At 54.0% G+C, this 44,817-nt stretch carries 40 protein-coding genes and 5 tRNA genes; 25 read left to right on the top strand and 20 right to left on the bottom strand.

Annotation, left to right across the window (positions count from 1 at the left end):
* From EV680_RS08580 to EV680_RS08555, 6 genes are all read left to right on the top strand, one after another.
* Positions 1–502: hemagglutinin repeat-containing protein (locus EV680_RS08580; protein WP_207894318.1), on the top strand; the 502-nt coding region annotated here is incomplete at its 5' end.
* 26 nt (positions 503–528) lie between these two features.
* A complete protein-coding gene (locus EV680_RS08575) occupies positions 529–1,236 on the top strand; it encodes a GntR family transcriptional regulator (RefSeq protein ID WP_132954332.1) in 708 nt (235 codons plus the stop codon).
* A 9-nt stretch (positions 1,237–1,245) separates the two neighbouring features.
* Positions 1,246–2,217, top strand: a complete 972-nt coding sequence (locus EV680_RS08570) for a sugar phosphate isomerase/epimerase family protein (protein WP_132954331.1) — start codon at positions 1,246–1,248, stop codon at positions 2,215–2,217.
* Positions 2,218–2,331: 114 nt separating this feature from the next.
* A complete protein-coding gene (locus tag EV680_RS08565; RefSeq protein WP_132954330.1) occupies positions 2,332–3,615 on the top strand; it encodes an MFS transporter in 1,284 nt (427 codons plus the stop codon).
* A gap of 274 nt (positions 3,616–3,889) precedes the next feature.
* Positions 3,890–4,915 (top strand): transferrin-binding protein-like solute binding protein, encoded by a 1,026-nt coding sequence (locus EV680_RS08560; RefSeq protein ID WP_132954329.1) that lies wholly within the window; start codon positions 3,890–3,892, stop codon positions 4,913–4,915.
* A gap of 390 nt (positions 4,916–5,305) precedes the next feature.
* Positions 5,306–5,560: a ComEA family DNA-binding protein gene (locus EV680_RS08555; protein ID WP_132954335.1), complete on the top strand. Its 255-nt coding sequence runs from the start codon at positions 5,306–5,308 to the stop codon at positions 5,558–5,560.
* A gap of 115 nt (positions 5,561–5,675) precedes the next feature.
* Here EV680_RS08555 and EV680_RS08550 read toward each other — a convergent pair whose 3' ends face one another.
* On the bottom strand, positions 5,676–6,392 hold the full coding sequence (locus EV680_RS08550; protein ID WP_243650367.1) for a class I SAM-dependent methyltransferase: 717 nt from the start codon (positions 6,390–6,392) through the stop codon (positions 5,676–5,678).
* Positions 6,393–6,570: 178 nt separating this feature from the next.
* Between EV680_RS08550 and EV680_RS08545 the strand changes: the two genes are divergently transcribed.
* Both EV680_RS08545 and ribBA read left to right on the top strand, forming a co-directional pair.
* A complete protein-coding gene (locus EV680_RS08545) occupies positions 6,571–8,721 on the top strand; it encodes a LysM peptidoglycan-binding domain-containing protein (protein ID WP_132954328.1) in 2,151 nt (716 codons plus the stop codon).
* Positions 8,722–8,940: 219 nt separating this feature from the next.
* On the top strand, positions 8,941–10,296 hold the full coding sequence (gene ribBA, locus EV680_RS08540) for a bifunctional 3,4-dihydroxy-2-butanone-4-phosphate synthase/GTP cyclohydrolase II (RefSeq protein WP_132954327.1): 1,356 nt from the start codon (positions 8,941–8,943) through the stop codon (positions 10,294–10,296).
* A 532-nt stretch (positions 10,297–10,828) separates the two neighbouring features.
* Here the strand turns inward: ribBA and EV680_RS08535 are convergent.
* Positions 10,829–11,692, bottom strand: coding sequence for a GRP family sugar transporter (locus EV680_RS08535; RefSeq protein ID WP_132954326.1), 864 nt, complete (start codon positions 11,690–11,692; stop codon positions 10,829–10,831).
* Between the two features lie 490 nt (positions 11,693–12,182).
* Here EV680_RS08535 and EV680_RS08530 point away from each other — a divergent pair, with 490 nt between their 5' ends.
* From EV680_RS08530 to EV680_RS08520, 3 genes are all read left to right on the top strand, one after another.
* A complete protein-coding gene (locus EV680_RS08530; RefSeq protein WP_132954325.1) occupies positions 12,183–12,389 on the top strand; it encodes a dioxygenase in 207 nt (68 codons plus the stop codon).
* Positions 12,380–12,757, top strand: coding sequence for a VanZ family protein (locus EV680_RS08525; RefSeq protein WP_132954324.1), 378 nt, complete (start codon positions 12,380–12,382; stop codon positions 12,755–12,757). The genes EV680_RS08530 and EV680_RS08525 overlap by 10 nt, the downstream gene beginning before the upstream one ends.
* A gap of 115 nt (positions 12,758–12,872) precedes the next feature.
* Complete coding sequence (locus tag EV680_RS08520; RefSeq protein ID WP_132954323.1) at positions 12,873–14,180, top strand: aminopeptidase P N-terminal domain-containing protein; 1,308 nt, start codon at positions 12,873–12,875, stop codon at positions 14,178–14,180.
* 680 nt (positions 14,181–14,860) lie between these two features.
* Here the strand turns inward: EV680_RS08520 and EV680_RS08515 are convergent.
* The 5 genes from EV680_RS08515 to guaB form a co-directional block, all read right to left on the bottom strand.
* Positions 14,861–16,537: a formate--tetrahydrofolate ligase gene (locus EV680_RS08515; RefSeq protein WP_132954322.1), complete on the bottom strand. Its 1,677-nt coding sequence runs from the start codon at positions 16,535–16,537 to the stop codon at positions 14,861–14,863.
* A gap of 476 nt (positions 16,538–17,013) precedes the next feature.
* Entirely contained in the window at positions 17,014–17,877 is an 864-nt protein-coding gene (locus EV680_RS08510; protein WP_132954321.1) for a phosphoribosylaminoimidazolesuccinocarboxamide synthase, read from the bottom strand.
* Positions 17,878–18,240: 363 nt separating this feature from the next.
* Positions 18,241–18,519: a cell division protein FtsB gene (ftsB, locus tag EV680_RS08505; RefSeq protein WP_132954320.1), complete on the bottom strand. Its 279-nt coding sequence runs from the start codon at positions 18,517–18,519 to the stop codon at positions 18,241–18,243.
* A 10-nt stretch (positions 18,520–18,529) separates the two neighbouring features.
* Positions 18,530–19,816, bottom strand: coding sequence for a phosphopyruvate hydratase (eno, locus tag EV680_RS08500; RefSeq protein ID WP_132954319.1), 1,287 nt, complete (start codon positions 19,814–19,816; stop codon positions 18,530–18,532).
* Positions 19,817–20,081: 265 nt separating this feature from the next.
* Positions 20,082–21,548: an IMP dehydrogenase gene (gene guaB / locus EV680_RS08495; protein ID WP_132954318.1), complete on the bottom strand. Its 1,467-nt coding sequence runs from the start codon at positions 21,546–21,548 to the stop codon at positions 20,082–20,084.
* A gap of 167 nt (positions 21,549–21,715) precedes the next feature.
* Here guaB and EV680_RS08490 point away from each other — a divergent pair, with 167 nt between their 5' ends.
* The 8 genes from EV680_RS08490 to EV680_RS08455 all read left to right on the top strand — a co-directional run bounded on the left by EV680_RS08490 (position 21,716) and on the right by EV680_RS08455 (position 25,760).
* Positions 21,716–22,153, top strand: coding sequence for a DUF4124 domain-containing protein (locus tag EV680_RS08490; RefSeq protein WP_132954317.1), 438 nt, complete (start codon positions 21,716–21,718; stop codon positions 22,151–22,153).
* 304 nt (positions 22,154–22,457) lie between these two features.
* Complete coding sequence (gene uvrC / locus EV680_RS08485) at positions 22,458–24,296, top strand: excinuclease ABC subunit UvrC (RefSeq protein ID WP_132954316.1); 1,839 nt, start codon at positions 22,458–22,460, stop codon at positions 24,294–24,296.
* A gap of 180 nt (positions 24,297–24,476) precedes the next feature.
* Positions 24,477–25,040: a CDP-diacylglycerol--glycerol-3-phosphate 3-phosphatidyltransferase gene (gene pgsA / locus EV680_RS08480; protein WP_132954315.1), complete on the top strand. Its 564-nt coding sequence runs from the start codon at positions 24,477–24,479 to the stop codon at positions 25,038–25,040.
* Between the two features lie 88 nt (positions 25,041–25,128).
* Positions 25,129–25,204, top strand: a tRNA-Gly gene (locus EV680_RS08475).
* A gap of 26 nt (positions 25,205–25,230) precedes the next feature.
* A tRNA-Gly gene (locus EV680_RS08470) sits at positions 25,231–25,306 on the top strand.
* A 20-nt stretch (positions 25,307–25,326) separates the two neighbouring features.
* Positions 25,327–25,402: transfer RNA gene (locus EV680_RS08465), tRNA-Gly, on the top strand.
* A gap of 49 nt (positions 25,403–25,451) precedes the next feature.
* Positions 25,452–25,525 (top strand) — tRNA-Cys (locus EV680_RS08460).
* 145 nt (positions 25,526–25,670) lie between these two features.
* Positions 25,671–25,760: transfer RNA gene (locus EV680_RS08455), tRNA-Leu, on the top strand.
* 555 nt (positions 25,761–26,315) lie between these two features.
* Here EV680_RS08455 and argS read toward each other — a convergent pair.
* The gene (gene argS / locus EV680_RS08450; RefSeq protein WP_132954314.1) at positions 26,316–28,214 is read right to left on the bottom strand and encodes an arginine--tRNA ligase; all 1,899 of its coding nucleotides are present in this window, start codon (positions 28,212–28,214) and stop codon (positions 26,316–26,318) included.
* A 243-nt stretch (positions 28,215–28,457) separates the two neighbouring features.
* On the opposite strand from argS, the gene EV680_RS08445 reads away from it, so the two are divergent.
* Entirely contained in the window at positions 28,458–29,693 is a 1,236-nt protein-coding gene (locus EV680_RS08445) for a mechanosensitive ion channel family protein (RefSeq protein ID WP_132954313.1), read from the top strand.
* Between the two features lie 193 nt (positions 29,694–29,886).
* On the opposite strand, the gene EV680_RS08440 is transcribed toward EV680_RS08445, so the two are convergent.
* The gene (locus EV680_RS08440; RefSeq protein ID WP_132954312.1) at positions 29,887–30,972 is read right to left on the bottom strand and encodes an AOC03_06830 family ribosome hibernation factor; all 1,086 of its coding nucleotides are present in this window, start codon (positions 30,970–30,972) and stop codon (positions 29,887–29,889) included.
* 324 nt (positions 30,973–31,296) lie between these two features.
* On the opposite strand from EV680_RS08440, the gene pxpB reads away from it, so the two are divergent.
* From pxpB to EV680_RS08420, 4 genes are all read left to right on the top strand, one after another.
* On the top strand, positions 31,297–31,947 hold the full coding sequence (pxpB, locus tag EV680_RS08435; RefSeq protein ID WP_132954311.1) for a 5-oxoprolinase subunit PxpB: 651 nt from the start codon (positions 31,297–31,299) through the stop codon (positions 31,945–31,947).
* Positions 31,944–32,873: a 5-oxoprolinase subunit C family protein gene (locus tag EV680_RS08430; protein ID WP_132954310.1), complete on the top strand. Its 930-nt coding sequence runs from the start codon at positions 31,944–31,946 to the stop codon at positions 32,871–32,873. Before pxpB ends, EV680_RS08430 begins: the two co-directional genes overlap by 4 nt.
* Entirely contained in the window at positions 32,860–33,603 is a 744-nt protein-coding gene (gene pxpA / locus EV680_RS08425; protein ID WP_207894319.1) for a 5-oxoprolinase subunit PxpA, read from the top strand. Before EV680_RS08430 ends, pxpA begins: the two co-directional genes overlap by 14 nt.
* Before the next feature lie 74 nt (positions 33,604–33,677).
* Positions 33,678–34,868: an NRAMP family divalent metal transporter gene (locus EV680_RS08420; RefSeq protein ID WP_132954308.1), complete on the top strand. Its 1,191-nt coding sequence runs from the start codon at positions 33,678–33,680 to the stop codon at positions 34,866–34,868.
* Positions 34,869–34,931: 63 nt separating this feature from the next.
* Here the strand turns inward: EV680_RS08420 and EV680_RS08415 are convergent, their stop codons facing one another.
* The 6 genes from EV680_RS08415 to EV680_RS08390 form a co-directional block, all read right to left on the bottom strand.
* Positions 34,932–35,687, bottom strand: coding sequence for an SIMPL domain-containing protein (locus tag EV680_RS08415; RefSeq protein WP_132954307.1), 756 nt, complete (start codon positions 35,685–35,687; stop codon positions 34,932–34,934).
* Positions 35,688–35,819: 132 nt separating this feature from the next.
* Positions 35,820–37,175 (bottom strand): prephenate-dependent tRNA uridine(34) hydroxylase TrhP, encoded by a 1,356-nt coding sequence (gene trhP / locus EV680_RS08410; RefSeq protein ID WP_132954306.1) that lies wholly within the window; start codon positions 37,173–37,175, stop codon positions 35,820–35,822.
* Positions 37,176–37,310: 135 nt separating this feature from the next.
* Positions 37,311–38,231 carry a TraB/GumN family protein gene (locus EV680_RS08405; protein ID WP_132954305.1) on the bottom strand — a complete coding sequence of 307 codons (921 nt, stop codon included), beginning with the start codon at positions 38,229–38,231 and terminating at the stop codon, positions 37,311–37,313.
* Between the two features lie 93 nt (positions 38,232–38,324).
* Positions 38,325–38,711: a hypothetical protein gene (locus tag EV680_RS08400; RefSeq protein ID WP_132954304.1), complete on the bottom strand. Its 387-nt coding sequence runs from the start codon at positions 38,709–38,711 to the stop codon at positions 38,325–38,327.
* Positions 38,712–38,757: 46 nt separating this feature from the next.
* A complete protein-coding gene (locus tag EV680_RS08395) occupies positions 38,758–39,162 on the bottom strand; it encodes a DUF6691 family protein (protein WP_132954303.1) in 405 nt (134 codons plus the stop codon).
* Entirely contained in the window at positions 39,159–39,584 is a 426-nt protein-coding gene (locus tag EV680_RS08390) for a YeeE/YedE family protein (RefSeq protein ID WP_132954302.1), read from the bottom strand. Before EV680_RS08390 ends, EV680_RS08395 begins: the two co-directional genes overlap by 4 nt.
* A 513-nt stretch (positions 39,585–40,097) precedes the next feature.
* On the opposite strand from EV680_RS08390, the gene EV680_RS11950 reads away from it, so the two are divergent.
* Complete coding sequence (locus EV680_RS11950) at positions 40,098–40,238, top strand: hypothetical protein (RefSeq protein WP_165870930.1); 141 nt, start codon at positions 40,098–40,100, stop codon at positions 40,236–40,238.
* A gap of 75 nt (positions 40,239–40,313) precedes the next feature.
* On the opposite strand, the gene hflX is transcribed toward EV680_RS11950, so the two are convergent.
* From hflX to EV680_RS08365, 5 genes are all read right to left on the bottom strand, one after another.
* Complete coding sequence (gene hflX / locus EV680_RS08385; RefSeq protein ID WP_132954333.1) at positions 40,314–41,429, bottom strand: GTPase HflX; 1,116 nt, start codon at positions 41,427–41,429, stop codon at positions 40,314–40,316.
* 148 nt (positions 41,430–41,577) lie between these two features.
* Positions 41,578–42,465 (bottom strand): phosphatidylserine decarboxylase, encoded by an 888-nt coding sequence (locus EV680_RS08380; RefSeq protein WP_132954301.1) that lies wholly within the window; start codon positions 42,463–42,465, stop codon positions 41,578–41,580.
* Positions 42,466–42,580: 115 nt separating this feature from the next.
* Positions 42,581–42,910 (bottom strand): YegP family protein, encoded by a 330-nt coding sequence (locus EV680_RS08375; RefSeq protein WP_132954300.1) that lies wholly within the window; start codon positions 42,908–42,910, stop codon positions 42,581–42,583.
* Between the two features lie 199 nt (positions 42,911–43,109).
* Complete coding sequence (locus EV680_RS08370) at positions 43,110–44,033, bottom strand: CobW family GTP-binding protein (protein WP_132954299.1); 924 nt, start codon at positions 44,031–44,033, stop codon at positions 43,110–43,112.
* Positions 44,024–44,488 (bottom strand): Fur family transcriptional regulator, encoded by a 465-nt coding sequence (locus EV680_RS08365; protein WP_132954298.1) that lies wholly within the window; start codon positions 44,486–44,488, stop codon positions 44,024–44,026. Before EV680_RS08365 ends, EV680_RS08370 begins: the two co-directional genes overlap by 10 nt.
* Positions 44,489–44,817: the final 329 nt, after the last annotated feature.

Genomic DNA, 44,817 nt, shown 5'->3' with positions numbered 1-44,817 from the left:
CGGCAGCACCACCCTCAAAGGCGCGCAGGTGTTCGGCAGCAGCATCGAGCTCGATGCGCAAAGCCTCCACATCGAAAGCCTGCAAAACCGCGCCGCCCACCAAAGCCGCCAATATCAGGGCAGCGCCCAAATCACCGTGGGCTACGGCGTGTCCGGCAGTGGCGATTTCAGCCACAGCCAAATCCGTGCCGACCATGCTTCGGTGGCCGAACAAAGCGGCCTCTTCGCCGGCGATGGCGGCTATCGGGTGAATGTGCAAAACCACACCGATCTCAAAGGCGGCCTTATCACCTCCACCGAAAAAGCCGAAGCCGAACACCGCAACCGCTTTCAGACGGCCACCCTCATCCACAGCGATACCCACAACCACAGCAAGAGCAAAATCACCCGCAATCCGGCAGCTGGCAGGCTTCGCCCCACTTTCAATAATACCTATAAAAAAATTATCATAAATAAGGTGTTGCATGATATGCAACGCAGGCGTAATATGTGCTCAACTTGATTGGTTTAAACCAAATGGATTAACTCATGGAAAATACTTCCACCGTAGAATCAGCCAAGCAAAAGCTCAATGATTGGCTCGACAAAGGCATTATCGTTTCAGGAAACAAGCTGCCTTCGGAAAGAGAGCTTGAGGAGCTTTTGGGGGTGAAGCGCATGACTTTGCGCCAAGCTTTATTACATTTAGAGGGTGAATCAAAAATTTTTCGCAAAGACAGGCGGGGTTGGTTTGTTGCCTTGCCTCGCTTCAACTACAACCCCAGCAGCGCCACGAGTTTCAAGCAAGCTGCCATCGAGCAGGGGCGCCTGCCCTCTTGGGGCTATCTGAGCAAAGAGCGTGTCCACGCCGCTGCGCCAAACATTTTGGCCTTGCTCGGGGTTAAAGAAGGCGATGCTTTATACAAAATCTGTGGCTGGGGCGCTCTGGACAACCATAAAGTTTTTTACCATGAAACCTTTATCAATGCGCAAGTGGCTCCTGATTTTATCGAGCAGCTTGGTGAAGGCTCATTTGCTGAGGCGTGGGAAACAATCTATTCAAAAAAAACGCATACCAAGCATTTGGAATTTAAGCCCACCCGCTTTTCGGGCAGCGCTTGCAAGGGGATTGGCGGAACGCCGGGCACACCTTCTATTCGGGTGAAGAAATATCGTGCGGATGAGGCAGATAAAATCGTTCAGATCGATATCGAATATTGGCGTTTTGAATCAGTAGAATTTTTTATCGACTTATAGGAAATCATCATGAACCGCATACAAGCCCAAAAAATTGTTGAGCGCATACAGAATATTCCGCTTTATCTGCATGCCTACGCCTTTCATCTCAATATGAGAATGGAAAAAATATTGCCGGAAGGTTTATTGGATATTGCCAGCGAGCAAAAGCTTAAGGGCGTCAAAGTCCACGTTTTAGACGGCGAGAGCCAATCTTTAAGCTGCGCCGATGATGCGCGCTTGCAAAAATTCGGAGAAAAAGCACACAGCTTGGGCTTGGATGTTCATATCGAAACCAGCGCCTCCGATGCCGAAACCATTGATACGGCCGTGGCGATTGCGCTCAAATCCGGCGCTTCTTCGGTGCGCTTTTATCCGCGTTATGAAGGGCATTTGGCCGAAGTGTTGGCGCAGGTCAAACAAGATATCCAATATATCAAAGCGCATTATCAGCACAGCGGTTTAACTTTCACGCTTGAGCAGCATGAAGATCTGAAAAGCCATGAGTTGGTTCGCTTGATTGAAGAGGCCGATTTTCCCCAACTCTCTCTTTTATTCGATTTCGCCAATATGATAAATGCAAATGAAGAGCCGCTCCCGGCTCTCGCGGCAATGGCAAGCAAAATCACTCAGGTGCACATCAAAGATGCACTGATTATCCGCGAAGCCAATGGGCTGGGGCATCAAGCCTGCATTTCCGGCCAAGGCGATCTGCCATTTAAAGAGCTGCTTTTTCAGCTTATTTGCTTGGGGGAACACAGCCCGCAAGTGATGGCCTACGGCTTGGAAGAAGAAGTGGATTACTACGCCCCGCCCTTCCGTTTTCAAGGGGAAGACAATAATCCGTGGATACCTTGGCGGCAAATGAGCGAAACAGAGCTGCCCAAAGAAAATCTGGATACACGATTAGAAAAAGAATTCGATGATGCCATCAACCAGATTCATTATGTACGAAATATTCTTAACGAATTAGCGCAAGAAGCGATAGCGGTATTAAATTAAATCCAAGGCAATCGATTTAATTTAAAAACACATTTTATTGTTGGTGTCGGATAACGCCATTAGCCAAAACACAGCTATCAATGACATCATAACCCTTATGATGAGGTAAAAATCATGCTGACCAGAAAGAAATGGACCATATTCAGCCTGTTGGTTTTATGTGGGGGCACTATTTATAAGCTGCCTTCATTGAAAGATGCTTTTTATGTGCCCATGCAAGAATATTTTCATCTTACCAATGGCCAAATTGGCAATGCCATGTCAGTTAATTCCATCGTTACAACCATCGGTTTCTTTTTATCGATTTATATTTCCGATCGCTTGCCGCGCCGCTTTACGATGTCATTCTCATTAATCGCCACCGGCTTGCTCGGCATTTATTTGTCTACCATGCCCGGTTATTGGGGAATATTGTTTGTTTGGGCGCTATTCGGTGTAACCTGCGATATGCTCAACTGGCCGGTGCTGCTCAAATCGGTCAGCCTGCTGGGCGACAATTCCCAGCAAGGGCGCTTGTTTGGCTTTTTCGAAACCGGCCGCGGCGTTGTCGACACCATTATCGCATTTAGCGCCCTGGCTATCTTTGCCTGGTTTGGCGGCGGCTATCTCGGGTTTAAAGCGGGCATTCTGTTTTATGCTTCCATCGCCATTTTAGTCGGCGTGGTTTTATTCTTTGCGATGAAAAACAACAGCTCGGAAGACGAAAACCCGGCATCGGCCGAAGCAACCGAAGAAAAAGCAGAGAAAAAAGCAGAAAATCCGAAGCTGGGCAGCGTGTTGAAAAACAAAACCGTTTGGCTCATCGCCTTCAGCATTTTTTGTGTTTACGCCGTGTATTGCGGGCTGACTTTCTTTATTCCCTTTCTGAGCAACATCTATGCCCTGCCGATTGCATTGGTTGGTGCCTACGGGATTATCAACCAATATTGCTTAAAAATGGTAGGCGGCCCCATAGGCGGCTTAATCGCCGATAAAGTTTTGAAATCGCCGAGCAAATATCTTTTCTACACCTTTATTATCAGCACGATTATGCTGGGCATATTGATTGTGTTGCCGCACGAGCATATGCCGGTTTACTTGGGCATGACATGCACTTTATTGTTTGGCGCAGTGATTTTTACGCAACGGGCTGTATTTTTCGCGCCCATTGGTGAAGCAGAAATCAGCGACAAAAACACCGGCGCGGCCATGGCGCTGGGCAGCTTTATCGGCTATGCGCCCGCAATGTTTTGCTACAGCCTCTATGGCCACGTTTTAGACGCAAACCCGGGGCTGCTGGGCTATCAAATCGTTTTTGGCTTAATGGCTGTGTTCGCCTGTGTCGGGATTTTCGTTTCCGCATTACTGGTGAAAAATATCCGTAAAAACCGCCAACAGCGTTCATTGCAATCGGTATAACAACATCTGGAATATGCTCCAAAAGCAGTTATTTAGGCCGTCTGAAGATTATTTTTCAGACGGCCTGATTGTTTGACACCGCTTAAATTATTCAAACCAACACTGCATAGCCCCGCCCTGCCTTGATTCAAGTTTGATTCACCATCATTGCCAAGCCACTTCAGAAATAATATAAAAAAATATTATAAATTCATACACAATTGTCATAAAAATTGGGGAATGCTAGAGTAAAGCCCATAAAGTAGCACCAACCACAAAAATAGAAGGAGAGAAAATGAACGTGTTGAAATGGTCTTTATTGGCGGCCTCTTTGGGCTTGGCCGCATGCAGCAGCGGAGGCAGCAATCCGCCCGTTGTTACCGATCCCGGAGACGGCGGCGGTAATCCGCCGGTGGTGATTCCCGATCCCGGAGATGGTAGCGGCAATCCGCCGGTGGTGATTCCCGATCCCGGAGATGGCGGCGGCAATCCGCCGGTAGTGGTTCCCGATCCCGGAGATGGCGGCGGCAATCCGCCGGTGGTTACTGAACCTGAAAATGGCGGCATGGATAAGAAAATCAGCGGCGAATTTTATGAAGTAGATGTTTTTCGGCAATACGATGTAGCCCCCGCTTACGATCCAATCGGCCCTGTGTGGGTAAGAAACACCGGTTCCACTGATAACATCAATATATTGGTGTTAGATGGCGAGCGCATCAATATGCTGCCGCAAAGCATCACCGGCAACATCACAGTGTTTAGCGGCCACAACGAACACGGTCAACCCATCACTAAAGCAGTGTCCAATAATATGCAATATTTGGTTCATGGTTGGTTTTATCGGCCCACTGCAGCGCCATGCGGCGCTGATGACATCAACTGTCAATTTGATCGCGAAAGTGTAAGCGGCAAGGGTTTTGATCCTAATGCACACCGCCAATCATTCTTTGCACAAGGCTATCGCACTCTGGATATGCCAACCTCGGGAACTGCCGCTTATAGTGGCCAAGCCTTGGTAGCTGATGCCCGCTCCAGAAGCACCGGTATTATTCAAGCCGATATTACTCAAACAGATGCCTCATTCTCCGTTGATTTCGGTGCCCGCACGCTCACCGGCAAAATCGGCTCGTTTCAGCCGTTTACCGCAAGCATTCAAGGCAATCGATTTGCCACAGACGATCGCGATATTCCTTTCGACAGCTATCCGATTTCCGCCAAAGGCGGCTTTTACGGCCCCAAAGCAGCCGAGCTGGGCGGGGTGTTTACCGACAATAGATTTGCCATCGGTTCTTTTGCCGCAAAACAAGATGCCAGCGAATAAAATGGCATAAATCAAACACAGGCCGTCTGAAACACAGTTTTCAGACGGCCTGTAAGTTTTGCACTGATTATTGAAAAGTGAAAACGCAGAAAATTGAAAACGCAAGCTTGGCAAATCCGTTTTGCATGCTTATGCAAACATATTCACCTTTATGCGCTTATTTGCATCTATCATTAAAAATTCAGCGGTGCCCGATTTTCGCCCGATTTTCCATTTTCTCCCAAGCCGATAAAAACTAAAGAAATAATTACCCAAATCAAGAATACTTACCCTATTAAAATACTTGCAATGGGTAAAACAATTATCTATCATACCCTCGCCCGCAGTTGCGGGTATCTTATATAAAAAAACATAATTCTTAAATTCATTACGGAGTGAAAAAACATGGACATGAAAAAAACCATACTGGCCTCTTTGGCTCTTTTGGGCATGAGTTGCGCATTGGCAGCGGTTAACATCAACACCGCCGGTGCCGATGAACTCAAAGCTCTACCGGGCATCGGCTCGGCAAAGGCAGAGGCAATTGTTGAATATCGCAAACAACACGGCAATTTCAAAAGCGTGGAAGAGTTGAAAAATGTAAAAGGCATTGGCGAGAGCTTGTTCAACCGTTTGCAAGACGGCACGATTGTGCCCGCTGTGTAAACATCGCTAACTTTAACTTTGCTTGAAAAAGGCCGTCTGAACAAATTTGTTCAGACGGCCTTTTTTACGTTTACCGCCTTATCCCATCAATATGCGTTGAACCATGATTAAGCGCTCACTTAACACCGGCCTGCGCCTTGGCCACCCCCAGCGCCATGCTGCGCCCGGCTTCTTCCGCTTCGCGCTCACGCCCCGGCAAAGGGCGCGCACCCACGGTGCGTTTGAGCAGCACCAAGCCATACACCGCCGCCGCATGCGGCCACCAGCGATCGCCCGCTGCCTCCATAAAACGCCAGTTTTTCAACGCCTTGCCGCTACTCACCGCTGGCACATACACCATAAATTGCCCGCTTTCGATGGTAAAGCCCAGCGAGAGCGCCTGCTTTTTCAGCTGCGGCAACGGCAGGCAGCGGCGTTGTTCGGGCAGGCGCACACCATCAAACCAGCAGCTGAAGCGCCATAAAGAATGCGGGTTCAGCCCGGTGAGCACCAACCGCCCTTCCGGTTTCAAAGCCCGATAAGCCTCGGCCAGCGCCACCTCGGGCGCATCGCAGCATTCCAACACATGCGGCATCAGCAGCAAATCCAGCGCCTGATCCGCCCAGGCCGAAGCATCCGCCTGCATTTCCACATCGCGTCCCACGCACACCGCCTGCCCATTCGGCCACAAAGCCCAATCAGGCATGCCCGCCTGCACCACCGTGCCCGCGTGCAGCCCGGCCAGCGCACGGGCATAAAATTGCTGCTCGCGCTGAGCCGTGTAGCGCCCCGCATCGGTGCGGCCGAACCAATCTGTCAATATTTTGCAACTCATCGCCTTACTTTCATTCATTCCACTTCGCCTGCCCATCATACAGCCAGCCTTGCCATCCGACAAAACCTTCCCCGCCCATGCCCATGGCAAGCCTATAAATTATCAAGCAATTTAATGCCCTAATCACTTGACTGCACCCCCTCCAGCCAGTAACATCGGCAAAATCGAATTCCTATATGCTTCATATTAAAAGACTATGGCAAAATTAAAAACTATTGTATTGGCTGTGACCGGCCTTTCCGCCTTCTCCGCCACCGCCGGCCACGCCGCCACACCCAATCAAGCAGGCATGGCCATGATGCGCCTGAACGCCTCGCTGCTTGATCAAGCCGCCACCAACTTTGCCTCCGGCAGCCTTTGGAACAATCTGCGCCGTGACTTCCGCATGGTTGAAGTCAACCCCGAATTGGTGCGCCGCCACGAAAGCAACTTCGTAAAAGGCAACGCTTATTTCAACCGCACCATCGACCGCAGCAAACCTTATATGTTTCATATTGCCAATGAAGTGAAAAAGCGCAATATGCCGTCTGAAATCGCCCTCTTGCCCTTTATCGAAAGCGCTTATGTAACCAAAGCGCGCTCGCATGTGGGCGCTTCCGGGCTGTGGCAGTTTATGCCCGCCACCGGCCGCCACTACGGCCTCGAAAAAACCCCGCTTTACGATGGCCGCCATGATGTAGCTGCCGCCACCGATGCCGCGCTGAATTATCTCGAATACCTGCACCGCCTCTTCGGCGACTGGTCGCTTGCGCTGGCCGCCTACAACTGGGGTGAGGGCAATGTCGGCCGCGCCATCAACCGCGCCCGCGCACAAGGCCTCGAGCCCACTTACGAAAACCTGCGCATGCCCAACGAAACGCGCAATTATGTGCCCAAGCTTTTGGCCGTGCGCAACTTGGTAAACAACCCGCAAGCCTTCGGCATGAATCTGAGCGACATCGACAACAAGCCCTATTTTAAAGCGGTGAACATTGATAAGCCTGCCGATGTGGCTGCCATCACCCGCTTAGCCAACATCAGCGAGAGCGAATTTCTCGCGCTGAATCCGGCCTACAGCGCGCCCGTATTTATTCCGAAAAACAACCGCAAGCTGCTGCTGCCGGTAACGGCTGCGGCCACTTTCGAGAAAAACTACCGCAACGCCAGCCCCGACACCCTGCTCTCTTGGGATGTTTACACACCGTTTTCCACCACCAGCCTTTCCAGCATTGCCGCTGAAACAGGCATGAGCGTGGCAGAAATCAAACGCCTCAACGGCATGAGCGCCAACAGCGTGGGTGCCGGCCGCAGCATTTTGGTGGCCAAAAGCAGAGCCACCACCGGCAGCTTCGGCCGCCACGACTTGAATTTCGCCAGCATCGACACCGACACCGCACCCGACACTTACCGCTCCGATATGCCGGTGATGCAGCCCGCCGCACCTTCGGCCGCCGTGCTCGCCAGCGCCCAGCCTTTGCTGCCTAAGGCCGAGCCGATAACCGTCGCCCGTGCAGCCGCTGCCCAAACAGCCACCACCGAAGCCCGGCCGCAAATCCTCGCCGCCCAAACCCGCATCGCCACCGTGCCTGAGCAGGCTACTGCACAACCCATTGATTTCACGCGCGTGCAATCAACCGCTTGGTCTGACACAGCGCCCGCCGCTGCCACCACGCTTGCCGCCGCACCTGAAGCCGCGCCCATCACCACCGCCCAAGCCGGCACCCCCATCAGCACCGATATAGCCATCAAAGAAGCTTTGCCGCTGCCCACGCAAACCGCAGCCGCCGAGCAGGCCATTGATATTGCGATTAACCAACCGCTGCCCTTGCCCACCCAGCCGGGCGCCGCCGTTGAAGCAGACGATCCGCTCTTGGCGTTGGCACAAGAATCCGCCTTGCGTCTGAGCGCGGCCGACAGCGTGCGCAGCGCATTGGCGCAAGCTGAAAGCAACGAAGCGGCCGCCCGCATCCGTGCCACCCAGCAAGCCGAAGCCCGCGCCAAGCAACAGCAGCGCACCGAAGCCCGCTTAGCGCGTGCCGCTCAAACCCAACCGGCCGCAACCACCCACCGCGTGGCCGCCGGCGACACCTTGTATAACATCGCCCAGCGCTACAACATGAACGTGGCCGATTTGATTACCGCCAACAACATCCGCGGCAGCAACATCCGCCAAGGCCAAGTGTTGAAGCTGGCAGAAGCCTCATCCCAACGCAATGCCGTGCGCAATGTTTCCTACACCGTGCGCAAAGGCGACACGCTCAACACCATCGCCAGCCGCTTTAATGTCGACATCAACGACATCCGCCGCTGGAACCGCAACACCCGCACACTGGTGCCGGGCCAGCGCCTAAACCTGATGGGCAGCTAAAAGCCGCAATCCATTGAACCAAGCACATAGGCCGTCTGAAAATATTTTCAGACGGCCTATGTGCTTGAGTGGCGTTATCAAAACAAATCTTCAAAGATATTGAAATCCCCGCCGCTACACATCTTTACTAAAAAGTAATTTTCCATCAACAAGCGAAATAATTTACTTTTCAAGCAAAACAGCATACAATCTAAACACCTCTTCTGCCAAGAAAACATCATGAGCACACCCGAATTGCGCCGCCATAATCTGCACAGCTGGATTTCACGCCTGCACGGCGGCCGGCAAAGCCGCTTTGCCGCCGAAACCGGCATCAATCAGGGCGAATTGTCGGCGCTGCTGAAAAACAAAACCTTCGGCGAGCGCAAAGCCCGAAAAATCGAACAATCCGCCGGCATGCCGCTGCTGTGGCTCGACACCGACCACGGCGATTTCCACGCAGCCACCCCCTCCGCCACCCCATCTCAAGCGAGCCACACCATGACCCAATTTGCCACCATTCCCGAAATCTTGGCCGACATCAAAGCCGGCAAAATGGTGATCATCACCGATGCGGAAGACCGCGAAAACGAAGGCGATCTTCTAATGGCCGCCCAATTCGTTACCCCCGAAGCCATCAACTTTATGATCAAACACGCACGCGGCTTAGTGTGCCTGCCGATGAACGACGATTTGGTCGACCGGCTCGGCCTGCCGATGATGACGCAGAAAAACGGCGCCCAATACGGCACCAACTTCACCGTGTCTATCGAAGCGGCACACGGCATTTCCACCGGCATTTCCGCTGCCGACCGCGCGCTCACCATCCAAACCGCCGTGTCACCCGCCGCCAAAGCCGAAGATATTGTGCAACCCGGCCATATTTTCCCCTTGCGCGCACAAAAGGGCGGCGTGTTGGTGCGCGCCGGCCACACCGAAGCGGGCGTGGATTTGGCGCAAATGTGCGGCCTGATTCCCGCCGCCGTGATTTGCGAAATCATCAACGACGACGGCACCATGGCGCGCATTCCCGAATTAATGACCTTCGCCCAAACCCACAACCTCAAAATCGGCACCATCACCGATTTAATCGAATACCGCAGCCGCACCGAAACCCTGCTCGAAGAAATGGGCAGCACACCGGCACACACCCCGTGGGGCGATTTCCAGCAGCATGTGTATGTAGACAAGCTCTCCGGCGAAACCCACTTGGCGCTGGTTAAGGGCAGCCCCTCGCCCGACACCGAAACGCTGGTGCGCGTGCACGAGCCTTTCAGCGTGATGGATTTCCTGCACACCAATCCGCGCCACAGCTGGCCGCTGCCCGCCGCACTGCAACGCATCCAAGCCGCCGATGCCGGCGTGATCATCTTGATGCACCGCACCGAAAGCGGCGCCACCCTGCTCGACCGCACCCTGCCCAAAGGCCTGAACCAGGCACAACAATGGGACAGCAAAACCTACGGCATCGGCGCGCAGATTTTGGCCAACCTCAACGTGAAAAAAATGCGCGTACTCGGCAAACCTTCATCGTTTACCGGCCTCACCGGCTTCGGCCTCGAAGTGGCCGGCTTCGAAATGCCGGATGAAGTTTGATCAAGCACACCAAGTCCAAACAATAAGATATTGTGAAATGCAAGAAAAAGTAAAACAAAACTGCATGCTGCAACAGCGTAGCTTGGGTTGATAAACCCAAGGTTTCAGGCGGCTTGTAGATTTAATACCAGCAATAAACACACAGGCCGTCTGAAACCTTTCAGACGGCCTGTGTGTTAGGGTCTGTTCACCTTCATTTCGTGGCAATTTTTTACGCTCAAAATCTTATACAAATTCAAAAAAGTAAGCTAACAAGGCGGCGAGCCGCAGACAGTACACACGTACGGCAAGGCGAGCCAACATAAGTTAGGTTATTTTTTTGGATTGGTATTACGCACGAATGAATGCTGAACAGCCCCTAGGGTCTGTTCACATTTCATCCGTGCGTAAGATTTTGAGCGCAAAAGCGCGCTTGCAAGGCGAAAAGCGCAGCAAGGTTGGACACCTTGCGAGCATTTTCAACGCGGCAGGCGCGTTTTTGAGCCAAAAGATTGCCACGAGATGAATTGTGAACAGACCCTAAAGCTCCATATCAATAATCTTTAGCAATACCCAACAACACCGCCGCCAGCACAATCAGCACAATGCCGATGATCACTTTTGTCATCTGATCAGGCGTTTTCTTTTCTTTCAGAATAAAAATCGAACCCAGCGTGGAAATCACCACCGCCACCTGCGCCAGCGAAAAGCTGATGGCCACGCCCACGCGCGGTTGCGACACAAACATAAAAAAGCTGCCCAAAGCCCAAACAATGCCCGGCAGAATATTCTTAAGCGCATCGCGGTTGTAAGGCTTTTCTTTGGCCGTGAGCAGCAGCGCCATCAGCACCATGCCGATGCTTTGCGGAAAAATCGCATCCGAGCCTTTAACGTCAAACGAAGCAGCCAGCACCGCATAAGCCAGATAGCCGAGCGTAGACACCAGCAACATCACCAGCGCCGCGCGCATATTGTCGCGCCCGGCCGCATCCGCCACCACGCCTTTGGGGCGAGCCGAAGTGAGAAACACGCCCAGCAAAATCAGCACCAGCGCCGCCAGCCCCAAGCCGGTGGTGGCCGCATTATGCCACTCCGACAACACCAGCGCGCCAAAGAGCGTGGTGGCCACCAGCTGCATGCCGGTGGAAATCGGCATGGTCGTGGCCGCGCCCACTTTCTTGATGCTTTGCAGCTGCCCGATTTGGCCGACCGTCCACAACATGCCTGAAGCCAAACCCACCCAAAACACTTTCTGCGTGATTTCAGGATCGCTGAAAAAATAATTCAGCGAAGCAAACAAAAGCGCGCCCACTGTGATGCCGAGAATCTGGCTGTAAGCCGTGCCGCCGATATACACGGTAAACAAAATCATCGAGCCCCAAAATAAAGCGGGCAATAAGGCAATGGCAATATCCATAATTCTCTCTGAAATAAAATTACATTTTGCAGATTATAACGCCTGCCCCGATATTTTGTTTAACACATCTCAAAAAGATGCCCGAAACAGCTTATACCCATTCGAAAAAACAACCTAACTGCGTTGGCTTGCCCAGCCGTACTATTGATTCGGCAATTAAATATTGAGCATTTTCTAAAATTTAAATAATTGAAAAATATAAATTTTAATGCCTTTAAGTTTCAATGTTTAATTGTCGAATCTATAGGTGTACTGTCGCAGGCTTCCGCCTTGCTATCTTATTTTTTCGAATGGGTATTATTTTCATGCATTTTTTCGCGTTTGATGGCCGATTGCCCATCAACCGAGCCGGCTTTGCAGCATGCGGTTCAGCGTGCGGTTCAGCATTTTGTTATCTTATTTCAAAAACAGTAAACAGGCCGTCTGAACATTTTCCAGCCCGATGCAAACGCGCTACAATAAGCCCTATTTTCTTTCAGACGGCCTCACCATGCCCGAACTTACCGACCTGATGCAGCAAGAAGCCGCCGGCACCGTGGCCGAAACGCTCGACTTCTGGCTCTATGAATGCAGCATAGACGAAGCGCCCGCAGCCGCCGAAGTGGCGCAATGGCGCGATATTTTGGCCGCCCGCGGCGGCAAATTCACGCGGCTGGCGCAAATCTGCCAAACTTGGCTGGATGAAGAATGCGCATGATGCCGCGCAACCGCTACAGCCTGCTTGCCCTTTTGTGGCTGGCCGCCGGCCTTTATTCGCTGCTGTTTCGCGAAGCGGCGGGCGGCGCACCGCCTTTTGCCCATTTCGACAAAGTGGCACATTTCGCGCTTTTTTTCGGCCAATTCTGGCTCACCGCCAAAGCCTTTATGCAGGCGAAGCGCCCCATTCCCTATGTCGCGCTATTCACCTTGGCCGTGCTCTTGGCCGCCGGCAGCGAAGTGGCGCAAGCGCTGTTTACCCAAAGCCGCCAGGGCGATCTGCTCGACGGCTTGGCCGATATCGCCGGTGCCGCCACCGCTTTGTGGCTGGCACACAAAGTGAGCGCCGCCAAAAAGCAGGCCGTCTGAAAGCCCCGCATTGTTCAGACGGCCTTTAGAATCTGTTCACCATGAAACAAACCACAAAAAAGATTGTGAACAAATGCTTAACCCATTTCAAACCATCCCTTCAAAAGAGCCCGCCATGCAACCCTACATCACCCGCCGCACACAGCTTTTGCAAAAAATCGGCCCCGACGGCCTGGCCGTGTTGTTTGCCGCGCCCGAGCAGCGCCGCAGCAACGACACCGATTTTCCCTTCCGTCAAGACAGCTATTTCCACTATCTGAGCGGCTTTCCCGAGCCGGAAGCCATTATCGTGCTCGATGGCGCCAAAGGCAGCAGCACGCTTTATTGCCGCGGCAAAGATCCGCTGCGCGAAACTTGGGACGGCTTTCGCTACGGCCCCGAAGCCGCACGGCAGGCATTCGGCTTTGACGAAGCCCGCAATATCAACGAATGGCCGGCAGAGATTCAGGCCGCCATCACCAATAAAAAGCAATTATTCGCCCTGTGGGGGCAATATCCCGAACACGACCGCACGCTGATGCAGCATTGGCACCGCGTGCAGCAAAGTGCCGGCCAGCGCATGCTCGCCGAATGCAGCCGCGCGCCCGACAGCCTTGCCGACCTGGCCGCCCCGCTCAACCCCATGCGCTTAATCAAAGATGCCGCCGAAATCAGCCTGCTCCAAGAAGCCGGCCGCATCAGCGCGCTGGCACACATCCGCGCCATGCAAACCACCCGCCCCGGCATGGGCGAATGGCAGGCCGAAGCCGAAATCGTGCACGAATTCATACGCCACGGCGCGCGCTTCCCCGCGTATAACAGCATCGTAGCCGGCGGCAAAAATGCCTGCTGCCTGCACTATGTGGAAAACAAAGATATTTTGCATGAAGGCGATTTGCTGCTGATCGATGCCGGTGCCGAATACCAAATGTATGCCGGCGACATCACCCGCACCTTCCCCGTCAACGGCCGCTTCAGCGCCGCCCAAAAAGACGTTTACGAAATCGTGCTCGCCGCCAACGAAGCCTCCATTGCCGCCGTGCACCCCGGTGCAAACTGGGCCGACATCCACGCGCAAGCGCTGCACATTTTGGTGCAAGGCCTGATTGATTTGAAGCTGCTCAAAGGCAGCGTAGCAGGCAATATTGAAAGCCAAGCCTATCAGCGCTTCTATATGCACGGCCTCGGCCATTGGCTGGGGCTGGATGTGCACGACGTGGGCGGCCGCTGGCACGATGGCAAGCCCATTTTGCTGCAAGCGGGCATGTGCACCACCATCGAGCCCGGGCTTTATATCAACGCCGCGCCCGACATTCCCAAAGCCTTCCACAACATCGGCATCCGCATTGAAGACAACATCCTCGTCACCGAGCACGGCCACGAAAACTACACCGCCGCCGCGCCCAAACAAATCGAGGAGATCGAAGCCCTGATGCGCGGCTGAGCCGCAGCGCCGCCATCTATAGTGAAATGTAAGAAAAAGTGACACGGAACGCCATTTTACAATGGCGTAGCTTGGGTTGATAAACCCAAGGTTTCAGACGGCCTGTGGGCTTGTTGGGTTTTCAACCCAACCTACCCGCCGTATCACTTTTTTATGCATTTCACTATATAAAAAGGCCGTCTGAAAAACTTTCAGACGGCCTTTTTGGATGCTTTACACCAATTCCCAAAACAACCTTAAAAAATCATACCCATTCAGAAAAATAACCTTACAAAATAAAAGCAGCTCGATAGCACCATCAGTGTGGGTCGGGTTCAAGGATCCGCCCCACAGGCTGCCTGTTGGTATATTATTTTTTTAAGTTTGGCATAGGAACAATTTTAGCGTCATCTGCGTAGCTTGGGCTAGGGTCTGCTCACAATTCATCTCGTGACAATCTTTTGGCTCAAAAATGCGCCTGCCGCGTTGAAAATGCTCGCAAGGTGTCCAACCTTGCTGCGCTTTTCGCCTTGCAAGCGCACTTTTGCGCTCAAAATCTTACGCACGGATGAAATGTGAACAGACCCTAGGCATTCAAAATCAAACAGCTTTATAAAATCAATCGGTAGAAATGCAGATGTTGGGCCACAGCAGCCTAGCCCAACCTGAAGTCTTGCATTCAATATCAACTCAAAACCGAATCAAAACAAGCCGTGTATCACGCCGTGCTCGTCCACATCAATCTGCTCGGCGGCGGGCGCTTTGGGCAGGCCGGGCATTTTCATCATATTGCCGCACAAAGCCACGATAAAGCCGGCGCCGGCCGACACGGTGATGCCGCGCACGTGCAGCTTGAAGCCTGTGGGGCAGCCGAGCAGCTTGGCATCATCGCTGAGCGAATATTGGGTTTTGGCCATGCACACCGGCAGCTTATCCAGCCCCAATTTTTCCAGGCCGGCGATTTCGGCGAGCGCTTCGCTGCTGAAATCCACATCGGCCGCGCCATACACTTTTTGCGCAATGGCGCGGATTTTATCGGCCACGCTGCTGTTTTCTTCATAAGCAAAACGAAATTCGTTGGGCTGGCCTGCAATGGCATCGATCACGGCATGCGCCAGCGCTTCGCCGCCCGCGCCGCCTTTTTCCCACACCTCAGTGAGCGCCACAGCTGCACCCTCCTCGGCGCAGGCGGCTTGAATCACATCCAATTCAGCATCGGTGTCGGACACAAAACGGTTGAGCGCCACCACCACCGGCAGGCCGAACACTTCTTTCATATTGCGGATGTGTTTGAGCAGATTGGGCAGGCCGCGCTGCAAAGCTTCTAGGTTTTCCGCGCCCAAATCGGCACGCGCCACGCCGCCGTTGTATTTCAGCGCACGCACGGTGGCCACCACCACCGCCGCATCGGGCTTCAGCCCGGCGAGGCGGCATTTGATGTCGCAAAATTTCTCTGCGCCCAAATCCGCGCCGAAGCCGGCTTCGGTGATGGCATAATCACCCAAATGCTGCGCCATGCGCGTGGCAATCACCGAATTGCAGCCATGCGCAATATTGGCAAACGGCCCGCCGTGCACCAGCGCCGGCGTGCCCTCTATGGTTTGCACCAGATTGGGCTTGACGGCATCTTTCAACAAGGCCGCCATCGCGCCGTGGGCTTTCAAATCGCGCGCATACACGGGCGCGCCGCTTTTACTATAAGCCACCAGCATATTGCCGAGGCGGTTTTTCAAATCGGCCAAATCTTGAGCCAGGCAGAAAACCGCCATCACTTCCGAAGCCACGGTGATGTCGAAGCCGTCGGGGCGCATCACGCCGTCCACCGGCTTGCCCAAGCCGCCGATAATGTTGCGCAGCTGGCGGTCGTTCATGTCTACCGCGCGCCGCCACAGCACGCGTTTGGGGTCGATATCGAGCGCATTGCCCTGATAAATGTGGTTGTCGAGCATGGCGGCCAACAGATTATTGGCCGCGCCGATGGCGTGAAAATCGCCGGTGAAATGCAGATTGATGTCTTCCATCGGCAGCACTTGCGCATAGCCGCCGCCGGCCGCGCCGCCTTTGATGCCGAACACGGGGCCGAGCGACGGCTCGCGCATGGCCACCACCGCATTTTTGCCGAGGCGGTTGAGCGCATCAGCCAGGCCGATGGTGACGGTGGTTTTGCCCTCGCCCGCCGGCGTGGGGTTGATCGCCGTCACCAAAATCAGCCGGCCTTGTTTGGCCGGCAGCGCAAAAGCCTTGACCGGTGTGATTTTGGCCTTGAAATGGCCGTAAGGCGAAATATGCGCTTCATCAAGGCCGAGCTTGGCGGCAATTTCGCCGATGGGGCGCATGGGGGATTCGTGGGCGATTTCTGCATCGGTTTTGTAGCTCATGGGGTGTCCGTTTTCCGTGGGCGAAAAAGCATTATTATAGCGCCAACATACTGCCTGAGCTTGCGAAAAGGGATGGCTTTTGCATTACATCAACTTACCTTTTGAGGCCGTCTGAAACGGATAAACGTTTAAGGCATACCTACATCGGCCTTGAACAAGCAGAATATTTCGGATGATGCATTGATAATGAAATACAAGAAAAAGTGACACAACGGGTAGCTCGGGTTGAAAACCCAACAAGCCCGCAGGCCATCTGAAACCTTGGGTTTATCAACCCAAGCTAAGCTGTTACAAAGCGTTGTTTTATATCGATTTTTATTTCTATCCACTATATTTGTTTTGATTAGGCAAAGGCCGTCTGAAAAGTTTCAGACGGCCTTTGCCTATATCTTGAAATCACAACTTCATGTTTGCAGCTAACCGGAATCTTTCTAAAAAACGAATTCGGCATGCCGCATAAGCCAGCATTTCCCGGATTATCCGGCGGTGAGCAGGCTGAGCGCTTCGCGGTATTTGGCTACCGTTTTCTCAATCACTTCGGCGGGCACTTTCGGGGCGGGTGCTTGCTTGTTCCAGCCACTTTGTTCGAGCCAGTCGCGCACGAATTGCTTGTCGAACGAAGGCGGATTGGTGCCGACTTGATATTGGTCTGCCGGCCAGAAGCGGCTGGAATCGGGAGTGAGCACTTCGTCCATCAAGGTTAAAACGCCCTCTTCGTCGAGGCCGAATTCAAATTTGGTGTCGCAAATAATGATGCCGCGCGTTTTCGCATAAGCGGCGGCTTCGGTGTAGAGCTCGATGGCTTTTGCGCGCACTTCTGCCGCCAATTCCGCGCCGATAATCTGCTCGCATTCGGCAAAGCTGATGTTTTCATCGTGATCGCCCACCGCCGCTTTGGTGGACGGGGTGAAAATCACCTCGGGCAGCTGCTGCGCTTCCCGCATGCCCGCAGGCAGGGCAATGCCGCACACGCTGCCGCTTTGCTGATAATCTTTCCAGCCGCTGCCGGCCAAATAGCCGCGCACAATGGCTTCTACTTTCACCGGCTCCAGCTTTTTCGCCACCACCGCCCGCTTTTCCAGCGCGCGGGCTTGATCTTCGGGCAACACATCATAAACGGTGTTGCCGGTGAAATGATTCGGCATGATGTGCGCCAACTTTTGAAACCAGAAATTGGAAATCTGCGTGAGAATTTCGCCCTTGCCGGGAATCGGGTCGTCGAGAATCACGTCAAATGCCGACAAGCGGTCTGACGCCACCATCAACATGCGCTGTTCATCGATTTCATACAAATCGCGCACTTTACCGGAATAGATTTTTTTCAAACTGATGTCAGACATGGCCGCTCTTTTCACGCAAGAAGTAAAAGGCCGATTTTAACCGAATTGGTCGGCTTTGGGCAGATTGTTTACAATTGTCGCGGCTTGGTAATAACGATTCAAAAAAGTAAGCTCACAAGGCGAGACAACGAAGTTATACCAATCCAAAAAAATAACCTAACTTCGTTGTCTCGCCTTGCCGTACTAGTTGTACTGTCTGCGGCTCGCCGCCTTGTTAGCTTACTTTTTTGAATTGGTATTAGGTTATTTGTTTGGATTGGTATAAAAGCGGCTCAAGGCATCCGGCTGCTTCATTTATCCAAAACAAAAGGCCGTCTGAAAAACTTTTCAGACGGCCTTGATAAACACAGCACATTCAGCAGCTTAAGGATTGCGCCGCACCAAACGGTAATAAGTTTCGCCACTTTGGATATAGCCCAAATCCACGCGGGCGATTTCGGCGATGGCATCCTGCCCTTCGGCCAAATCCATCACCTCGGCCGCCAGCGCGCTGTTGCGCAGGGCGAGCGCCTGGTTTTTCTCTTCCTGCACGGCCACTCGGTCTTGCAGGTGCCACATGTCGCGCCAACCGCCTTTGGCTATCCAAAGGTTGTATTGGAAACACGCCAAGGCGGCGATTAAAACCAGCGTCACCCACTTCATGCTTTATGCCTTATTTGCCCAGTTGGTAAAAAGCGGCTTTGCCCGGATAGTAAGCGGCTTCGCCCAGCTCTTCTTCAATGCGCAGCAGCTGGTTGTATTTGGCCATGCGGTCGGAGCGGCTCAGCGAGCCGGTTTTGATCTGCATGCAGTTGGTCGACACGGCCAAATCAGCGATGGTGCTGTCTTCGGTTTCGCCCGAGCGGTGGCTCATCACGCAGGTGTAGCGGTTGCGTTTGGCCAATTCAACGGCTTGCAGGGTTTCGCTCAAGGTGCCGATTTGGTTCACTTTCACCAACAAAGCATTGGCCACGCCGGCTTCAATACCTTCGGCCAGAATTTTCGGGTTGGTGACAAACAAATCGTCGCCCACCAATTGCACTTTGCCGCCCAAGCGCTCGGTGAGCAGCTTCCAGCCGGCCCAGTCGTTTTCATCCATGCCGTCTTCAATGGAAACAATCGGGTATTCGTCCACCAGTTTGGCCAGATAGTCGGCAAATTCTTCGCTGCTCAATGCCAAGCCTTCGGCGCTGAGGTGGTATTTGCCGTCGCGGTAGAATTCGCTGGACGCGCAATCCATGGCCAGCAGCACATCTTCGCCCGGAATATAGCCGGCGGCGCTCACGGCTTCGAGAATCAGCTTCAGCGCTTCTTCATGGCTGCTCAGGTTGGGTGCAAAGCCGCCTTCATCGCCCACGGTGGTGGGGAAGCCTTTGCTGTCGCACAGTTTTTTCAGTGCATGGAACACTTCGGCACCGCAGCGCAGGGCTTCGCGGAAAGTGGGTGCGCCCACCGGCATAATCATAAATTCTTGAATATCCAGGCTGTTGTTGGCATGTTCGCCGCCGTTGATTACGTTCATCATCGGCACGGGCAGCGCCATCGGGCCTGCACCGCCCAAATAGCGGTAAAGCGGCAGGCCGGCATCTTCTGCTGCAGCGCGAGCCACCGCCATCGACACGGCCAAAGTGGCATTCGCACCCAAGCGGCCTTTGTTGTCGGTGCCGTCGATATCGATCATCACGCGGTCGATATAGCTTTGCTCGCTGGCATCCAAGCCGATCAGGGCTTGGGCGATTTCGTTGTTGACATGCTCCACGGCTTGCAGCACGCCTTTGCCCAAATAGCGGCTTTTGTCGCCATCGCGCAATTCCAAAGCCTCTTTCTGGCCGGTAGAAGCGCCCGAGGGCACAGCGGCGCGACCCATCACGCCGGACTCGAGCAACACATCGCACTCAACAGTGGGGTTGCCGCGTGAATCCAAAATCTCGCGGGCAAAAATATCAACAATAGCGCTCATGCAAAGTCTCCTGAAATAATAACAATAAATAGGGAAAGCGTTTTTCAGACGGCCTGCCGCATCGCAGCCGCAAGCTCTGAAGTAATATTACAAAAAAGATTATACCGATTCAGGCCGTCTGAAACGAGTATTTTACGGCATAATTGTTAAAAAGATTGTGCAACATCAATTATCAATTATAGCATGACGGAATAAACCGTTTGCTGCCCCGCAGATAATCACAACGGGTTGCCCGGCAATCGGCCCGGCAACCCGTTTTTATGCATCAACGGATATGGTAATTCGGCGCTTCTTTGGTAATCTGCACATCATGCACATGCGATTCGCTCATGCCGGCGGCGGTGATTTCCACAAATTCGGCTTTTTCGTGCATTTGCTCAATGGTGGCGCAGCCCAAATAGCCCATGCTCGAGCGCAGGCCGCCCATCAGCTGATGGATAATCTGCACAATCGGGCCTTTATAAGGCACGCGCCCTTCGATGCCCTCGGGCACATATTTATCGGCGTTGTCTTCTTTATCTTGGAAATAGCGGTCGGAAGAGCCTTGGCTCATCGCGCCCAGCGAGCCCATGCCGCGATAAGATTTATACGAGCGGCCTTGATAAAGCTCGATTTCGCCCGGCGCTTCTTCGGTGCCGGCAAACATGCCGCCGAGCATCACGCAATGTGCGCCGGCTGCCAGCGCTTTGGCAATGTCGCCCGAAAAGCGGATGCCGCCATCGGCAATCAGCGGCACGCCGGTGCCTTTTAAAGCTTCGGACACATTGTGAATCGCGGTGAGCTGCGGCACGCCCACGCCGGCCACAATGCGGGTGGTGCAAATCGAGCCCGGGCCGATGCCCACTTTCACCGCATCGGCGCCGGCAGCCACCAAATCGAGCGCCGCTTGCGCGGTGGCGATATTGCCGCCGATTACCTGCACATGCGGGTAAGTTTCTTTCACCCATTTCACACGATCAAGCACGCCTTGGCTGTGGCCGTGGGCGGTGTCGACCACCAACACGTCCACACCTGCTTCCACCAGTGCCTTCACACGCTCATCGGTGTCGGCGCCCACGCCCACGGCCGCGCCCACGCGCAAACGGCCGTCGGCATCTTTATTGGCATGCGGAAATTCGGTGGTTTTCAGAATGTCTTTTACCGTGATCAAACCTTTGAGCACCCATTCATCGTCCACCACCAGCACGCGCTCCACTTTGTGATCGTGCATCACATCGCGCGCTTCATCAATGCCCGTGCCCACCGGCACAGTGACCAAGCGCTCGCGCGGCGTCATAATGGCCGACACGGGCTGGTCGAGGCGTTTTTCAAAACGCAAATCGCGGTTGGTTACCAAGCCCACCACTTTGCCGTTTTCCACCACCGGCAAGCCCGACATTTTGCGCTTGCGCCGCGCCTGCATTTCCACCAATTCGCCAATCAGCATATCGGGGCCGATGGTAACCGGGTCTTTCACAATGCCGCTTTCATGGCGCTTCACCTTGGCCACGGCATTGGCCTGGCGCTCGGCGGTCATGTTTTTATGGATAATGCCGATGCCGCCTTCCTGCGCCATAGAAATGGCCAGCTTGGCTTCGGTAACGGTGTCCATCGCGGCAGAAAGTAAAGGGGTGTTGAGGGTGATGTTGCGGGTGAGTGGGGTTTGGAGTTTGACGTCGCGCGGCAGCACTTGGGAGCGTGCAGGAACCAGCAAAACATCGTCAAAAGTATAGGCTTTTTCTACGATACGCATGATGCTCGGGCTTTCGGTTTGTGCAAGATGCACGGCATTGTATCAAAATTACCTGTGGCGTGTTATTGGTTTACACAATTAAACGCGCATGACACCCGCCAAATTAGCCAGTACAATAAGGCCGTCTGAAAACAAACAAACCAAAATAAGGGAAACGGAATCACCACATGGCTACTTTGACCAAAATCCTTCTATTGAGCATGCTTTTTATCGGCACGCATGCCGGCGCAAATGAAGTGTTCAGCTGGAAAAACCCCAGCGGCAGCACCAGCTATTCCGATGTGCCGCGCAACCTCCAGCCCGCACAAGTCAACCGCATGAATGTGCGCACCCACAGCGTCACCCCACCGCCCGCACCGGCCGCAGCAGCAGCCAACCCCGAATCGCTGGCCGAGCAGCAGCAAAAGCTGGGTGAGCAAATTGCCCGTCAAAACAAACAGATTGAAGAGCAAAACAAGCGCGTTGAAGAAGAAAACCGCCGCCGCGAGGAAGAAAACTGCCAAGCCGCGCGCATCAACCGCCAATTTGCCGAAAGCGCCCGCGTCAACAACCGCGATGCCTTAATCGCCCACTACGACGGCGATATTGCCAAATTCTGCCACTGAGTTTGCATACCAAACATCAAGGCCGTCTGAAACCTTTCAGACGGCCTTTGTTATCATACCCATTCGAAAAAATAACCTAACTGCGTTGTCTCGCCTTGCCGTACTAGTTGTACTGTCTTCGGCTCGCCGCTTTGTTATCTTATTTTTTCGAATGGGTATCACTACTCGTTCATTTATTAAGCATATCATGAAATGAATACACAAGTGCTGCATGTTTGGTTAAGCATCGCACCACACCTTTCAGACGGCCTTTCCCAATTGCTGTATCATTCAGGCCGTCTGAAACTTTTTTGCAGCCGCTGCCGTGAGCCAAAATTTCGATATCGATATTTTCCTGAAAAACCTGCCCAATCTGCCGGGCGTTTACCGCATGCTCGACAAAAGCGGCAAGGTGCTTTATGTGGGCAAGGCGGTGAATTTGAAGCGGCGCGTGGGCAGCTATTTCCAAAAAAGCGACCATTCCCCGCGCATCACGCTGATGGTGCGGCAGGTGCATTCGATTGAAACCACCGTTACCCGCAGCGAAGCCGAAGCGCTGATTCTGGAAAACAATTTCATCAAAGCCTTGTCGCCCAAATACAATATTCTTTTCCGCGACGACAAAAGCTACCCCTATTTGATGCTTTCCGCCCACGAATACCCGCAAATGGCCTATTATCGCGGCACGCTCAAAAAGCCCAACCAATATTTCGGCCCTTATCCCAACGGCTATGCCGTGCGCGACAGCATCGAGATTCTGCAAAAAGTGTTCCGCCTGCGCACCTGCGAAGACAGCGTGTTTGCCAACCGCCAACGCGCCTGCCTGCTTTATCAAATCCGCCGCTGCTCCGGCCCCTGCGTCGGCCACATCAGCTATGAAGATTACCAGGCCAGCATCAGCGAAGCCGTAACCTTTCTCAACGGCAAAACGGGCGAGCTCACGCAAACACTGCACCACAAAATGAACCAAGCCGCCGCCGCGCTGCAATTTGAAGAAGCCGCCCGCTACCGCGACCAAATCCAGGCGCTGGGCTTGGTGCAGAGCCAGCAGTTTATCGACAGCAAAAACCCCAACAACCCCAACGATATCGACATTCTCGCGCTGGCGCTCGAAGGCGGCACCGTGTGCATCCATTGGGTGAGCATACGCGGCGGGCGGCATGTGGGCGACAAAAGCTTCTTCCCCGATGTGCGCCACGATCCCGACCCGCAGGCGCAGGAATACGCCGAAGCCTTTGTGGCGCAACATTACCTCGGCAAAAGCAAGCCCGACATCATCATCAGCAATTTCAGCCTGCCCGAAAGCCTGCAAGAAGCGCTGATTTCCGAGCACGGCAAACAAATGCAGTTTGTCACCAAAACCATAGGCGAGCGCAAAGTGTGGCTGAAAATGGCCGAGCAAAACGCCCGCCTCGCCATCGGCCAACACCAATTGCAGCACAACAACCAGCAGCAGCGCATCGACGATTTGGCACGCCTGCTCAACATGGATTCAGACGGCCTGCAACGCCTGGAATGCTTCGACATCAGCCACACCCAAGGCGAAGCCACCATCGCCAGCTGCGTGGTGTATGACGAGCAAAATATCCAGCCCTCGCAATACCGCCGCTACAACATCACCACCGCCAAAGCCGGCGACGATTACGCCGCCATGCGCGAAGTGCTCACCCGCCGCTACGGCAAAATGGCCGAAGCCCAAGCCAACGGCGAAACGGTGAAATGGCCCGATGCCGTGTTGATCGACGGCGGCAAAGGCCAAGTGGGCATGGCGGTGGATGTGTGGGCGGAATTGGGGCTCACCATTCCCATTATCGGCATTGCCAAAGGCCCCGAGCGCAAAGCCGGGCTGGAAGAATTGATATTGCCCTTTACCGGCGAAACCTTCCGCCTGCCGCCCAACAGCCCCGCCCTGCACCTCTTGCAAACCGTGCGCGACGAATCGCACCGCTTCGCCATCACAGGCCACCGCAAAAAGCGCGACAAAGCCCGCATCACCTCATCATTAAGCGACATTCCCGGCATCGGCAACAAACGCCGCCAAGCCCTGCTCACCCGCTTCGGCGGCCTGCGCGGCGTAACCGCCGCCAGCGTGGAAGATTTGGCGCAGGTAGAGGGCATCAGCGCGGCCTTGGCCGAAAAGATTTATGAAAGCCTGCATGGATAATGGGCAAACGCAGGCCGTCTGAATGCCGTATTCAGACGGCCTGAAAACAATCATGCCCAGCTTCGCCACAAAGCCCCTGTAAATTCGTTATAATAAGCCAGCCTTTTCAGACGGCCTGCGCCGAAGCGCACAACAAAGGCCGTCTGAAACACCAACCGAACACAGAAAGCCCTGCCGATTATGCCGTGGAATTTCCCCATTTTCCTCACCTGGATGCGCGTGTTGCTCATCCCCGTGTTCACCGCCCTTTTCTTCCTGCCCAAAGGCGTGTTCGACAACCACACCATCAACTGGCTGGCGGCCGCCATTTTCGCCATCGCTGCCATCACCGACTGGTTTGACGGCTTTCTCGCCCGCCGCTGGAAGCAAACCTCTGATTTCGGCGCTTTTCTCGACCCCGTGGCCGATAAATTGATGGTGGCCGTGGCACTGATTCTGCTGGTGAGCCTGGGGCGCACTTATGCCATTTTCGCCATGATCATCATCGGCCGCGAAATCACCATTTCGGCGCTGCGCGAATGGATGGCGCAAACCGGTAAGCGCGGCAGCGTGGCCGTGGCCACCATAGGCAAGCTCAAAACCACCGCGCAAATGGCCGCCATTTTGTGCCTTTTGGTGGGCTTGCGCGATTTTTACGGCCACGACCTGATTTTTATCGGTAACATATTGATGTTTATCGCCGCCGTGCTCACTTTGTGGTCGATGTTTTATTATCTGAAAATGGCCTGGAAAGAGTTTCAGTAATAATTTTCACACAAACCCCTTGACAGTAAATTTTCAGGCACTATAATGGCGTTCTCTTGCTGATGCAGCGATGCACGGCAAGCCCCAAGCGGGAATAGCTCAGTTGGTAGAGCGCAACCTTGCCAAGGTTGAGGTCGCGAGTTCGAGCCTCGTTTCCCGCTCCAAAGTTTAATGTTTAAATGTAATCAAAGCGGGAATAGCTCAGTTGGTAGAGCGCAACCTTGCCAAGGTTGAGGTCGCGAGTTCGAGCCTCGTTTCCCGCTCCAAGCGCTTACATTTAAATCCTGCGGGAATAGCTCAGTTGGTAGAGCGCAACCTTGCCAAGGTTGAGGTCGCGAGTTCGAGCCTCGTTTCCCGCTCCACATCCCGCAAGCCGTTTACACCACTTAAACGGCTTGTTTATAGTTTCAAGGCGGAATGGCAGAGTGGTTATGCAGCGGCCTGCAAAGCCGTGTACGCCGGTTCGATTCCGACTTCCGCCTCCACACAATCCAAGCAGTTTCCCCTTATGGCGGGGTGGCAGAGTGTTTATGCGATAAGGGGTGCAACCCTTATACAGGCCGGTTAAAATCCGCGCCCCCGCCTCCACGTTTCACAATGCCTTTATGCAGAGCACTGGATATTGGCATCGCCCGGATGGTGAAATAGGTAGACACAACGGACTTAAAATCCGTCGCCTCTAATACAGGCGTGCCGGTTCGATTCCGGCTCCGGGCACCACTAACCGCTTTTAAGCGGTTATTTTTTTGCTTTTCAATATCTGTAAAATACCCATCCTAAAAATACCCATCCTAAAAATACCCATCCTAAAAATACCCATCCTAAAAAATAATATATAGTGAAATGCATAAAAAAGTGATACGGCGGGTAGGTTGGGTTGTAAACCCAACAAATCCACAAGCCGTCTGAAACGTCGGGTTTATCAACCCAACCTACGCCATTGTAAAATAACGTTCTGTGTCACTTTTTCTAGCATTTCACTATACAAACAGGCAGCCCGTAGGCTAGATTCTTAAATCCGACACTTGTTCGTAGAACAAGGCACGCACATCGCTTTAGCCGATGGCCAAACATCAGATTCAATAGCCCGGCCTACGCGGATGGCACTGTCAAACTGCTTTTATTTTGCAAGCTTATTTTTTTATACCAATTCAAAAAAGTAAGCTAACAAGGCGGCGAGCCGCAGACAGTACAACTAGTACGGCAAGGCGAGACTATGAATTTTTAAAAAGGCCGTCTGAAATATTTTCAGACGGCCTTTTTATTGGGTTCAAATCACATCACTTCCAGCGTGTCGATGCCCAGCAAATCCAAGCCTTGTTTCAAGGTATCGCCGGTGAGTTTGGCGAGTTGCAAGCGGGTTTCGCGGCTGGTGCCCTCGGCTTTCAAAATCGGGCAGGCTTCGTAAAAGCGGCTGAATAAAGTGGCCACTTGGTAAAGATAGCCGGCCAGATAATGCGGATACGAAGTTTCGGCCACGCTTTGCAACACATCTTCAAACTTCAGCAATTCCACCGCCAATTGCTTTTCCAGCGGCGCATCGAGCACCACAGCGGCCTGTTGGTTCCACTCGCCGGCGCGGCGCATCACGCTTTGCACGCGGGTGTAGGCATATTGCAGATAAGGCGCGGTGTTGCCCTCGAAGCTGAGCATGCTTTCCCAGTCGAACACGTAATCGCTACTGCGGTTTTTGCTCAAATCGGCGTATTTCACCGCGCCGATGCCGACCACCCGAGCAATTTCTTCGATATTTTCACGTGCCTCAATATCATAATTATCTGAAATTTTTTTGCGCTTAATGGCCGTCCTCAGCGTTGGTGAACCCTCTTCAATTTCCCATTCACCAACTTCCAATTTAAAATCCTTTGTCAATGTTCTATAATCATCGGCGGTTTTTTTCGATTTTTGTTCCTCTAAATCTTTATAGATTACTTCAAAACTATTCGGCTTGTTACGCTCTGCAATCAATTTTCTTGCCCTATCCACCGCTTCATCAAGCAAATCCACCAATTTCACCGTGTCGCCGCTGCGGGTTTTAAACGGCTTGCCGTCTTTGCCCATCATGGTGCCAAAGCCGATAAACTCGGCGCTCACGTTTTCCGGCAGATAGCCCGCTTTGCGCGAAGTGGTAAACAATTGCTCGAAATGCAGCTTTTGACGGGTATCGACCACATACAGCAAGCGATCGGCATTCAGACGGCCTACCCGATAGCGCACGCAGGCCAAATCGGTGCTGGCATACAGAAAACCACCGCCCTGCTTCTGCACGATAAAAGCCGCCGGCTCGCCATCTTGGTTTTTAAATTCATCGAGAAACACCACTTTGGCGCCGGCATCATCCACCGCCAAACCTTTGGCACTCAGATCATCCACCACGGTTTGCAAATCATCATTGTATTTCGACTCGCCCGCCACATCGGCCGGCGTGAGTTTCAAGCCCAAAGTGTCGTAAACCGCTTGCGCGTGTTGCAACGAAACATCAACAAACTGCCGCCACAAAGCCAACACAGCCTCATCACCGCCTTGCAATTTCACCACATATTCGCGCGCGGTGTCGGCAAAAGCTTCGTCTTCATCAAAGCGGATTTTAGCGTTGCGGTAAAACTGCTCCAAATCAGCCAATTCAAATTCGGCATTTTCCTGCTGTTGCGCCACCATATAAGCCACCAGCATACCAAATTGCGTGCCCCAATCGCCGACATGGTTTTGCGCAATCACCTTGTGACCCAGATAGCTCAACACGCGATTGAGACTGTCGCCGATAATGCTGGAACGCAAATGGCCGACGTGCATTTCTTTGGCCAGATTGGGCGACGAATAATCAATCACCACCGTTTGCGGCTCGGCGGTTTGGCGCACATTCAAATGGCCGTCGAGCAGCGCTGCTTCAATATTTTGCGCCAAAAAAGCCGCGTTCAAACGCAGATTGATAAAGCCCGGCCCCGCCACCTCAGCCGATTCAACCACCGCATTGCCCGCGAGCGCATCGGCCACTTTCTGCGCCAGCTCACGAGGATTCTGCTTGGCCTTTTTGGCCGCGCCCATCACGCCGTTAATCTGGAAATCGCCAAAATCGGCATTTTTGGCCGGCTGCAAAACCACAGGATTGCCGGCAATGCCGGCGGCGGCAAAAGCGGCTTCGGCTTCGGCAGCCACGGTTTGGTGTAGATTCATTGTTGTGCTTTCAATATTCCAATATCAGCAGGCCGTCTGAAACCTTAAACCTTTCAGACGGCCTACATATCATAATAACTTTAATCATTTAAAATTCTTAAGGCGCTATTTTACCGTGTTCACCACAACAGCGAAAGCTTTTCAGAATGGCAACATGTGTTTGCGCACAGGCCGTCTGAAAGCCTTTCAGACGGCCTGTGTTACAATCGGCGCTCCCGAAAACCACATGAAAGGCATTTGCCCATGCGTGAACATTTGCTGCAATGGCTCAGCAGCCACGGTTATTCCCACTCTGATTTGGTGGTGAATATTGTGATGATAGGCTTGATTATCCTCACCACTTTGCTGCTGCACGCTTTTATCCATTACGGCCTTTTCCGCTTTTTAGGCAAGCGCTTGCAGGCGTCGAAGCTGCTTTTTCTGAATATTTTGAGCCAGCAAAAGCTGTTTAGCAATTTGGCGCTCACCATTCAGGGCGTGTTGCTGGCGGTGCAGCTGCGCATTTGGCTGCCGGCGAGCGAATGGCGCGAAGGCTTGATTACGCTCACCAATATTTGGTGCTTGGTGTTTGGCCTGCTTGCTATTTTTGCACTGCTCGACACGCTGCAAACTTATTTGTTCCGCCGCAATCTGGCGCAGCATTTTCCGGTGCGCGGGCTCGTGCAAACCATTAAGCTTTTGGCTTCTATCGGCATTGTGATTTTGCTGATTTCACTTTTGCTCGGCCAATCGCCCCTAATTTTGCTCAGCGGCTTGGGTGCGATGACGGCAGTGTTGATGCTGGTGTTTAAAGATCCGATTTTGGGCTTGGTGGCCGGCATCCAGCTTTCGGCCAACCGCATGCTCAATATCGGCGACTGGCTGGAAATGCCGAAATACGGCGCCGACGGCAGCGTGACCGATATCGGGCTCACCACGGTGAAAGTGCAAAACTGGGACAACACCGTCACCACCCTGCCCACTTATGCGCTGATTTCCGATTCGTTTAAAAACTGGCGCCACATGAGCGAATCTGGCGGACGGCGCATCAAGCGGGCGGTGTATATCGACAGCAACAGCGTGCATTTTTTAAGCGCTGCCGAAATCGCCCATCTGCGCCAAAGCCGCCTGCTCACCGATTATCTCGACACGCGCCAGGCTTCGATACGCGAATTCAACGAAGCCAACCACATTGATAACCCGAGCTATTTAAACGGCCGCCACCTCACCAATTTGGGCACTTTCCGCGCTTATTTGCAGCAATATCTGGAAAACAACCGCCACATCCGCAAAGACATGACGCTGATGGTGCGCCAGCTCGATGCGGGCGACAAAGGCATTCCGCTGGAAATTTATTGCTTCACCAACACGGTGGTGTGGGCGGAATACGAGGGCATACAGGCCGATATTTTCGACCACATTTTTGCCGTGGCCGGTGAATTCGGCTTGCGCATTTATCAGGCACCCAGCGGCTATGATTTACAGGGAATGGGAAAATAAGCGATTTAAATCATTAATATAAAAGGCCGTCTGAAAGCTTTCAGTAATAATATCGCTTGAGTTGATAAACCCAACGTTTCAGACGGCTTATGGCTTTAACCTACCCCGTTGTGTCACTTTTTTATGCATTTCATTATAAAAGGCCGTCTGAACGCTTTCAGACGGCCTTTCGTTCATGCATCTTTATATACAATCAATAGCGGGTAATCACCGCCATGCCGCGCATGGGGTTGATGCTTTTCAGGCTGCCGTTGTCGGCAAATTTCACTTGGGCGCCGGTGGCCAGCGCTTTTTCGATGATTTCGTCCACAATGTCTGCATAGCCGTTTTGGCCGACCGAGCCGCCCAATATTTCGGTGATTTCGCGGCCATCATCGCTCACCTCGGCTGCAATATGCAGATCTTCTTCCACCACCAACACATCGGCGCGCCCTTCGTTGACGGCCTGCCAGATTTCGTTTAAGCCGCCCACAAAAAGGTTGTTGCTCTTGGCCGTTTCCAAATCGGCATTCACCCGAGTGCGCGCCTCTGCCAGCGCTTCTTTGATTTGCGGCCAAATGCGTTGTGCCAATTGGTGCTCGCTATCGCTGTTGAGGCCGCTGTTGATATAAAGCATCACTTGTGCCTGATTGCGCGCGCCTTCTTTGAAATGGCCGATATTGCGGTCGACTCCGGCCACCACGATGGGCGCGGCAATCTGCTTTTGCGCTTCAAGCAGCGCATCGCCCACTTCGCGCATATGGTCGGTGATCATTTGGTCGCGCACATGGCTGATGTCTTGGCTGGGGTTGGCTTCGGCGGTTTCTTCGGCCAGGCTGAAAGGAAAGCCATAGGCATTCACTTCGTCGAGCGCATCTTTGTGCCCCACAAAAAGCCGTGTGCCGTGCTCGCTCAGCACGGTGAGCAGATAAAGCGGGCTGCGGTTGAGGGCATACACCAAATCGCGGGTGAGAAAATTATCGGCCACGGTGACGCGCTCGGGCAGGCAGAAAGGCAGGTGGAAAAGCTCGGCATAATCGGCGCTGGCAAAAATCACCAAGCCGTCGAGGTTGTGGCGGTGGCTCACGCCGGCGGCCAAGCGGTTGATTTTTTCAGCAATCGGCGCGCTTTCACGCTTGCCGAAATCTTTTTCCAAACGGCTGATGGCTTCGTTGACCAGATTTTTCAGACGGATGGCGTCTTTTTCATTGTCGGGGTAGGTGCGGTGGGTCGGCAAGGTGAGGGTAACGCTGGGGTTGGATTGCAGGCGTTGGATATTTTTAATGGTGTGCAAATTCATGGTTTCTCCCTATCGTGTTTCACTTTAAGAATCATTGCCCGCATTAGACGGGCAACGGCCTGAATGCTTGCTGCCTTTTCAGGTGTACAGGCCGAAGCGGCGCGGCTCAAGCCTTTTTAAGCTTTTTAACACGCAGGCTGCAAAGCGAAAGCCGCATTGGCATGTGGCAAAATCTTAGTCAAAACCCTTTTTGCGCCAAACACATAAAATAAAAAATCGATTGCCAATCAAGCCGGTAAACGTCAACATTAGGGTGCACGGCTTGACAGTTTGTTAACAAGGCCGCTATAAGCAAACCATATCATTTCCTGCCAAAAGCCTGCCATGATACCGATTACCCTCTCCCCCATCAGCGAATCCGCCCTCGTTTGCACGCTGCCGCCGCCTGCCGAATTGGGCAAGCAGCAGCGGCTGTGGGCGTTTGCCGAGGCCGCGGCGGCGTTGCCCGGCGTGCTGGAAACCGTTGCCGGCATGAATAATCTCACCGTGTTTGCCCTGCCCGACACGGATTTAAACCGGCTTTCAGACGGCCTGAAAAATCTGTGGCCGCACATTAAAGCCGACACCCACCAAGGCCGGCATGTGGATATTCCGGTGCGCTATGGCGGCGAATTCGGCGCCGATTTGGCCGAAGTGGCGGCCTTTCACCGCACCACACCCGCCGAAATCGTGCGCCGACACACCGCGCCTGTTTACACCGTGTTTATGATGGGCTTTCAGCCCGGCTTTCCTTATTTGGGCGGCCTGCCCGAGCATCTGCACACGCCACGCCGCGCCGAGCCGCGCACCGAAGTGCCCGCAGGCTCGGTGGGCATAGGCGGCAGCCAAACCGGCGTGTATCCCTTTACCTCGCCCGGCGGCTGGCAGCTCATCGGCCGCACCGACATCGCTTTGTTTCAGACGGCTTCTTATCCGCCCACGCTTTTGCTCGCCGGCGACACCGTGCGCTTTGTGGCCGAGGAGGTACGCTTATGATGCGCATACACAGCGTGCAGGCCATTGCACACATTCAAGATTTGGGCCGCTTCGGCCTGCGCCGTTTCGGCATCGGCCACGCCGGCGCGATGGACACGCTCGCCTTGCAGGCCGGCAACCTGCTGCTGGGCAACGAAACCGGCGCGGCGGCGCTCGAAATCGCATTGGGCGGCATCAGCGTATCGTTTACGCGTGACACGCCTTTCTGCCTCACCGGCGCCATTTATGAAGCCGCGCTTGAAGAGCAGCCCGTGTATTCCTATTGGCGCTACACCGCGCGGCGCGGCCAAACGCTCACGCTCAAGCGCGCCGTGCAGGGCATGTATGGCTATTTATGCGTGGCCGGCGGCTTTGATGTGCCCGAAATTTTGGGCGCGCGCAGCACCGATTTAAAAGCGGCTTTCGGCGGCTTTCAAGGCCACTGCCTGCAAGCGGGTGATGAAGTGCCGCTAGGCGCAGGCGCGCGCAGCCTCTCGCACATCGGCGTGGCGCCGATCACCCCCGCCACCAGCATCCGCGCCCTGCCCTCATCTGAATATGCCGCTTTCGGCCTTGACGCCCAGCGGGCGCTGTGGCAGCAGCCTTGGGTGTTGCAAAGCAACAGCAACCGCATGGGCTACCGCTTCAGCGGCGAAACGCTGGCGCTGGCGCAGCCGCTGGAAATGCTCTCGCATGCCGTGCCTTTCGGCACCATACAAGTGCCGCCCTCGGGGCAGCCGATTGTGCTGATGGCCGACACCCAAACCACCGGCGGCTACCCGAAAATCGCCTGCGTGGTGGCGGCCGATTTGGGGCGGCTGGCGCAAGTGCGCTTTGGCAGCGAAATTTATTTTCAAATATGCAGCGCCGAAGAAGCCGCAAAACTGCACCTGAAAAACCAAATCTATTTAAACCAAATCAAAAGGATAGCCGATTATGCACGTTGATTTGAATGCCGATCTCGCCGAAGGCTGCGGCAGCGACAAAGCCTTGCTGCAACGCGTTTCCTCCGCCAACATCGCCTGCGCCCTGCATGCAGGCAGCGCCGCCGACATGCAGCGCGCGCTGACATGGGCGAAGCAACACAGCGTGCGCATCGGTGCGCACCCGGGCTACCCCGACCGCGAAAACTTCGGTCGCACCAATATGCACCTGCCCGCAGCCGAATTGAATGCCTATCTGCACTATCAGCTCGGCGCGCTGCAAGCCTTGTGCGATGCCGAAGGGCTTCAGACGGCCTATGTGAAGCCGCACGGTGCGCTTTACAACCAAGCCGCCGCCGATCGCAAATTGGCTGATGCGCTGGCCGAAAGTGTGCGCCGCTTCAACCCCGAATTAAAGCTGATGGCGCTCTCGGGCAGCCAGTTGCTTGAGGCCGGTAAAGCCGCCGGTTTAGACGTGATTTCGGAAGTGTTTGCCGACCGCCGCTATATGCCCGACGGCTCGCTGGTGCCGCGCAGCAGAGCCGATGCGCAAATCAGCAGCGATGAAGAAGCGATTGCGCAAGTGTTGCAGATGGTGCAAACCGGCACGGTAAACACGGTTGACGGCGGCGGAAAAATCGCGGTGCAGGCCGACAGCATTTGTTTACACGGCGACGGCGCACACGCGCTGGAATTTGCCGACAAAATCAGCGCGGCTTTAAAAGCGAACGGCATTCGGATTGAGGCCGTCTGAAACTGCATGGCATCCATGCCCAAATCAGCTTTGCCGCCCCGCCCGTTTTAATCAATCCTTAAAAGGAGCATTCCATGTCTCAATCTTCCAACCGCAGCGTGCTGCTGGGCGCGGCTTTCCTGATGGCCACTTCCGCCATCGGCCCGGGCTTTCTCACCCAAACCGCCACCTTCACGCAAACGCTGCTGGCGAGCTTCGGCTTTGTGATTTTGCTCTCGATTCTGCTCGACATCGGCGCGCAGTTGAATATTTGGCGCATCATCGCCGTGTCGGAGCAGCGTGCGCAGGATATTGCCAACAAAGTGCTGCCCGGCGCGGGCTATTTATTGGCGCTTTTGATTGTGATGGGCGGGCTGGCGTTCAACATCGGCAACGTCGGCGGCGCGGGCTTGGGCTTAAACATTCTCACCGGCCTCTCGCCCGAAACCGGCGCGATTATCAGCGGCCTGATTGCCATCGGCATTTTCCTGTTTCGCGAAGCCGGCAAAGTGATGGACCGATTCGCCCAAATCATGGGCTTTATCATGATTGCGCTCACCGTGTATGTGGCGTTTAAAGCCAGCCCGCCGCTGGGCGAAGCCGCTTTGCGCACATTTGTGCCGCTTGAATTGGATGCCATCGCCATTGTGACGCTGGTGGGCGGCACCGTGGGCGGCTACATCACTTTTGCCGGCGCCCACCGCCTGCTCGATGCCGGCATCAAAGGCAAGGCGGCGCTGCCCGAAGTGAGCAAAAGCTCGATTTCGGCGATTCTGATTGCCTCGGTGATGCGTGTGGTGCTCTTTTTGGCCGTGCTCGGCGTGGTGTCGCAAGGCGTGGCGCTCGACCCGAAAAATCCGGCTTCCACCCCGTTTGAATATGTGGCGGGCAATATCGGCCTGCTGATTTTCGGCGTGGTGATTTGGGCCGCTTCGATTACCTCGGTGATCGGCGCGGCTTATACTTCGGTGTCGTTTATCACCGGCTTTAGCCCCGCCATCGCGCGCCACCGCAATTGGTGGGTAATCGGCTTTATCGCGGTTTCCACCGCCGTGCTCGCCACCGTGGGGCGGCCGGCGCAGATTTTGGTGCTGGTGGGCACGCTCAACGGCCTGATTCTGCCTATATCGCTCGGCCTGATTTTGCTGGCAGCCTATAAAACCAATATCGTGGGCGACTACAAACACCCGCTGTGGATGACGGTGGCCGGCCTGATTGTGGTGGTGTTGATGGCGGTGTTGAGCGGCATCACGCTGGTGAAATATTTCGGTGCTTTGATGGGTTAAAAAAGCATCAAAAAGGCCGTCTGAACATTCAGACGGCCTCTCTTTATCTACACATGAATACCATTATTTCGCATCAATGCCGTATTCAATTGTCACCACCAGCCGCACATTTTTGCCGATGGTGGATTTGTCATACACGCCGCCGTAATCATCGCTGCTGCCCTCGCCGCCGTCGGCATAAATATTAAACGAGCCTTGCGAAGCCGAACGCATCGCGCCCACCGCCGCGCCGCCGGTTTTGGCGAATTCCTGCGCCCGTTTGTGGGCATCTTCGGTGGCTTGTGTGATCAGCGCGTGCTTGATGGTTTCCAGATTACTGAGCAAGTATTGCGGCGGCTCGAAGCGGATGGCTTCATTGGCCGCACGCAAGGATAAAATCGCCTGGTTGGCGGCTTGGATATCGGCCAGATTTTTGCTTTTCACCATCAACTTTTGTTCGCCGTCAAAGCCGTTTTGCACTCGTTGGTAGCGGCCGTCGCCGCTGCGGCTTTCTTCATAAGCAGGCTCCACCGTGGGCGTGAGCGTTTGGATTTCGGCCGCGCCAAAGCCGTGCTGCTGCAAAAATTTGGCCAACACCGGCTGCGCACGTTTCAGGCCGTCGAGCACTTCTTGATAAGTTGCCCCATGCACAACCACGCTGGTTTGCCATTCGGCGCTATCGGCCTGATAAGGCTTTTCAGCCAAGCCTTTCACCGTAATGGTGCCGGGCTGGCGGAAGTTTTTAAACTGAGTGCCCAGCACGAAAGCAGCGGCAATCAGGCCGACAGCCAAGGTGATGCCCAATAAAACCAGGCTTTTAGAAGGGGAATTTTCAGCCATCACGGCTCCTTTGTGTTTTGCAGATGAATATTGCTATTCTAATCAAAATAAGGCCGTCTGAAACGGTTTTTACCTGCAAGCTGCTTGCTGCAAATTGTTTCATACGGCCTTTGTTTCTTTATCCAACACCGTTTACGGATTCATCACCCGCGCAATCAGCGCTTTTTCTTTGCCCTGCATCTGCGGAATCTTCACTTCGATGCCGTTGCCCGGTGCCACGTCCACCGCTTCGCCTTTGCGCGTCATCGCGGCCAGTTGCACGGTTTGGTTGCCGCTAGGGTGGATGATTTCCAGCGTGTCGCCCACACTGAATTTGTTTTTCACTTCAATGGTGGCCCAGCCTTCGGCGTCGATTTCGGTGACTTGGCCGACAAACTGGCTTTGCTTGGCCAGTGAATGGCCGGCCAGATAGTTTTGGTATTCCTGCGTTTGGTGGCGCTCCAAAAAGCCGGGTGTGTAGCCGCGGTTGGCCAGGCCTTCCAATTCGGCCAGCAAGCCTAAGTCAAACGGCTTGCCCGCCACGGCATCGTCAATCGCTTTTCGATAAGCCTGCGCCACCCGCGCCACGTAATACACCGATTTGGTGCGCCCTTCCACTTTGAGGCTGTCCACGCCGATTTCGGCGAGCTTAGCCACTTGCTCGATGGCGCGCAAGTCTTTGGAATTCATAATATAAGTGCCGTGTTCGTCTTCCATAATCGGCATCATTTCGCCGGGGCGGTTGGCCTCTTCAATCAGAAACACTTTATCGGCAGCCGGGTGGCGCACTTGGCCGTTGATGCCTTCAAATGCGGCATTGGCTTCTTCTTGGGCGCGGTTGAAATCGAAACCTTGCAGCAATTTGGCGTCGCCCATTTCATCGGTGGCCGCATCGTGCACTTTGTAATCCCAGCGGCAGGCATTGGTGCAGGTGCCTTGGTTGGGGTCGCGGTGGTTGAAATAGCCCGAGAGCAGGCAGCGGCCGGAATAGGCGATGCACAATGCGCCGTGCACAAACACTTCCAGCTCGATATCGGGGCATTGTTGGCGGATTTCGGCAATTTCTTCGATGCTCAATTCGCGCGACAAAATAATGCGTTCCACGCCGATTTTCTGCCAGAATTTCACGCCCCACCAGTTGGTGGTGTTGGCCTGCACCGACAAATGAATCGGCACTTCCGGCCAGCGTTCGCGCACGTTCATAATCAGGCCGGGGTCGGCCATAATCAGCGCATCGGGCTGCATGGCAATCAGCGGTTCCATATCGGCCATAAAGGTTTTCAGCTTGCTGTTGTGCGGCAAGGTGTTTACCGTGAGAAAGAATTTCTTGTTGCGCGCGTGCGCTTCGCGAATGCCTTGCTCCAGCACTTCAAGCTTGGCAAATTCATTATTGCGCGCGCGCAGCGAATAGCGCGGGCTGCCGGCATACACGGCATCGGCGCCATAGTCAAACGCAGCCCTCATGCGCTCGAGGCCGCCGGCGGGCAGTAATAATTCGGGTGATTTCATGTGTGTGCTACCTGGGAAAAGTTTCAGACGGCCTTTTGTAGAGAGGCCGTCTGAAAAAATATTGTTGAATTAGAGGTTTGAAATTATCCGCTTTTTTTAGTGCAGGGTCAATTTGATATCAAGGCCGTCTGAATATTATTCAGGCAGCACCGGCTCCACCCGATAGCCCACTTGCCGCAGCCGCAAAATCAGGCCTTGTTCTCCAAATAAATGCGCCGCGCCCACCGCCACCAACGTGGGCTGCTGCGGCAGAATTTCCACCAGCCGCACCAGCCATTGCTGGTTGCGCTCTACCAGCAGCTGCTGATACATCAAATGCTGCCAAAAAGCACGATCCTGCACCGGCAGATATTTAAACTGCTCTTCAGGATCAGACACATCCTGCCACAATCGGCCGGCTTGATTGGCCTGATAATCCGCCACCAGCGTTTTTTGTTCGGCCAAAATGGTGCGGTGGTGGCGGATCAGCATATCGAGGCTGCGGCGGATTTTATCTTCCGGCACCGCGTTGAAATAATAAAGCGGCTCGAGCCGCTCCAGCGCAATCACCGGCTTTTGCTGCGCTTTTGCCTGCCGGATCAGCAAATTATCGGTGCCGCTGTGATAAGAATAGCCTTTGGGCGAATAAAGGCTCTGCACGCTCAACCAAAAAGCCCACGGCTTGAGCCGGCTGCTGCCATCCAGCGCGATGGTATCGTTGCCCTGTTGCAGCACATGGTTTAGCGCAAACATGCGCACACGCCCGATGGATTGGTCGAGCGTGCGCGTGTCGGCCATCAGCGCCGCCATGCGCGCGGCTTCAGCGGCATATTGCGGCTCGGCCAGCTCATCGGCATTCGATTCCACCACCAGCTGCGCACTTTGCTCAAGCGCGCGCTGATAATGCGCAGGCAGGCGCGCGCCCGTTTTGCCCACATGCAGCGTGCCCAAAAGATAAGAAACCGGCCGCCCCGGCTGGCTCAGCTGCCACAAAAAAGTTTCCGCTTCCGGCGCACCGCGGGCAAAGCCCGAAGCCGCGGCCAGCAGCATCAGCAGCGCTAAGAAATATTTGGCCATGCTTGCTTTCACTATAAAGCCATGCTTTCTTTCATTAAAAAAAGTTTCAGACGGCCAAGAGCCGTCTGAAACCACATCATACACAGTTTATTCTCACCAATAACGGTAAGGCCGTCTGAACGGATAATAAAAATCATCCCAATCATCATAATAATAGCGCATCTGGCGCAAACGCTGCTGAGCGATATAATTTTGCCACGCCATTTTATAGCAAGCCTGAAACATCGGGTCGGCCACTTTATCCACATATTTCAAACGGAATTCCTGCTGCTGCTTTTCGGTTTGCCCCTCGGGCGGATTGAATTGGCGCTGCATCAACATGGCCGTTTCCTTATCACATTGCCCCGCCAGCGCCACCTGCAATTCCTGCTCCTGCTTTTGCTGCGCAGCCGCCTTTGCCGCTTTTTGCTCGGGTGTGCTGGCACAAGCGGCCAGAAGCAAGGCCACCGCGCCGATTAAAGCCGCTTGAACTTTACTCATCGTTATGCTCCTTTTCTGCATCCGCATGCGGCCGACTTTACGCCATTCACGGCCTCTTTTGCAAGCGGAACAGCCACATGCCGGCCAATATTGCGCCGCCAAACCACAGCATTTCGGCACGCAGCATTCCTGCCAACACCAAAGCAGGGCCGGGACAAATACCGGCCAAGCCCCAACCGATGCCGAACAAAGCGCTGCCCGCCAGCAATCGGCGATCGATGCGCGTAGTGGCCGGCTCCTGAAAAGCAGGCGCACAAAGCGGCTTAGCCGAGCGGCTGCCGCGAAAAGCGATAAGCGTCACCAATATCGCACCGCCCATCACAAAAGCCAGCGAAGCATCCCAACGGCCAAACACATCCAAAAAATCCTGCACCTTTTGCGGATTGCTCATGCCTGAAAGCAGCAAACCGAAACCAAACAGCAAGCCCAGCAAAAACATTATCCCGTTCATACACCCGTCCCCCAAACATGGCGCAACACAAATACCGTTGCAAAACCAAACAGCATAAACACCAGCACCGCCGCCAACGAGCGCAACGACAAACGCCCCAAGCCGCACACGCCATGGCCGCTGGTGCAGCCCGAGCCCAGCCGCGTGCCGTAGCCCACCAAAAGCCCGCCGGCCACCAACAGCCAGCGATTGTCGGTGATCACCACCTCAGGCATACCGAAAGCCGCCGCATAAAGCCATGGCGACACCATCACGCCGGCCACAAAAGCCAAGCGCCACAAACGCTCAGAACCCTGCCGCTCAAACACGCCGGCCAAGATGCCGCTGCTGCCCATAATCCGGCCGTAGAGCCGCCACATCAATGCCGCCGCCAAACCGATCAACAAACCGCCGGCCAAAGCCGCCCAATATTCCTGATTCATATTCACTCCTTAAAAACACAAAATTATAATATCATAATTTTGAATTTTTAAAAGCAACTGAACATTAAGAAAGCTGAATCACTCATGGCAGCGCCTTTTATCATCTTTTTTTACGCTATGCAGCATTGGATTTTCGAGGAAATATAAGCACTACACCCTCAAAAATATGCCTTTACCAGCATAAAATTGCCGGAAAAATGCGCTCGTCAGAGCGATTCAAAGCCTCCATAAAAATAAAAAATCACATGAATACGTTTGATTCTTATTGAAGTTATTGGGCTGCCTTACCCACTTTTTTATTCTATTGTCATCCTCATGTCACAAATCTGCGACAACTGCATCTTTATTTATCGAAAAAGCTAAAAAACAATACAAACAAATTGACGATTATTTAGTTTAATTTCATACTGCCAAGCATTCCTGACAAGATTCAGGAACTTACGGGACATTACAGCGGCCAAGCCGCAATATAACAATATTGTGAAAACGAGTATTTGCTTTAGGAGTATCATTATGATCGAGATGATCGAGCGTTGGATGCCTATTTTTGCCGTGATCGGCTTTTTATCTACCTTGGGCTATTTAGGTTTGATGGTTTGGGTGATGTATGGCAAGTTTCATCAAGGTAAGAAAAAACAGCTGCCCACGCATTAATGCAGCAGGCAGACATGATTGAAAAGCCGCCGGTTTGCACGGGCGGCTTTTTGTCGGACACTTTTCTCATAACATTCAGCTGCGCGCACCGCGCACTTCTTCTGCGCGCTCAATCATGGCTGCGCGCAAATCTTCCAGCCCCAGCCCTTGAGCCACCGACACATTCACCGCCACTGCCCTGCCCGCTGCATCGCGCAACACCCCCGCCGCGCGCGCCGCTTCGCCGCTGAGCAGATCGATTTTGTTATACACAATCAGCTGCGGCACTTCATGCGCACCGATTTCTTCCAGCACTTTATCCACATCATCCATCTGCCGCTCAAATGCCGGATGGCCCGTATCCACCACATGCAAAAGCACATCGGCCAGCGCGGTTTCTTCCAGCGTGGCGGAAAAAGCCGACACCAATTTGTGCGGCAAATCGCGCACAAAGCCCACCGTGTCGGTGAGAATCACGCTCACCTCGGCCGAGAGATAAAGCCGCCGTGCGGTGGTGTCGAGCGTGGCGAATAATTGGTCTTTGGCCAACACATCGGCCTTGGTTAAGCGGTTGAACAAGCTGGATTTTCCGGCATTCGTGTAGCCCACCAGCGCAAAAGTGGGCATATTGCCGGCCATGCGCGCTTTGCGGCGGGTGGCGCGCTGCTTGTGCACGTTTTGCAGCTGCTTTTTCAAGGCGCTGATTTTCTGGCTGATCAAGCGCCGGTCGGTTTCAAGCCGGGTTTCGCCCGGGCCTTTGAGGCCGATGCCGCCTTTTTGGCTCTGCAAATGGCCGTAGCCGCGCACCAAGCGGCCGCTCAAATGGCTGAGTTGCGCCAATTCCACCTGCAATTTGCCCTCTTGTGATTGCGCCCGTTGGGCAAAAATCGCCAAAATCAAGCCCACACGATCGAGCACGCGGCATTGCAGCGCTTTTTCCAGATTGCGCTCCTGCGTGGGCGTGAGCTCGTGGTTAAACACCACCAGCTCGATTTCATGCTGCTGCACCGCTTCGGCCAGCTCTTCTGCCTTGCCGGTGCCCACAAATAAAGCGCTGTGCGCCTTATCTCGCTTGGCGGTTTCGCTGCACACCAAATCGCCGCCGCTGGCGCGCACCAAATCGGCGGCTTCGGCCTGCGCCGCCTGAAAAGCGCGCTCGCGCGTTTCGTTGGCACCGGCATAATCCGCGCTCAACATCACGCCCACCAGCATCACGCGCTCGGGCTTTTCGAGGGTTTTGTCGACAGGGAACAAGGCAGGCTTTTGGCTCAAGATGCAATCTTTCTAAAAGGCATGAATAAATAGGAAGCAGAAACAACAAACGGTTTTCAGGCCGTCTGAAAACCGTTTTGGCGTAAAGTTATTTATCCTGCTTCACCGCTTGCTCGGCGGCCGTGCGCACTTCTTCGGCAATATTTTCTACAATTTGCTGCTCATCATCCAGCACGCCTGCTTGAGCGGCAGCAACGGTTTTGGTTTCTGCGGCATCGGCACCGTTTTCACCGGCACGCTCGATCGGAGTGAGTGCCGCAGCCGCTGCAGCGGTGGCCGCAGCATCGGGGGTTGCCACGGTTTGCGGCTCAGGCTCTGCGGCCGGTGCGCTCAAAGGCAGGCGCGCCAAAATGGTGCTGCTGGCGCTCACTTTATCGCCGATGGCCACTTCTGCGCGGGCATCGGTGGGCAGATACACATCCACGCGCGAGCCGAAGCGGATAAAGCCGTAGCGCTCGCCGCGCACCACTTTTTCGCCTTCGCCGATGTAGCACAAAATGCGGCGCGCCACGAGGCCGGCCACTTGCACAAAGGTGATTTCGCGGCCGCTGCGGGTGGTGGCCAACACAGCATTGCGCTCGTTTTCGGTGCTGGCTTTATCCAGCGCGGCATTCACGAATTTGCCTTTGTTGTATTCCACCCCGGTAATGGTGCCGTCAACCGGCGCGCGCTGCGAATGCACGTTGAACACATTCATAAACACGCTGATTTTCAGCGCTTCCACATTGCGGTAGGGGTCGAGCACTTTTTCCACCACCACAATGCGCCCGTCGGCCGGACACAGCACGGCATCGGCATCTTGCGGAATCGGGCGCGAAGGGTCGCGGAAAAACTGCAAAGCAAAGGCGGTGAAAAGCCAAAACGGCAGCGACCACCAGCCGGCGCAGGCGGTTACGATGATGCTGAGCACCAAGCCTGCCGAAATAAACGGCCAGCCTTCGCGGGCGATAATCGGGTGCGGGTAAAAACGGGGCATAATGCGCTTTCCTGAAAAATGAATCTGCCGATTATAACGGATTATTTCCGACAATAAACAAAAAAGGCTGTCTGAAAGCTTTCAGACGGCCTGTCGGTTTATTTGCGGTGTGTGTTTATAAATCTTCCACCACGCCCGCATGCGCCGCGCCGCCCTTCACATACAGCACGGCCGCTTCGCGCGCAGCATGGTCGGCATACATCATGCTCGTGCCGATAATCTGGCCGTTGGCGGCTTTGAGGTTGAAATAAAGCTTGCCCGATTGGCTCTCTTTCAAATCGTAGCGGGCATCGTTGCCGGCATTGGTGCGTATCGATTCGATGCCGTTTTGTGCGGCGGCTTTGCTGCTGTATTGTTCGCTGCGCAAAATGGTTTTGTCGTGCTCATCAAGAAAATTGAAATGAAATTCGCCTGTGTCGCTTTTTTTCAATTCGAATGTTGCCATTGTGCCGCCTCCTCGTTTCATACATTCGTCGGAACCACTTAACAAACACTTTAAAATCAAGCTGTCGCGGCCACTATAATGAATTGGTTTCGCGCTTGTCAATATCTCTTTCGGCAATAATTCCAAACGTGCATCCATCAGCATCAAACAGGCCGTCTGAAAAGTGTTCAGACGGCCTCTTTATTTATTCTGCATTGTTTTATTCCAACGCTTCGGTGAGTTTTTTCTCAATCAAATCGGCATCAAACGATTTGGCAATCAGCTCGAAGCGGCTGTCGCGACGCCATGAAACCTGGCTCGCGCCCCATTGGCCGTCCACCCAGTTGAGCCACACCCAAGTGCCCAGCACTTGAAACACGCCTTTGGCGCGCACCAAGCCTTCGGTCATTTTGGGCAAATCGTTAAAAAAGTTAGTGAGCCGCTCGCCGTCGAAATCTTGGCCGGCGGCAAAGGTGAAGCCTTGCGATTGGAAGCCCATGGTGTTGTCGGGCAGGGTTTTGAGGCGGTAGCGCGATTTTTCCACCACGGGAATATCGAGCCATTCGATGTTCATCTGCGCATTGTCCACTTCGGCCACCAGCGCTTTGGGCGGAAACAGCTTGGCGGCTTTTTCGCGGAATTCGGCCAGCACTTCAGGGCCGCACAAATCGGTTTTGCTCGCCACCAACACATCGCACACGCCGATTTGGTCTTTATAAAGCGCTTGTTGTGCATAATCGGGGCTGACAAACTGGCGCGGATCCACCACGGTAAACACCGCGCCGATTTCCAGCGATTGATCCAAAGGCGGCGTTTTCAATTCATCAATCACGCTGGCCGCATGTGCCAAGCCGCTGGCTTCTATCATTAAGCGGTCGGGTGCCACATCGCGCAGCATTTTGGCCACGGTGTTGCTCATTTGCGGGCCGGCCACGCAGCAGAGGCAGCCGCCGGCAATTTCGGCCACGGGAATGCCATTATCGCTCAACACAGCGCCATCAATGCCGATTTCGCCGAATTCGTTCACAATAATCACCCATTTTTCATCCGGGTTTTTCTGCGCCATCAGGCTTTTGAGCGCGGTGGTTTTGCCGGTGCCCAAAAAGCCGGAAATTAAATGCACTTTGGTTTTTTTTACTGACATTTGCTGCATATCCCTGTTAATACCACATGTTCGTCTTGAAGCGAAAAGCCGCCGGCGGCCACACCGGCGCGCAAGGCCTGCCATTCGCGGCTGAGCGTTTGCTCGTCTACCGCGCCGCATTCGCTGCACACCAAAATAAACGCGCTGTGGTGCGGCGCGCTTTCGTGGCAATGCGCGCCGCAATCGTGCTGCGCATGGCTGCACAACACATAGCCGTTTACCGCCGCCACTTTGTGCAACACGCCCTGCTCCGCCCAAAAATCGAGCGCGCGATAAGCGGTGGGCGGCGCCACCGGGCCCTCGCTTTGCTGCTGCATTTGCGAGAGCACATTATAGGCTTTGATCACGCCGCCGGGCCGGGCAAGCACAATATCCAGCACCTGCTCGCGCAGAGCCGTCACCTGAGCGCCGTTTTGGCGGGCTTGGCTGAGGATTTGCTGCTTGATGGTTTGCATACGCTGCTTTCAGACGGCCTTCAGAGCCAATGTTATATTATAACTCGATTTGGCCGCTTTGTGCGGGCAGGCGCAACAAGCGGTAAAGCAAACCCGCCAAAGCAAACACAGCGCGTATGCAAGATATGCGCCACCGGCAAGCGCGCGTTTTTTCATTCAACAATAAGGCCGTCTGAACGATTTATGTTTCAGACGGCCTTGGTTTTTATCGCCAAAAAATCAACCTTATCCGATTAATACCAATCCAAAAAAATAACCTAACTTCGTTGTCTCGCCTTGCCGTACTATCTGTACTGTCTGCGGCTCGCCGCCTTGTTAGCTTACTTTTT

The organism is Uruburuella suis (assembly GCF_004341385.1).
Classification (GTDB): domain Bacteria; phylum Pseudomonadota; class Gammaproteobacteria; order Burkholderiales; family Neisseriaceae; genus Neisseria; species Neisseria suis.
The sequence above is the reverse complement of the archived record's forward strand: the minus strand, read 5'-3'. Positions and strand labels throughout refer to the sequence as shown.

Excerpts from the sequence above, each read along its gene's own strand:
- EV680_RS08575 (WP_132954332.1), top strand. The coding sequence starts at position 529 with ATGGAAAATACTTCCACCGTAGAATCAGCCAAGCAAAAGCTCAATGAT.
- EV680_RS08570 (WP_132954331.1), top strand. The coding sequence starts at position 1,246 with ATGAACCGCATACAAGCCCAAAAAATTGTTGAGCGCATACAGAATATT.
- EV680_RS08565 (WP_132954330.1), top strand. The coding sequence starts at position 2,332 with ATGCTGACCAGAAAGAAATGGACCATATTCAGCCTGTTGGTTTTATGT.
- EV680_RS08560 (WP_132954329.1), top strand. The coding sequence starts at position 3,890 with ATGAACGTGTTGAAATGGTCTTTATTGGCGGCCTCTTTGGGCTTGGCC.
- EV680_RS08555 (WP_132954335.1), top strand. The coding sequence starts at position 5,306 with ATGAAAAAAACCATACTGGCCTCTTTGGCTCTTTTGGGCATGAGTTGC.
- EV680_RS08550 (WP_243650367.1), bottom strand. The coding sequence starts at position 6,392 with ATGAATGAAAGTAAGGCGATGAGTTGCAAAATATTGACAGATTGGTTC.
- EV680_RS08545 (WP_132954328.1), top strand. The coding sequence starts at position 6,571 with ATGGCAAAATTAAAAACTATTGTATTGGCTGTGACCGGCCTTTCCGCC.
- ribBA (WP_132954327.1), top strand. The coding sequence starts at position 8,941 with ATGAGCACACCCGAATTGCGCCGCCATAATCTGCACAGCTGGATTTCA.
- EV680_RS08535 (WP_132954326.1), bottom strand. The coding sequence starts at position 11,692 with ATGGATATTGCCATTGCCTTATTGCCCGCTTTATTTTGGGGCTCGATG.
- EV680_RS08530 (WP_132954325.1), top strand. The coding sequence starts at position 12,183 with ATGCCCGAACTTACCGACCTGATGCAGCAAGAAGCCGCCGGCACCGTG.
- EV680_RS08525 (WP_132954324.1), top strand. The coding sequence starts at position 12,380 with ATGCGCATGATGCCGCGCAACCGCTACAGCCTGCTTGCCCTTTTGTGG.
- EV680_RS08520 (WP_132954323.1), top strand. The coding sequence starts at position 12,873 with ATGCAACCCTACATCACCCGCCGCACACAGCTTTTGCAAAAAATCGGC.
- EV680_RS08515 (WP_132954322.1), bottom strand. The coding sequence starts at position 16,537 with ATGAGCTACAAAACCGATGCAGAAATCGCCCACGAATCCCCCATGCGC.
- EV680_RS08510 (WP_132954321.1), bottom strand. The coding sequence starts at position 17,877 with ATGTCTGACATCAGTTTGAAAAAAATCTATTCCGGTAAAGTGCGCGAT.
- ftsB (WP_132954320.1), bottom strand. The coding sequence starts at position 18,519 with ATGAAGTGGGTGACGCTGGTTTTAATCGCCGCCTTGGCGTGTTTCCAA.
- eno (WP_132954319.1), bottom strand. The coding sequence starts at position 19,816 with ATGAGCGCTATTGTTGATATTTTTGCCCGCGAGATTTTGGATTCACGC.
- guaB (WP_132954318.1), bottom strand. The coding sequence starts at position 21,548 with ATGCGTATCGTAGAAAAAGCCTATACTTTTGACGATGTTTTGCTGGTT.
- EV680_RS08490 (WP_132954317.1), top strand. The coding sequence starts at position 21,716 with ATGGCTACTTTGACCAAAATCCTTCTATTGAGCATGCTTTTTATCGGC.
- pgsA (WP_132954315.1), top strand. The coding sequence starts at position 24,477 with ATGCCGTGGAATTTCCCCATTTTCCTCACCTGGATGCGCGTGTTGCTC.
- argS (WP_132954314.1), bottom strand. The coding sequence starts at position 28,214 with ATGAATCTACACCAAACCGTGGCTGCCGAAGCCGAAGCCGCTTTTGCC.
- EV680_RS08445 (WP_132954313.1), top strand. The coding sequence starts at position 28,458 with ATGCGTGAACATTTGCTGCAATGGCTCAGCAGCCACGGTTATTCCCAC.
- EV680_RS08440 (WP_132954312.1), bottom strand. The coding sequence starts at position 30,972 with ATGAATTTGCACACCATTAAAAATATCCAACGCCTGCAATCCAACCCC.
- pxpB (WP_132954311.1), top strand. The coding sequence starts at position 31,297 with ATGATACCGATTACCCTCTCCCCCATCAGCGAATCCGCCCTCGTTTGC.
- EV680_RS08430 (WP_132954310.1), top strand. The coding sequence starts at position 31,944 with ATGATGCGCATACACAGCGTGCAGGCCATTGCACACATTCAAGATTTG.
- EV680_RS08420 (WP_132954308.1), top strand. The coding sequence starts at position 33,678 with ATGTCTCAATCTTCCAACCGCAGCGTGCTGCTGGGCGCGGCTTTCCTG.
- EV680_RS08415 (WP_132954307.1), bottom strand. The coding sequence starts at position 35,687 with ATGGCTGAAAATTCCCCTTCTAAAAGCCTGGTTTTATTGGGCATCACC.
- trhP (WP_132954306.1), bottom strand. The coding sequence starts at position 37,175 with ATGAAATCACCCGAATTATTACTGCCCGCCGGCGGCCTCGAGCGCATG.
- EV680_RS08405 (WP_132954305.1), bottom strand. The coding sequence starts at position 38,231 with ATGGCCAAATATTTCTTAGCGCTGCTGATGCTGCTGGCCGCGGCTTCG.
- EV680_RS08400 (WP_132954304.1), bottom strand. The coding sequence starts at position 38,711 with ATGAGTAAAGTTCAAGCGGCTTTAATCGGCGCGGTGGCCTTGCTTCTG.
- EV680_RS08395 (WP_132954303.1), bottom strand. The coding sequence starts at position 39,162 with ATGAACGGGATAATGTTTTTGCTGGGCTTGCTGTTTGGTTTCGGTTTG.
- EV680_RS08390 (WP_132954302.1), bottom strand. The coding sequence starts at position 39,584 with ATGAATCAGGAATATTGGGCGGCTTTGGCCGGCGGTTTGTTGATCGGT.
- EV680_RS11950 (WP_165870930.1), top strand. The coding sequence starts at position 40,098 with ATGATCGAGATGATCGAGCGTTGGATGCCTATTTTTGCCGTGATCGGC.
- hflX (WP_132954333.1), bottom strand. The coding sequence starts at position 41,429 with ATGCTGGTGGGCGTGATGTTGAGCGCGGATTATGCCGGTGCCAACGAA.
- EV680_RS08380 (WP_132954301.1), bottom strand. The coding sequence starts at position 42,465 with ATGCCCCGTTTTTACCCGCACCCGATTATCGCCCGCGAAGGCTGGCCG.
- EV680_RS08375 (WP_132954300.1), bottom strand. The coding sequence starts at position 42,910 with ATGGCAACATTCGAATTGAAAAAAAGCGACACAGGCGAATTTCATTTC.
- EV680_RS08370 (WP_132954299.1), bottom strand. The coding sequence starts at position 44,033 with ATGTCAGTAAAAAAAACCAAAGTGCATTTAATTTCCGGCTTTTTGGGC.
- EV680_RS08365 (WP_132954298.1), bottom strand. The coding sequence starts at position 44,488 with ATGCAAACCATCAAGCAGCAAATCCTCAGCCAAGCCCGCCAAAACGGC.